The organism is Anaerobutyricum hallii DSM 3353 (assembly GCF_000173975.1).
GTDB lineage: Bacteria > Bacillota > Clostridia > Lachnospirales > Lachnospiraceae > Anaerobutyricum > Anaerobutyricum hallii.
Genome location: NZ_ACEP01000053.1, coordinates 1 through 49,234, shown reverse-complemented (window position 1 = coordinate 49,234; position 49,234 = coordinate 1). Strand labels below are relative to the sequence as shown.

The 49,234-nt window shown below is 38.5% G+C and carries 39 protein-coding genes and 2 pseudogenes; 6 read left to right on the top strand and 35 right to left on the bottom strand.

Going from position 1 to position 49,234, the window contains the following annotated elements; all coding sequences use genetic code 11:
• Window positions 1-170 (bottom strand): annotated as a pseudogene (locus tag EUBHAL_RS16720) (DUF6783 domain-containing protein); the annotation flags it as partial.
• On the opposite strand from EUBHAL_RS16720, the pseudogene EUBHAL_RS16715 reads away from it, so the two are divergent.
• From EUBHAL_RS16715 to EUBHAL_RS04640, 4 genes and pseudogenes are all read left to right on the top strand, one after another.
• Window positions 138-257 (top strand): annotated as a pseudogene (locus tag EUBHAL_RS16715) (DUF6783 domain-containing protein); the annotation flags it as partial. The pseudogenes EUBHAL_RS16720 and EUBHAL_RS16715 sit on opposite strands and share 33 nt — an antisense overlap.
• A gap of 262 nt (window positions 258-519) precedes the next feature.
• Window positions 520-891: a GntR family transcriptional regulator gene (locus tag EUBHAL_RS04650; RefSeq protein WP_005345474.1), complete on the top strand. Its 372-nt coding sequence runs from the start codon at window positions 520-522 to the stop codon at window positions 889-891.
• Window positions 888-1,586, top strand: coding sequence for an ABC transporter ATP-binding protein (locus tag EUBHAL_RS04645; RefSeq protein ID WP_005345473.1), 699 nt, complete (start codon window positions 888-890; stop codon window positions 1,584-1,586). The genes EUBHAL_RS04650 and EUBHAL_RS04645 overlap by 4 nt, the downstream gene beginning before the upstream one ends.
• Entirely contained in the window at window positions 1,580-2,401 is an 822-nt protein-coding gene (locus EUBHAL_RS04640) for a hypothetical protein (protein WP_005345472.1), read from the top strand. Before EUBHAL_RS04645 ends, EUBHAL_RS04640 begins: the two co-directional genes overlap by 7 nt.
• A 291-nt stretch (window positions 2,402-2,692) precedes the next feature.
• Here EUBHAL_RS04640 and hflX read toward each other — a convergent pair whose 3' ends face one another.
• From hflX to EUBHAL_RS04580, 13 genes are all read right to left on the bottom strand, one after another.
• Complete coding sequence (hflX, locus tag EUBHAL_RS04635; RefSeq protein WP_005345471.1) at window positions 2,693-3,991, bottom strand: GTPase HflX; 1,299 nt, start codon at window positions 3,989-3,991, stop codon at window positions 2,693-2,695.
• A gap of 682 nt (window positions 3,992-4,673) precedes the next feature.
• The gene (locus EUBHAL_RS04630) at window positions 4,674-5,105 is read right to left on the bottom strand and encodes a stage V sporulation protein AB (RefSeq protein ID WP_167534387.1); all 432 of its coding nucleotides are present in this window, start codon (window positions 5,103-5,105) and stop codon (window positions 4,674-4,676) included.
• A complete protein-coding gene (locus EUBHAL_RS04625) occupies window positions 5,089-5,754 on the bottom strand; it encodes a stage V sporulation protein AA (RefSeq protein WP_022170276.1) in 666 nt (221 codons plus the stop codon). The genes EUBHAL_RS04630 and EUBHAL_RS04625 overlap by 17 nt, the downstream gene beginning before the upstream one ends.
• Window positions 5,755-5,764: 10 nt before the next feature.
• Window positions 5,765-6,502, bottom strand: coding sequence for a SigF/SigG family RNA polymerase sporulation sigma factor (locus tag EUBHAL_RS04620; RefSeq protein ID WP_005345465.1), 738 nt, complete (start codon window positions 6,500-6,502; stop codon window positions 5,765-5,767).
• Window positions 6,486-6,947: an anti-sigma F factor gene (gene spoIIAB / locus EUBHAL_RS04615; protein ID WP_005345464.1), complete on the bottom strand. Its 462-nt coding sequence runs from the start codon at window positions 6,945-6,947 to the stop codon at window positions 6,486-6,488. Before spoIIAB ends, EUBHAL_RS04620 begins: the two co-directional genes overlap by 17 nt.
• On the bottom strand, window positions 6,944-7,279 hold the full coding sequence (locus EUBHAL_RS04610) for an anti-sigma factor antagonist (protein ID WP_044922002.1): 336 nt from the start codon (window positions 7,277-7,279) through the stop codon (window positions 6,944-6,946). Before EUBHAL_RS04610 ends, spoIIAB begins: the two co-directional genes overlap by 4 nt.
• Before the next feature lie 124 nt (window positions 7,280-7,403).
• On the bottom strand, window positions 7,404-8,945 hold the full coding sequence (locus EUBHAL_RS04605) for a tetratricopeptide repeat protein (protein ID WP_005345462.1): 1,542 nt from the start codon (window positions 8,943-8,945) through the stop codon (window positions 7,404-7,406).
• Between the two features lie 19 nt (window positions 8,946-8,964).
• Window positions 8,965-9,117 carry a hypothetical protein gene (locus EUBHAL_RS15870; RefSeq protein ID WP_005345461.1) on the bottom strand — a complete coding sequence of 51 codons (153 nt, stop codon included), beginning with the start codon at window positions 9,115-9,117 and terminating at the stop codon, window positions 8,965-8,967.
• 15 nt (window positions 9,118-9,132) lie between these two features.
• Window positions 9,133-10,419 (bottom strand): bifunctional folylpolyglutamate synthase/dihydrofolate synthase, encoded by a 1,287-nt coding sequence (locus EUBHAL_RS04600; protein WP_049940627.1) that lies wholly within the window; start codon window positions 10,417-10,419, stop codon window positions 9,133-9,135.
• Window positions 10,420-10,442: 23 nt separating this feature from the next.
• On the bottom strand, window positions 10,443-13,085 hold the full coding sequence (locus EUBHAL_RS04595) for a valine--tRNA ligase (protein WP_005345457.1): 2,643 nt from the start codon (window positions 13,083-13,085) through the stop codon (window positions 10,443-10,445).
• 161 nt (window positions 13,086-13,246) lie between these two features.
• On the bottom strand, window positions 13,247-14,077 hold the full coding sequence (locus tag EUBHAL_RS04590) for a hypothetical protein (RefSeq protein ID WP_005345456.1): 831 nt from the start codon (window positions 14,075-14,077) through the stop codon (window positions 13,247-13,249).
• Between the two features lie 60 nt (window positions 14,078-14,137).
• Window positions 14,138-15,241, bottom strand: a complete 1,104-nt coding sequence (locus EUBHAL_RS04585) for a DUF5716 family protein (RefSeq protein WP_005345455.1) — start codon at window positions 15,239-15,241, stop codon at window positions 14,138-14,140.
• A gap of 40 nt (window positions 15,242-15,281) precedes the next feature.
• Entirely contained in the window at window positions 15,282-18,782 is a 3,501-nt protein-coding gene (locus tag EUBHAL_RS04580) for a DUF5717 family protein (protein WP_135960901.1), read from the bottom strand.
• Window positions 18,783-19,062: 280 nt separating this feature from the next.
• Here EUBHAL_RS04580 and EUBHAL_RS04575 point away from each other — a divergent pair, with 280 nt between their 5' ends.
• Complete coding sequence (locus tag EUBHAL_RS04575) at window positions 19,063-20,493, top strand: sodium:proton antiporter (protein ID WP_005345453.1); 1,431 nt, start codon at window positions 19,063-19,065, stop codon at window positions 20,491-20,493.
• 679 nt (window positions 20,494-21,172) lie between these two features.
• Here EUBHAL_RS04575 and EUBHAL_RS04570 read toward each other — a convergent pair.
• From EUBHAL_RS04570 to EUBHAL_RS04555, 4 genes are read right to left on the bottom strand one after another with little or no spacing between them, the layout of a single operon-like run.
• Window positions 21,173-21,811 (bottom strand): HD domain-containing protein, encoded by a 639-nt coding sequence (locus EUBHAL_RS04570; protein ID WP_005345450.1) that lies wholly within the window; start codon window positions 21,809-21,811, stop codon window positions 21,173-21,175.
• A 50-nt stretch (window positions 21,812-21,861) separates the two neighbouring features.
• A complete protein-coding gene (locus EUBHAL_RS04565) occupies window positions 21,862-23,880 on the bottom strand; it encodes a S8 family serine peptidase (RefSeq protein WP_005345449.1) in 2,019 nt (672 codons plus the stop codon).
• A 20-nt stretch (window positions 23,881-23,900) separates the two neighbouring features.
• Window positions 23,901-24,890, bottom strand: a complete 990-nt coding sequence (locus EUBHAL_RS04560; protein WP_005345448.1) for a tRNA dihydrouridine synthase — start codon at window positions 24,888-24,890, stop codon at window positions 23,901-23,903.
• On the bottom strand, window positions 24,890-26,359 hold the full coding sequence (locus EUBHAL_RS04555) for an aminoacyl-histidine dipeptidase (RefSeq protein WP_044921995.1): 1,470 nt from the start codon (window positions 26,357-26,359) through the stop codon (window positions 24,890-24,892). Before EUBHAL_RS04555 ends, EUBHAL_RS04560 begins: the two co-directional genes overlap by 1 nt.
• 832 nt (window positions 26,360-27,191) lie before the next feature.
• Here EUBHAL_RS04555 and tsaA point away from each other — a divergent pair.
• Entirely contained in the window at window positions 27,192-27,908 is a 717-nt protein-coding gene (gene tsaA, locus EUBHAL_RS04550; RefSeq protein WP_005345446.1) for a tRNA (N6-threonylcarbamoyladenosine(37)-N6)-methyltransferase TrmO, read from the top strand.
• Here tsaA and EUBHAL_RS04545 read toward each other — a convergent pair.
• From EUBHAL_RS04545 to EUBHAL_RS04465, 17 genes are all read right to left on the bottom strand, one after another.
• Complete coding sequence (locus EUBHAL_RS04545; protein WP_022170169.1) at window positions 27,883-28,350, bottom strand: GtrA family protein; 468 nt, start codon at window positions 28,348-28,350, stop codon at window positions 27,883-27,885. The two genes, tsaA and EUBHAL_RS04545, sit on opposite strands and share 26 nt — an antisense overlap.
• A 344-nt stretch (window positions 28,351-28,694) precedes the next feature.
• Window positions 28,695-30,578 (bottom strand): C69 family dipeptidase, encoded by a 1,884-nt coding sequence (locus tag EUBHAL_RS04540; protein ID WP_005345433.1) that lies wholly within the window; start codon window positions 30,576-30,578, stop codon window positions 28,695-28,697.
• A 459-nt stretch (window positions 30,579-31,037) separates the two neighbouring features.
• Entirely contained in the window at window positions 31,038-32,408 is a 1,371-nt protein-coding gene (locus tag EUBHAL_RS04535; RefSeq protein WP_005345432.1) for a hypothetical protein, read from the bottom strand.
• A 129-nt stretch (window positions 32,409-32,537) separates the two neighbouring features.
• The gene (locus EUBHAL_RS04530; RefSeq protein WP_044921993.1) at window positions 32,538-33,434 is read right to left on the bottom strand and encodes an N-acetylmuramoyl-L-alanine amidase family protein; all 897 of its coding nucleotides are present in this window, start codon (window positions 33,432-33,434) and stop codon (window positions 32,538-32,540) included.
• Between the two features lie 242 nt (window positions 33,435-33,676).
• Entirely contained in the window at window positions 33,677-34,693 is a 1,017-nt protein-coding gene (locus EUBHAL_RS04525; RefSeq protein ID WP_005345428.1) for a zinc-ribbon domain-containing protein, read from the bottom strand.
• Between the two features lie 125 nt (window positions 34,694-34,818).
• A complete protein-coding gene (locus tag EUBHAL_RS04520) occupies window positions 34,819-35,166 on the bottom strand; it encodes a hypothetical protein (protein ID WP_005345426.1) in 348 nt (115 codons plus the stop codon).
• A gap of 79 nt (window positions 35,167-35,245) precedes the next feature.
• Window positions 35,246-37,126: a serine/threonine protein kinase gene (locus EUBHAL_RS14690; protein WP_005345424.1), complete on the bottom strand. Its 1,881-nt coding sequence runs from the start codon at window positions 37,124-37,126 to the stop codon at window positions 35,246-35,248.
• A 284-nt stretch (window positions 37,127-37,410) separates the two neighbouring features.
• Window positions 37,411-38,460: a leucine-rich repeat protein gene (locus tag EUBHAL_RS04510; protein WP_005345423.1), complete on the bottom strand. Its 1,050-nt coding sequence runs from the start codon at window positions 38,458-38,460 to the stop codon at window positions 37,411-37,413.
• A 51-nt stretch (window positions 38,461-38,511) separates the two neighbouring features.
• Window positions 38,512-38,712 carry a hypothetical protein gene (locus EUBHAL_RS04505; protein WP_005345422.1) on the bottom strand — a complete coding sequence of 67 codons (201 nt, stop codon included), beginning with the start codon at window positions 38,710-38,712 and terminating at the stop codon, window positions 38,512-38,514.
• Between the two features lie 55 nt (window positions 38,713-38,767).
• Window positions 38,768-39,823 carry a hypothetical protein gene (locus tag EUBHAL_RS04500; RefSeq protein ID WP_044921990.1) on the bottom strand — a complete coding sequence of 352 codons (1,056 nt, stop codon included), beginning with the start codon at window positions 39,821-39,823 and terminating at the stop codon, window positions 38,768-38,770.
• The gene (locus tag EUBHAL_RS04495; RefSeq protein ID WP_005345420.1) at window positions 39,783-40,862 is read right to left on the bottom strand and encodes a serine/threonine protein kinase; all 1,080 of its coding nucleotides are present in this window, start codon (window positions 40,860-40,862) and stop codon (window positions 39,783-39,785) included. Before EUBHAL_RS04495 ends, EUBHAL_RS04500 begins: the two co-directional genes overlap by 41 nt.
• Window positions 40,863-40,901: 39 nt before the next feature.
• Window positions 40,902-42,398, bottom strand: coding sequence for a hypothetical protein (locus tag EUBHAL_RS04490; RefSeq protein ID WP_005345419.1), 1,497 nt, complete (start codon window positions 42,396-42,398; stop codon window positions 40,902-40,904).
• Window positions 42,399-42,756: 358 nt separating this feature from the next.
• The gene (locus EUBHAL_RS04485; protein WP_044921987.1) at window positions 42,757-43,632 is read right to left on the bottom strand and encodes a phosphoribosylaminoimidazolesuccinocarboxamide synthase; all 876 of its coding nucleotides are present in this window, start codon (window positions 43,630-43,632) and stop codon (window positions 42,757-42,759) included.
• Between the two features lie 137 nt (window positions 43,633-43,769).
• Complete coding sequence (locus EUBHAL_RS04480) at window positions 43,770-44,426, bottom strand: endonuclease III domain-containing protein (RefSeq protein WP_005345412.1); 657 nt, start codon at window positions 44,424-44,426, stop codon at window positions 43,770-43,772.
• Between the two features lie 727 nt (window positions 44,427-45,153).
• The gene (ftsH, locus tag EUBHAL_RS04475) at window positions 45,154-46,968 is read right to left on the bottom strand and encodes an ATP-dependent zinc metalloprotease FtsH (protein WP_005345402.1); all 1,815 of its coding nucleotides are present in this window, start codon (window positions 46,966-46,968) and stop codon (window positions 45,154-45,156) included.
• Between the two features lie 327 nt (window positions 46,969-47,295).
• Window positions 47,296-48,618: an anti-sigma factor C-terminal domain-containing protein gene (locus EUBHAL_RS04470; protein WP_005345400.1), complete on the bottom strand. Its 1,323-nt coding sequence runs from the start codon at window positions 48,616-48,618 to the stop codon at window positions 47,296-47,298.
• Window positions 48,615-49,234 (bottom strand): RNA polymerase sigma factor (locus EUBHAL_RS04465; RefSeq protein ID WP_005345399.1); only part of this gene is annotated, 620 nt, incomplete at its 5' end. The genes EUBHAL_RS04470 and EUBHAL_RS04465, both read right to left, overlap by 4 nt.

Below are 49,234 nucleotides of genomic sequence, written 5' to 3'. Positions count from 1 at the left end.
ATAAAAATCGTAAAAATGGCAAGAGCATGACCAAATGCTTTTTTATTTTCCATAGTTTTCTCCTCTTTAGAGCGTGTTTGAAAAATCATTCCCGTAATCTGCACGCCCCAATTTGCGGGAGATTTTGCCTTCATTCAGTTGACGTAGCCCGCTACGCCGCCCTCATTCAGGCAAAATCTCCCACAAATTGCAACGCACATCTTGCAGAAAGCATTTTTCAAACACGCTCTAGTTTTTATAATCTTCTCTCATTTTAAATACACTCTCACCATTGTATCTCAAACTTGCAAAAAAGTCATGGGCGAAAAAATATTTTTATTTTGTGTTGACATTTTCTCGTTCTACATGTATTATTGTATTAATCACTTAGTACAATAATACAGAATTTTATTGTAAGGAATTTATTACATTTTCCTGCAAAATAGAATTGTATCAGATGTGAGATGACGCGCAGCTTGCAGCAAAAATGCCGAGGCATTCTTGAATGTAAGTGTTGATAACTTAAAGGAGGTGTTATAAATGTCTTGGAATCTTGACTCCAGCCGTCCAATTTACGCTCAGATTATCGAGAAAGTATCGCTGGATATTGTATCAGGCAAATATCAGCCGGGCGACAAACTTCCTTCGGTCAGAGATTTAGCTGCTCAGGCGGGGGTAAATCCCAACACAATGCAGAAAGCTCTTTCCGAATTAGAAAGAGAGAATCTGGTTCATTCCGCAAGAACAAGCGGGCGATTTATTACAGAGGACAAAGCTATGATTGAAAAAATGAGAGAGGAACTGGCATCCACACAAATCAAAGAATTTCTTAATAAAATGTCACAGATGGGATTTGATTACGAAAAGACAATCACTTTACTTGAAAAACTCGGAAAGGAGAATCAAAAATGAGTACGATTCTGGAATGTAAAAATCTATCCAAAAAATATGGCCGCAAACAGGCACTCGACAATATTACTCTTTCCTTAGAATCCGGTAAAATTATCGGTCTTCTCGGGCCAAATGGCAGTGGAAAGACTACTTTAATCAAGTTAATCAACGGATTACTTGCTCCAACAGGCGGAAAACTTTTTATCAATGGAAATACCCCTGGAGTCGAATCGAAAAAAATCGTCTCCTATCTCCCGGAGCGTACCTACTTAGATGAAACACAGAAAGTTTCAGAAGCAATTACATTATTTGAGGACTTTTATAAAGACTTCGACAGAAGCCGGGCAATTTCCATGTTAGAAAAGTTAAACATTGATTCTAATGCCCGAATCAAAACCCTTTCGAAAGGAACAAAAGAAAAAGTACAGCTAATCCTTGTCATGAGCCGCCGCGCTAAACTTTACTGTCTCGACGAGCCGATTGCCGGAGTGGACCCTGCTGCAAGAGATTACATTTTAAGTACGATTATCAACAATTACGAACCCGATTCCACCATCCTCATTTCCACGCATCTTATTTCTGACGTGGAAAATATTTTGGATGAAGTTGTTTTTATCAAAAACGGACATATCGTCCTAAAAAATGATGTGGAAGATATTCGTTTTAATCAGGGAAAATCAGTGGATGTATTATTCCGGGAGGTATTCAAATGTTAGGAAAATTATTTAAATATGAATGGCGTTCTATTTCAAAGCTTCTACTGCCAATTCATGGATTCGTGTTATTATTTGCCCTCTTATCTCGCTTTTATTTTACAATAAGCGGAGGAACAGACGCTTTATTAAACACCGATTCCACTATCATAGGCACGTTGACAATGCTTCTTATTTTTGCTCTTGTCATTGTCATTTCAAGTATTGCTATCTTTACTTATATATATAGCGGCTATCATTTTCATAAAAATGTATTTACCGACCAGGGCTACCTTACAAATACCCTGCCTGTAACACCATCACAGCTTTTGCTTTCAAAAGAACTTGCTGCTTTACTATGGCTTCTTATTGACGTTGTAGTTATCAGCATATCTATCTTTATTTTGGTAGGAAGTACAGAGCTTTTCTCTAACTTTAGTATTTTCTGGAGCACTCTGATACGTTATGCAAGCCAGACACCGCTCTTTACAACATTAATTATTATTGCCCTTGTTCTATCACCATTCCTGGCAATTGGTATACTGTTTTTCAGTATCACACTTGGAAACCTTGCCTCCAGCCACAAAGTACTTGCTTCCATTGGGGCATATGTTGGAATTTATGTTGTTCAGCAGATATTTGGATTAATCCAGCTTGTAGTCTGGGGATACTTCGGCAGCACTACAATTATGCGGGTGAATATTTACAGCAATAACTACTCCTTTGAAACTTTCCTTAATCCAATTCTGATTACTGGGCTCATCTTTAATATTATTCTGATAGCCGTATGCTGGATGGGAAGTAAATACATCATGACAAAGAGACTGAATCTTCAATAGAGAAATTCTGAGTTGTGAGGCTGCGGAGCAGAAAATCAGTTGGAGGGATTTGGGGAAGAAGACAGGAGATGTAGAAGCCTCAAATCTTTCTCAAAACAATTTCTGAGTTTGCATAGGCAGCCAAAGACAGCTCCCAAAGAGAGAGCATACCCTATATTTGTGGCCTCGGAGCAAGATTTGGATACGAGCGTGTATAAGCGAGTATTCAAACCGCCGCGACTAAAGCCACAAATATAGGGTATGCTCTCTCTTTGGGAGCGTCTCTTTTGCCTACGGCAATCAGAAATCGACCTATAGAATTACATATTCCTTATATTTTTTGAGGTCTTTAAGCAGACAGCTCATCGTTATTTTCGTTCCCTCTGCCTCATATTCCGTTTCTTTTACGGTTGCATTTTCATTGAAATAAGACACCAATGCCCCTTCCGTATACGGAATCAGCATCGTACATTCTACATAATCCTGATAAATATGGTTAGAAATAAGCTGTACGAGTTCTTCTAAACCAATATTCTGTCCGGCTGCCATATAGATGCAGTCTTTTCCGATATGCGGAAGTTCTGCTGGAACATCTTCTCTCCCATTTGCCTTTGCAATATCGCATTTATTAAAGACATGAATACATGGAATCTCATCTGCGCCAAGTTCTTTTAATGTCTGCCGAGTAACTTCCATATGATCCATATAATGTTCATCGGAATAGTCTACAACTTCTAACAGAAGATTGGCAAATTTTACTTCTTCTAATGTAGAATGGAATGCTTCTACTAGATTATGTGGAAGTTTGCTGATAAATCCTACGGTATCGGAAAGAAGAAATTCTCTTTTATCTGGCAAATGAATCTTGCGGACTGTAGTATCAAGTGTCGCAAAAAGCATATTTTTTGCCATTACTTTTCTGTCTTCTTTCTTTTCTTCGTTCTCCTCGTATTTATCAATAAATGCATTTAACAGTGTTGACTTTCCTGCATTAGTATAGCCTACTAAGGCAACCTGTGGGATTCCCTGCACTAAACGCCGCTTTCTCTGCGTCTCTCTGTTCTTCTCTACCTCACGAAGTTCTTTCTTTAACTCGCTGATTCTGTGGCGGATTTTTCGCTTATCTAATTCAAGTTTTTTCTCACCAGCTCCCTTATTAGATAATCCGCCGCTTCCGCCTCCCTGACGGCTCAAGATTTCTCCCATACCGGTAAGTCTTGGCAGTTCATACTGAAGTCTCGCTGTCTCTACCTGAATCTGTGCTTCTCTTGTTCTCGCTCTTGATGAGAAAATTTGTAAAATCAGATGTGTACGGTCAAATACCGGTCTCTCGATAATATCCTTTAGATTGCGAAGCTGCATTGGAGATAACGTATTATCAAAAATAATCACCTCCGCCCCCATCATATGGGCAACAGCTTTAATCTCCTCCACACGTCCTGTTCCTACATAAACACCGGTATTAATCTGGCTTACATTCTGTGTCTCCACTCCGACAACTTCCATGTTACAGGCCTCTGCCAGACTTTCTAATTCTTTTAATGCTGTCTCAAATTCTGGATCATTATTTAAATTCACACCGACGAGCAGTGCTTTTGTTCTTTCTTCCAAGTATATACCCCTTTCACGGTCATTTTAATTTTAAAACAAAAACAGCTCCCTCCAAAAAAGAGAGGAGCCTTCTGAATTGTATAATACCTGTATCCACTTCATACGTCAACTGGTTTTGTTAAATTCTGATTGCTGCAGGCAAAGAGACGCTCTCAGAGAATGAAATAACCTATATTTGTGACTTTAGTCGCTGCGGTTTGAATACTCGCTTATACACGCTCGTATCCAAACCTTGCTCCGAGGCCACAAATATAGGTTATTTCATTCTCTGAGAGCTGTCTTTGGAAGTTGAAGAACAGTCAGAATTTATGTTTTGGTGAAATTTGAGGGAGATTTCAGACAGTTATGGCTTAAATAAATTCGTAAACACGCTCTTGTTAATAGAAAAAAGTAGGGGCCATAACTATACGATTATGGCACTGGGTCAAGTATCAATCCTATAGAATTTCATTTTCCGGAACTTCTACATCTCCTGTCCTCTTCCCCAAATCCCTCCAGCATGAATTCTGATTTTACTTCAGAAACCACTGTCAGAAACATCGAAATCCCATCGTCCATATTTGTGGTCTCGGAGCAAGTGTTGAATGCGAGCGCATAAGCGAACATTCAACGCGCAGCGACTAAAATCACAAATATGGACGATGGGATTTCGATGTTTCGTCAGTTTTGCCAATTCAACAAATCAGAATACATAAAATTGTATTAAACAGCCTATGCACTTTCCTACTGCGGCGGCTTTTACCATGTAAGGAAATCCTTTTCTCAGTTTGATTCTTCTGGAAAATATAGGAATAATATTTACTACCTCCGCAAGTGCACCGGCAAGACATCCAGCAAATATTCCTGTAAAAAGACCGACAATATTGATTATACTAAGAGCTGCCGTATAAGAAATCCACTGCAAGTCTGGTTGATATAATGATACGAGATTAAAAAAAATCAATCCTAATGCCATGCTATTTTCGTAGGTCGGGATTGCGTCTGCCGTTTTCGTGAGTCCTGCCAGCCTTGTTACAATTCCAATCAAACTGATAAATGCAATAAACCCACCTGCCACAGCAAATCCTGCACCAAAAGCAACCCAGCCTAAAATAACTTTATTTATTATTGGCACTGTCATTATTCCCAGACACATCCAGTTCTTCTCCTTTCCGTGAGGCTCCCAATAAAAAAGTTCTATTTACATCCTGCTCGTAAAGGCGCATCTGCACCTGAATTGGTGTTGGTTCATTTGTAACTTTTTTCCCCGGAACATGATTAAAAAACAGAAAAATTCCCAATGCCAGTCCCACAGAATAAAAGAGTTCCACAAATGTAGGATCGTCTGGCTTTGTTCCAAGAAATACTTTATAAAGCTGGCCAAATACTTTCACCATGTCTACATCATTATTGTATCCCATAACTGTAATGCCTGCTCCAAAAAAACAAGTCGCACAAATAAATAAAATCTTTATCACCTGTACCCATTTTTTGCTTTTTAGCTCTTCTGCTTTATAATAGATAACCATATCAGTCTCACCGGTATTTCGAACTTCACCATACGGAATCTGTTCCGAAATTTTCTCAATCAATAATAAGATTGATAGAAAAACTCTCCCTTCTTTTTCGTTTTTCTCATCAAACTCATATAAAACAATATTTTTGATTTTCTTCTCTATCTCCTTATCTTCACAAAAAACAGAAGCAATGTCCCCAATATGAATTTTTTCATGATTTACATAGGAACTCTGCTCTGCCTTCAGATAAATAATTTTTTTCTCCATAACAAATTCCTCAAAGATTTCCGTTTTCCTTAGTATTGGCATTCTTCCTCAATTTATTCAGTATTTTTTTCTCCATCCTAGATACCTGTACCTGGGAAATTCCAATCTTTTTTGCAATCGCCGCCTGGGTCTGATTTTGGAAGTACCGCATATGGATAATCTGGCGTTCCTGCTCATTTAGTTTTTTTAATAATTCCTGTACATATATATTATCTACGGTCTGTTCTATCAAGTCAGCCTGCTGTTCGAGTTTATCTTCTAAATGAATTTCATCTCCCTCACTCTGATAAATGACCTGGTGTAGAGAACACACCTCCTGACCAGATTCCATTGCCATAAGGATATCGGACTCGTCCATATCTAAGGTGACCGCAATTTCTTTTAATGTTGGTTCTCTATTGTATAATTTTTGATAGTGTTCTTTTTCTCTTTTGATTTTATAAGAAGCCTCTTTTAGGCTTCGGCTTACTTTGACAATACCGTCATCTCTTAAAAATCTCTTGATTTCTCCCATAATTAATGGTACTGCATAGGTGGAGAACTTTACATTTCTTTCTAAATCAAAATTTTCAATGCATTTTAACAGTCCGATACTGCCGATCTGAAATAAATCTTCTTTATCATATCCCCGTCCCTGAAAACGTTTTACCACGCTCCAGATCAAACCGGAGTTTTCTTCTACTAATATTGACTGTGCTTCTTTATTTCCTTCTTTTGCCTGCTTAATTAATTCACAGGTTCTCTCCACACTCCTCCCCCTTCCCTATAATTTTTATAAGTTTTACTGTCGTTCCTTTTCCGGGTACACTTTTCACTTTTACCTCATCTGCGAATGCTTCCATAAAGGTAAAGCCCATCCCGGAACGTTCCTGTGTATGTAGGGTTGAATACAATGGCTGCATCGATTTTCCGACATCTTTTATACCTATACCATAGTCTGTTATAAGTACTGTTATCTTTTTATCTTCTCTTTTAAAATACGCCTCAATATCGCCGCCTGTTTTTGGATAGGCATGGATAATCGCATTAGTGACTGCCTCTGAAACAGCTGTTTTAAAATCAGATATTTCTTCTAATGTCGGATCTAATACCGAAGCAAATACCGCTGCTGTCGTCCTGACAATTTTTTCATTTTCCGGGCGATTACGAAATACCATTTTTAAACTGTTACTATTCTCCCCTGCCTGTTTCATTCGTATACCTCCTTTACTTTTTCAATACTGTCTAAAACTGTAACCAGGTTTAATATTCCTGCCATTTCCCACATCTTTTGAATTAATTCATTCCCTCCAAACAGATATACCTTCCCATTAATTGGATGTATCTTCCGCACTCGTCCTAATACCAGGCCAATTCCTGAACTGTCCATAAAGGATGTATCGGAAAAGTCAAAAATAATATCACGGATAATAAATTTCATGAAACTTTGCTCACATTCCCTTCTTACTTTTTCAGCCTGATAGTGATCAATTTCTTTCGGAAGTCTGATAACTAAACATTGATTTTTTACATGGCAGCATCCCATTTTTCCCTCTCCTTTTATTTTTATTGTAATATTTAACTCTGAATAACTATATTTTACCGAAAACAAAAAAATAAGTCCGACATATTTTGTCGAACTTATTTTTATTCGTAATAATTTTATAAAATTAGTTATTGCTATTTGATGTATCTGCACCGAAGTCTTCTTCTGTTGTACTCTTTGTACTACTCTTCTTAGATGTGGAAGAATCAGAACTGCTCGCAGTATCTGACTTAGAGTCTGTCGTTGTACTTCCGCCTTTTGCCTTCGCTGCTGCTTCTTTCGCAGAGTTAATTACCATATCAAGACCAAGATTTGCTGCCTTACGAATCAGCTCACTATCTCCTGAATTATTGATAATATCATAGAAATATTCCTGTGCCTTATCTGTATTCTTATTTAAGTACTTATAGCACATCGCAATATGATACTCTGTATTGTAGCTCTTATCATACTTATAGGACTGCTCAAGGTCATCTAATGCATCCTGATATTTATATGCATCAAAGGAAGCCTTTCCACTGTTATATAACTGTGCTGCAGCATTCTGGAAAGCTTTATCCTTCATGGATGTATATAAATTCTTGGCTGTTGTGGATGGCAGAGAGTCTTTGTCTACTTTTAAGAGATGCTTTGCACATTCCACATAATTTCCACTGGAGTATGCCTGACTGGCCTTTAAGATGCTGTCATACATGCTGTCTTCGCCTTTGGAGCCTTCGTAAACTTTAAGACGCTTAGTAAGCTTCTTATTCTTTTTCTGGAGGCTCTTCTTGTCATCTTTTAATGTGCTGATTTCTGCATCTTTTTTATTTGTAGTCTGGCTGTACTCTTTCTTTAAGTTATTATAGTCAACGCTTACGCTTGCCTTTACACTAGGAATAACAAGAACAAACATCGCAACTACACCGATAGCAAGACCAATCAGCATGTAAACAAACTGTTTCCATGTTTCCTTGTTCGGATCTTCATAATGGTCTACCGGACGTACATTTCTAAGGTTTTCATTATCCGGTTTTAAGGCATCTGCCGGACGCTTCTCCGGTACAGTGTCCGGGTTCTCGCCCATCTCATTCAGATATTTGCGTGCTGTTGTGTTATAGCGGTCAATTGCAAGTGCGTTATTCAAATCAGTCTGTGCGGAAACATTATCTCCTGCACGCATATGAAGAAGGGCAAATAACAGATGTGCATTCACAAAGTTTGGTGTGATGCTAAGTACCTTCTTTACCTGAATCATTGCAAGGTCATCGCTTCCCTGCTTCGCATAGGAAAGGGCGGTGTTATATTTCTTTGCTGTCTCGTTGATCTCCTCAAATACTGCAGGATGTTCTTCCATCTGACGGATGTAAAGATTCGCAACGTTCTCTTCTACAGAAGAAAGCTTTGCGCTGATCTTCCATTGGATATAGGCCTTTCCGCCTTCTCCCATCTCATTGTAGACAAGACCTAAAAGATTTCTCGCATTCTTGTGGGACTTATTATAGTTGAGAGCTTTCTTTAAATAAATCTCTGCGCCGCTTAAATCATGCATCTGCGCCTTTTCAAGGCCGATATTATAATAATAATCTGCGGTATTTAATGCTTTTGCTATGTGTTTATTGTCAAAACCACAGGCGTTGCAGTATCTGCTCGCGCCGACTGGCCGACCACATTTAATACACTTCATTATATTCCTCCTACTAAACTTACTTAGAAGCTTTCTTTCCCTCACGCTCTGCTACCAGTTCTTCTACAAGATCTGTTATATCCTTAATGTCATCACTAAACAGCTCATCCTCACCGATTTCTACGCCTACTGCTGGTTTAAACTTCTTTAACTCTAAATCATAATCAAACATGATATATCCTCACTTTCAAAACATTGTTGCTGCAAGTTCCTTTATCTCTCCCACTAAATACAGGGAGCCAAGACATAAAAGATTCTCTTCTTTTTCATCTCCTCTATCTCGTAAAGCTGCCTTAAATGCCTCACCGGCACTCTCAAATTCGCATATCGGACATCCTGCCGCTTCTTCAAAGCACTGTCTGACCGCAGCAGTATCCGCTCCTCTTGCACTGTCTATCTTTGTAATGTATATTCTCTTCCACGGAATCTTTCCAAGTATACGAATCATCTCGGTATAATCTTTATCAGAACAGACTGCAAACAATAAGAGCCACTCTTTATCAGAATCAGCTAAACTGTTATAAATCTGACGAACCGCTCCCGGATTATGTGCTCCATCTACATAAACATTCTCTGCAATCTCTTCCATCCTTCCAGCCCAGAACATCTCTAAAATGCCATTTCTGATAACATTCTCCGCCAAATCTGGCAAAAGAACATGTGCAGCAAGTGCGGCAAGCGCTGCATTCTGTACCTGATAGGAAGCATAACTCTTTACCTTTAAGTTACTTATCTTATAATAACGGCTATTGATAGAAAAATCAATCTTATTCTCGTATTTTTTTAAAATTGTAAGGTCTTGCGATTTCAGCCCGTAAACTGGGGATTTTTTTTCTTTCGCAGTTCTTTCGATAACAGGAAATGCCCCGTTTTCTTCATCAACAGCAACAACTGGTATCCCATTTTTTATAATTCCTGCTTTTTCTGCTGCAATCTTTTCAATCGTATCGCCGAGAATCTCCATATGGTCATAACTGATGGAAGTAATTATGGAAAGTACTGGATCTGAAAGTACTGTTGCATCAAGACGTCCGCCAAGTCCGGTCTCTAAAATACAATAGTCAATTTCTTTTTGTGAAAAAAGAATCATTCCCATCAGAAAAAGAATCTCAAAAAATGTAAGAGGCTGCAATCCCTGCTTCTCACCCTTTTCCATAAAAGACTTCACCTGACACCACGCTAAAATCAATTCTTCATCAGAACACTCTTTAAAATTAATACGAAATCTCTCGTTAATCTTTACCAGATGAGGAGAGGTAAATAATGCTGTCGTATACCCTGCCTGTCTTAAAATCGAGTCAATATATGCGCTGACCGAACCTTTTCCATTTGTCCCTGCAATATGAATCACCCGAAGATTCCTTTCCGGGTGATTCGCTAATTCCAGATAATCGGAGAGATTGGACAGACTTGCTTTGGCACCGAACTTGGGTATCTCATTAATTTCCCGTTCCATTTCGCTGTAGGTCATCATTCCTCTATCCCTCTTATCTCTATTTATTTTTTAAGCTGAGAAAGACGCTCTGCAACCTGTGCTGCCATAGAAGTGTATTTCTCTAATTTTTCTTTTTCTGCCTCTACCTTTGCTGCTGGCGCTTTGCTTATGAACTTCTCGTTAGAGAGCATTCCTTTGGCTCGTTTAATCTCGCCCTCAAGACGTTTTGCTTCTTTTTCAAGACGGGCGATTTCTTTTTCTACATCTACAAGCTCTGCAAATGGCATATAGATTACTGCGTCAGGGATAACGGTAGATACTGCATCGTCTGCAATACCAGCTTTATCTGCCTGTACATGTACTTCGCTTGCATAACCAAGTGTTGCAAAGAATACTCTGGAGTCCTCAAATACTTTACGAACTTCCTCTTTTTCAGATACTACATATACGCTTGCTTTCTTGCTTGGTGGTACATTCATATCTGCACGAAGGTTACGGATATTTCTTACTGCATTCTTAATGATTTCTACTTCATTCTCCTCTGCCTTAAAGTCAAATGCTTCCTCGAATACAGGCCAGTCAGATACCATGATGGACTCTTCTTCATCCTGTAAGCTGCAGAAGATTTCTTCTGTGATAAATGGCATATATGGGTGTAATAACTTTAAGGAAATTGTCAATACTTTCTTTAATGTAAAGAGTGCTGCTGCCTTTGTTGTATCCTCTTCGTTATAAAGTCTTGGTTTTACCATCTCGATGTACCAGTCACAGAATTCTTCCCAGATAAAATCATTTAACTTGGAAACAGCAACACCGAAGTCGTAATTCTCCATGTTATCTGTCACTTCTTTTACAAGAGAGTTTGCCTTAGATAAGATCCACTTATCTGCTGGTGTTAAATCATCAAGAGATACGTTGCTGAGGTCTGCTTTTTCAATATTCATTAACATGAATCTGGAAGCATTCCATACTTTGTTGGCAAAGTTTCTGCTTGCAATAATCTTCTTCTCAGAGTAACGCATATCGTTACCAGGTGCGTTACCAGTTACTAAAGTAAGACGAAGGGCATCTGCACCATACTGGTCGATAATCTCTAATGGGTCAATACCATTACCAAGAGACTTACTCATCTTACGACCCTGCTCATCACGAACAAGACCATGAATCAATACGTCACTGAATGGACATTTGCCAGTCTGCTCGTATCCGGAGAATACCATACGGATTACCCAGAAGAAAATGATATCGTATCCTGTTACAAGAACATTGGTAGGATAGAAGTAATCAAGGTCTTCTGTTTTATCTGGCCAGCCTAATGTAGAAAATGGCCATAATGCAGAACTAAACCATGTATCTAAGGTATCCTCATCCTGTGTGAAATGAGTACATCCACACTTAGGACATACAGAAGGAGTCTCTTTTGCTACAACAATCTCACCGCAGTCATCACAGTAGTATGCTGGAATTCTGTGTCCCCACCATAACTGTCTGGAAATACACCAGTCACGGATGTTCTCTAACCAGTGAAGGTAAGTACGGTCAAAATGACCTGGTACGAAACGGAGGTCACCGTTCTTTACTGCCTCGATCGCTGGTTTTGCCATCTCATTCATCTTTACGAACCACTGTTTTTTAACCATTGGCTCTACCGTAGTGTGACAGCGGTCATGCGTTCCTACGTTATGCTCATGGTTCTCGATACGTACAAGGTAACCGCCTTCTTCTAACTCTTTTACGATAGCCTTTCTTGCCTCGTAACGGTCCATTCCCTCGAACTTGCCACCGTTCTCATTGATTGTTCCATCATCATTTAAAATGTTGATTTCTTCTAAGTTATGACGCTTTCCAACTTCAAAGTCGTTAGGGTCATGAGCTGGTGTGATCTTTACGGCACCAGTTCCAAATTCTTTATCTACATAAGAATCTGCAACAATTGGAATCTCTTTATTTACGATTGGAAGAAGAACCATCTTTCCAACTAAATCTTTATATCTCTCGTCATCTGGATGTACAGCGATTGCTGTATCTCCAAGCATGGTCTCAGGACGGGTTGTAGCGATTTCGATGCACTTATCTGTTCCAACGATCGGATAGTTGATGTGCCAGAAATGTCCTGCCTGATCCTCATATTCTACCTCTGCATCAGAAATAGATGTCTGGCACACTGGACACCAGTTGATAATACGGGACCCCTGGTAAATGTACCCTTTTTCGTAAAGACGGATAAATACTTCCTGTACTGCCTTAGAACATCCTTCATCCATTGTAAAACGTTCTCTGTCCCAGTCAGCGGAAGAACCGAGTTTCTTTAACTGGCTGACAATACGTCCGCCGTACTCTTCTCTCCACTCCCATGTACGCTTTAAGAATCCCTCACGTCCAAGTTCTTCTTTATCAATACCTTCTTCTCTTAACTTATTAGTAACCTTTACCTCTGTTGCAATGCTGGCGTGGTCTGTTCCTGGCTGCCATAACGCATTGTAACCCTGCATTCTCTTAAAACGGATAAGAATATCCTGTAATGTGTTATCTAACGCATGTCCCATGTGAAGCTGTCCTGTGATATTTGGCGGTGGCATCACGATAGTAAAAGGTTTCTTACTGCGGTCTACTTCAGCGTGGAAATACTTCTTATCCAGCCATTTTTTATAAAGTCTGTCCTCAATCTCGGAAGGATTGTAGGTCTTATTCATCTCTGTTGCCATGTTTCATTCCTCCTGGTTTTTATCCTGTAAATCATGCACTACAAAAAGCACATGATATTTTTACTGTTTTAACTTATTCTGCAAAAACAATACACCAGAGCAAAAAAAGCTCTGACTATCATAGTATAACTTATTTGCGAATTTGTCACTAATATTTTGCCCTAAATGTCAATTTCTTTTCGAAAATCTTTCTTTAAGGCACTTACCAGTCTCTGTTTTTTCGCCAGAGCCTCTTCCGGCTTTCCATTTTCATCTAAAAATACTATTTTTCTATATTTTTCAGCCATTGCACTGTAAGCAAAATCTTCTTCAAAAGCAGCGAACTGTTCTTCAAAAGCATCCAGCAGAAAATCAGAGTCTTCAAAGGTCTTTAATTCTTCTCCGGCTGCCTCAATTCCATCAGCCAGTGCCATGATGCAATAATAATAAAATAAGGAACTTTCTTCTCCCGTATACTGATATGCCTTTATAAAATTAATCTTGGCATTCTCAAACCGGAACAGCTTTGCCTCTGCCACTCCCATATTATGATAGAGCCGTCCGACTTCTTCTTCCTTTATCTCTTTTTGCCCTAATGCTTCCTGATAATACCGTATCGCCCTTGAAGCCCGTCCTGAACTCGTAAGCAGATCTCCCATCCACTTTTTTTGTAAATAGACAGGGGCATTCATCAATCCTCTGTATTCATCAAGAATATCCCTGATTTCGTCCTCATTAAAATAATGACCTTCGCGGAACAATGCCGCAAAATACTTCATCTGATCTTTTTCCGGATCAAGCAGCTTAGATAACTGTTTCGACAGCTTATCTAAATCAAGTTCATCCCGTATATAGGCCAGCAAATCTTCTCCTGGAAGTGTATGAATATAGCAGATCATATGCTGACTCATATAATAGCAAAGTTCTTCATAGGAGAAAATCTGTATTCCTGTATCCTCAAAATAATATCCTTTTTCTCCAATCTTTCCAATACAGATTAGTGATTCTCTCATCTTCTCTACCTCTTTCTTTTTACGAAAATTCTCTGGAGCGTGTCAAAAAGTCACTCCAGATCACGAAATCAATGTAAACGGAAAGACGATAATCTTTCCTGTCGCCGGGAACATTTCCCCAAATCCCATATCTTTGAGAAGAATCACTCCCTCTGTCTGCGAAGTAAAGCTGACTTCAATACGGATTCTTGTTGTCTTTGGCGGTCGTTTCGGAAGTCCTTTGATATCACAGGCGGCTCCCTCAATTTCATTCTCTTTCGTATTATGGTAAAAGAAATCCACTCTCTGACTTTTATCAAGAATAATATCCACACTTCCATGTGTATTATACCATTCTCTTCCAATTGAAGTAATCGGAACATACTGTGGCTTACCTGCTTCTGTTGTAACGACACCGACAGTATGGTAAACCATATCAGGCCCATCCATAAGAATCATTCCCTCATCCATCAGTTCAATCGAATGAATTCCCAAAAGACATGCTCCATTGGCATAAAGATTCTGTCCTAAAAATACTCTTCTTCCTGCACACAGATAGGTAAGTGTCTTTTTCATCCAGTTTCCCTCAAATCCACTTCCTGTAAGGAAAATGATATTTGCCGGATTCTTTACAAGGAACCGCTTCATCATCTGGCCAAAGTTCTGATCCTGCTCCGGTGTTCCTTCTGCTACGCGGTACTCATTTAAATCAATTCTTTGCTGCAATGCCCGGTATGCCTTCTGCTTTGAGCGTCTGATCTGGTCAATCAAAACATAACTAAGCTGATTATCATGATAATCTAACAAAAGCGTATTTCGGTCCCACATGATTCTTTCCTGATGAAATACATATTCTGCAAAGGCTCTGAAATGCGTGATAACCTTCACCCCATGCAGTTTCCGAAGCTCCTCACTCACTGCCGATTTGAGCTTACTCCGATTCTCCTCCGATGCATCCTCCATCGAAAAATGAACCGCCTGAAAATCAGGCCACCGAAGCCCTCCTGTCTCCATATATCTTTCAACCTGCCGCATCCCAGACTCTATATATTCTTTTTGTTCTTCTTCAGACAGGAGGAAACTTTCTTCTGTCATCTCCTCCTGTCCCTCACGGTATATGCTAAACTGTACAGAAGTACGGCCTAAGTCTATTCCGGCATATTTTTTTGTTTCCAGTTCTTCCATTGTAAACCTCTCATTCTGCTTTTTTAACTTATCTTTCTATTTACAGAAGCTTCATATACTGGTCTGCAAAAAAAGTTTTTAAAAGACAATCCTTTACCTCCGGCAAAGAAGACTCCTCAGAATCTAAATGATTCAATGTGAAGAAACGACTCTCTTCTCCGTCTCCATATTCAAAAGTTTCAAACTCTAAACCAGCCCCCTCATCTACCGGACTTCCATCCGATTCAAGACGGTATTTTACATGATCTTTCTGGAAGAAGTTCATGTGACACACATACATTCCCGGAAGTACTTCTTCTAAATGTAATTCTCTGAGAGAATATTCTTCTCCATCAATCTGGTAGCGGAGTATCACATTACTTCCCGCTCTTCCATGATAAGTAAGGAATGTCATCTCCTGATAATGAATCGGGAACGTAATCCACTGACTATATGCCTGATAAACTGGCAGATAAAATTCTTCCTGCAAAAATCCATTAATAATATAAACTGCCGTATCTTTTATCGTATCATACCAGTCTTCTCTTCCTGCAAAATAATACAGAAAATGAATTCTTGAATGTCTGTTTTCCATTCTGCCATTTACAATTTCCTGACCAATCGCCATGTGCATAAAATCATTCAGTTCCATTGAACTTTCCAGTTCTTTCATGGAAGCATATTCAAGATAACGGTCAATCAGTTCGTCACCCTCATCGGTTGCATAAAATGATTCAAAGACAGGAAATACGCCCTCTGTATCATTGCCAGTAAACATTACCTGCTCAAGTATTCTTCGTTCAAAGGCTGCTGTTTCAAGCCCAAATCGCTTGCTTCTTTCCCAGATTTCCAACAGAGCTGCTGTCTCTCCCTTAAAATGCTTCATCAGATAGGTAAGCGTATCTTTATTGCATTTTTTACGGATAAATGCCGCATAAGCCAAAGAAAGGGTTGCTTCATCATCTTTTCCCTGATAGCACTGTGCTCCAAATGATGCCAGACGCAAAATCTTTGCCGCACCCATAATATCGCATCCATAAAGCTCGATTCCAAAGAAAGCATCTTCCATCATTCCTACTTCCATATAGTAATCCATCAATGTCTTTCTGAATTCTGTAGAAATATTCGAATAGTCAATCTTGCCAAGCCATCTTGCCAGGTTCCGCTTATCCTGATGATTCTCATAATAGACAAGCATCTTTTCTACGGCTTCCACCTGCATCCACCGTGTAAAATCATCATTAAATACAATTCTCTGCAATACTGGAAGAGTCTGCTCTTTTATATTCTCTTCCATTTTGCCAGATTCCATAAGAAGAATCTTTCTATTGGATAAATTCCTGCGTATCCACTCTTCCTCAAACTGCTGTGGAGATAAAAACTCCCTTAACTGATAGTTAATATCCTTCACATAACGCTGCTCATTATTATCTACAAAATAAAGTACTGCCCTGTCGTTGTAAATCTCTACCCCGCCCGTTCCGCCGGAAAGTGGATAATACTTCTCCGTTCCAAGCTCTGGACAGGAAACATACACCCCAATAATATGTGGATTCGTGCAGATTAATTTATGGTAGAATAAAATATCACAGACAGCTTTCCAGTTATCTGGTTTCTCCAGTACTTCCTTTTGGAAACAGGTATATAAGTAAGCCAGGTGTTCATTAATTCTTCCTTTTAAAAGCTGTTCTTCTATAAACGGGAGCATCTTAGAATAGTAAGCTCCATATACTTCCTCATACTTTTCTTTATTGCGAAGCACGTTGCTATATAAATATGCCTTCTCTAAATAATCTAAACTGTTGCTGTATGTAAAATAGATCAAAACTCTCTGTGGAATAAGATCATACGTCTCAAAATCCATACTGCGGATAAAGAATTCATTCAAACCAATAATCTTTAAATTGGCCTCTACCGCAAGTCTGAAATATTCATGATATTCCTTACCTGTACGATTCCCCTTAATAAGAAGAGAACAAATCACCTGTAAAAACTGCTCATCCGGCTCTACTCCATACAGTTTCTCCGCAATATAATAAATAGACTTATTGTAGTATTTGGCCTTTAAGGCAAGACGCGCAAACTGGTAGGATAATGATAAAGAAATATATCCATACCGCACACCCCAGCGGAAAATACTTATCTCAAACTTCCCGAGTTCTTCCATATAATTCGGGTTCTCATTCAAAATATCACAGGCTTCAAAATATAAAAGACTGCTGTTATTCCCCTCTTCAAACAACTGACGGATTGTATCATATTGGAGACGCTTGTTATACACATACTCTCTATCAAGATAAATAAGCATCCACAAAGCTTCTGCCTTATATTCTGACAACTCATAAAACTCCCTTATCGTAGATACTGCTTTGCTGATTGCCTCCGGTGTTCTGTAATACATTGCCTTTAAATATAAAAAGTAATTCGCTTCTAATGGCGTAAATTCGTCTCTTTGAGAAATAGTTTCTAAGAGTTCTAACAGTTCCTTCCCCTCTTCTTTTCGCTCTTCCATTAAGAAGAAATGCATTCGGTAAAGCTTCCACTCATTATCCTCTGTATATCGTGACAATTCTTCTAATACATGCCCGGAATCTTCTGCAAAATCTTCAAATGCAATACTTCCTGTTCGGAAATACAGATAGTTATGCATTAACTGTGCTCTCTTTTTCTTAAGGTATAACTTCTTCTCCTTTTCCTTAGTCAAAGCTGTCTGCTTCGCCCACCATTCTACAGAAATCTCAATATCCTGACGAACGGTATCAATATGAATGATATCACTGCCATTTAAAAGGTTCTGCTTCTTCTCAACATTAAAAAGCAGCTTCCCATCTGTAAAATCATCACTGGAAAAACGTTCCCTTGAAATCTGAATCTGACCCTTTTCACTGTAGATACTTCCCTCAACATATCCTGGCTGTGTAAGAAGTAATTCAAGCTGTGCGCTGCTATCCTCTTCTTCTAAAACCAGCTTATCCTGTGATACATCAAGAAATGAAGTATTCTTATAACCGGCAGCGGTCAGAAATTCTTCCAGAATAAGGCTTTTAGAACGACTCTTCATCAGGCTGTGATACAGCTCCTTTTGTTCTGGCTTTCCCTGAAGAAACACTTCTTCAAAATTCGGCAGGAAAAATATATCTACTGCTTCTTTTCTATTATTCTCATAAATCTGTACAAACTCTTCCATTGTAGAGATACGTCCACCCGAACTTTCCACAAACTTATGAATTACCTTAACACAGTACGGAATATTATACTCTCCGCCGTTCGTTATTAAGACAATATCTCCCTCAAAAGTATTCCCCGCAGTAGCCAGTTTCCCTTTAAAATAAAAAGGAATCTCCTGCCGGGTTCCCTCTAACCGTTCAGCCTCTGTCTCCACCTTATCGCTGGTTGTACAGACATATCCTTCTATCGGAACTTTATTCTCACTCTCGATGAAAAAAGAGTCCTTATAAACTTTCCCTTCCTCCACCTCGATATCCAGATTCGTAACGGAAAGACTTACTATCGGCGTAGCTTCACTATTTATCTGTTTTATTGTACTAATTTCTTCTTTCACGTCCATGTCCTTCCCTTTTCCATGATATGACATATTATAGCAAACATCGTATTATTTTTAAACAGATAGAAAAGCTTTTTCTTAATTTATTTTACATAAAATTCTTGGTTTTTTTATAATTTTTTCCGCCATTTTAGACAAATCACTATCTTTGTCCTTTGACAAGGAAATGCCTTCGTCTTAGTATGAGTTTAGTTATTTTATTACGTTGGTGAATTCTGCCTTCTGACTTTCGCCTATAATAAAAAAATACAAAACCAACATACGGGAGGTTTAACAAATGAAAAAACTATTAATCGGACTGTCGGCTTTTTTGCTGTTTAGTCCTCTGCATGTATTTGCTGCTGAAAGTGGTCTTTCCGATACTGCACTCGGAAACACCCTTCCTATATGGAGTTGTATTCCTTTTGCTGGTATGCTTTTAAGTATTGCGATTTTCCCTTTGATAAAGGAAGAATGGTGGGAAAAACATAAGCCCTGGGTCGTTGCCTTCTGGTCTTTGCTGTTCCTCATTCCTTTTGCCATCGCTTTTGGAGGGCATGTCGCTTTAGAACATCTGATAGAGGTTACACTGGGCGATTATCTCACTTTTATTGTCCTTTTATTTGGTCTTTTCTGTGTTGCAGGTAATATCAGTCTTCAGGGCGATTTGGCCGGCAATCCAAAGGTTAATGTTGTACTTCTCCTTATCGGAACGTTACTTTCAAGCTGGATTGGTACAACCGGAGCAAGTATGCTGATGATTCGTCCAATTATCCGAGCAAATAAATGGCGTCAGCGTAAAGTACAGATTATGGTATTTTTCATTTTCCTCATTTCAAATATTGGTGGCTGTCTTACCCCTGTAGGTGACCCGCCACTTTTGATGGGATTTATGAACGGTGTTGACTTTTTCTGGAGTCTCCATCTTCTCCCTGTAATGATTATTAATGTCATTATTTTACTGACCTTGTTCTTCCTTATTGATACAAGGGCATATAAAAAAGACATTGCTGCCGGTTTCCGCCCGGAAATGAAAACAGAAGAAAACAGAGTAAAGCTTCATTTAGACGGAGCACACAACATTCTCTTTCTTCTTATCATCGTTGCAGGTGTTATTTTAAGCGGAGTACTTCCAACAACCTTCCCTGTTTTCAGCGAAGGACTTACTATAATGGGTGTAACTTTATCCTATGCTTCCATTATCGAAATTGCGATGATTCTTGCTTCTGCTTATCTTTCCTTTAAGACAACCAAAAAGGAAGTTCGCAGCAGCAACCATTTTACCTGGGATGCGATTCAGGAAGTTGCCATTCTTTTCATCGGTATCTTTATTACGATGATTCCGGCACTCCTTATTTTAAAAGCCCGGGGTTCCAGTCTTGGACTGACTGAACCCTGGCAGTTCTTCTGGATAACCGGAGCATTATCAAGCTTCCTTGATAACACACCGACTTACCTGGTATTCTTCACAACTGCAGCCTCCTTAGGATTTAGCTCCGGTATACAGACACTGACCAGCTTTATACCACAGACAATTCTGATGGCGATTTCCTGCGGTGCCGTATTCATGGGCGCTAATACCTATATCGGTAACGCTCCGAACTTTATGGTACGCTCCATCGCAGAGGAGAACGGTATTAAAATGCCATCTTTCTTTGGATATATGCTCTGGTCACTAAGCTGCCTGATACCAGTATTTTTGATTGATATGCTGATTTTCTTCCTGTAAATAGAGAAAATTCAGGTGTTATATCAATTGCAAAGTGTACTGCAAAAAAGAACCTTTCGATACTATAATTTTTTCAATTGCGCTAAACATTCCATTTTGCCTGATAAAACAAGTCCTGCTCGAAAACGAGCTCGCAGGACTTACAGTCAAAATTCCATAGCGCAAAAGTCAAAAATTATAGTATCGAAAGGTTCTTTTTTCATTCAGTCTTTGAATAAACTCACACCTGAATTTTCCCCCACACATTTTATTTTACGAAAATCCTATATCAAAGGCAAAGAAAATAAATTTGGCTTTATTTTCTGTCTTTGGCTCCACAAATCAGGCACATATACTTATAAAGGGAAAACTCACATATCTTTTGATTGATTTGAAGTGAAGTCTCAATCTGTATGAAAATTGTTGAATAATTCAACCAACGCAATCCCATAGAAAGCTTCCATTCAATCTATCCATAGATAACGCACCCGAAAAATTTTTCATAACTGCAACACCATAGAAAAATCCCTTTCAATCCTGCCAAAGACAGAAACCGAGAACCCCAATAGCATCCTATCTGTGGCCTGGGAGCAAAGGCTGGATGCGAGCGTGTAAGCGAACATTCAGCCTGCAGCGACGAAAGTCACAGATAGGATGCTATTGGGGTTCTCGGTTTCGTCTCCTTGTCCATTGAACAGAATTATTCATCCCCCCTAATTGTTCCATTTTCTAAAAATGGTTTTACGAGTTTTTCCCATTCATATCTCCAAAGTGTTTCGGAGCCCTTTGGCGTATCTTCCTGTCGGCCCATAAACTGGCTTAGGCGTACTTGATGTTCTTTCCATGCCTTTCCGTCTGTGGACGCATTCAAAATAACTGGCTGAAGGTTATCCATTGTGTGGGCAAAGCGGGATTCCGGTGTGTTTTTGGCCTCAAATTCTTCCCAGATAGCTTTTAATTTTGCTCCCTGGTCTTCTGGCAGCAGGCCATAAAGTCTTTCTGCGGCTTTTTGTTCTCTTTGGGCCTGTGTCTTTTTCCCTTCTTCATCGTAAGCGTATGTGTCCCCCGCATCAATTTCTACTACATCATGGAATAACACCATAGTCATCGTTTTTAAGGTATCTATTTTTTCATTCGCGTATTCTGATAAAAGCAAGGTCATTAATGCCAGATGCCATGCGTGTTCGGCATCATTTTCTTTGCGCTTTCCATCGGATAAATATGTCTGTCTCCCGATAAACTTCTCCTTATCCATTTCGCGGATAAAGTTTATCTGCTTTTCTAAGCGCTCAGTCTGCCATTTTTCTTCTATTTCTTTTTGTTCTTTTTCCGTATTCATGGTTTGATTCTCTTTCTGTAATGTTTTCTATTTTTATTACATTTTTAATTCTAACGAATTTTTATTTTCTTCACCTTAGACCAGGCAGACCAGCTTTTTACACCGCCTTTTTTGTAGCTGTAACGAATCTGGAAATAGTATGTCTTTTTCTTTAACTTCTTTGTTGTTAAACGGCTGTTCTTTTTATTTGCCGAAACTTTTCTTGCCTTATTAAAAGACGGATTGGCTGCATATTTTACCTGATAAGTTGTTGCGTATGTCTTTTTCTTCCACAACACGGCTGCCCGTCTTCCAGAAGTATTTTTTACCCGGATATTCGTAAGCGTCTTTAATCGATATACCTTTTTTTCAGAACTGAACCTTCCGAATATTCCATTATTATAGGCCCGTACTTTATAAGTATACTTCTTTCCCTGTTTTACATTTCTATCTATGTAAGAATTAGAAGAAGCAGAGAGTACTGCTCTCCGTTTCCAGGCTCCATTATTCGTTCTTCGATACACATAATAAGATGCAGCTCCTGTAGCTTTCTTCCATGTAACCTTTATTCCACTGCCTTTATTTGATACAGAACTCAGCGTTGGCTTTAAGATTACGATATACTTTTTATTCGTAATGCCCTTTTTAAATAAATTCGTCAGAATCGGGCATCCCCTGCCATAGTACTTTTTGGCACCAAGATTCCTACAGTATAGTTCAAGTTCCCTGCAGACACCCTTCACTGATAAATTAGGCTGCATCATCTTTAAATATGCAATTGCCGCAGTAATATGCGGAGCTGCCATAGAAGTACCTGACATAGCACGCAAAGTCAAATTTCCCTTATAATCCGCACTGATAATTCCTGTTCCCGGAGCTGCAAAGTCTATTCCATTGCCTCTATTTGAATAGTTTGCTAACCGTCCGCTGGAATCAATTGCAGACACAGCAATCGTCTTACTATAATTTGCCGGATAACAATAACGGACATCTATGCCGCCTGTTTCCTGATTACCTGCCGCACAGGAAATTGGAATTCCCTTCTCATACGCCTTATCAATCGTGGAATCAAGATAATTATATAAATCTGCATTCGCATCAATAAATCCCATGCTTAAATTAATTACATCAGACTTTTTGGCAATGGCATATTGCAGCGCTGTCTTTATCGTAAGCATAGAAGACTGCCCTTTACTGTTTGCAACCCGTAATACTAAAAGACTGACATTTGCAGGAGTGGCATCAACAATAATGCCGCTTACATGTGTACCATGTCCAAAAACATCTGTTACATTTTTATTTCCATTGAAAAAGTTATAACTTTGCGAAGAAATTGTCCGGCCTTTAAACATCCTGTTTGAAGTATTAATTCCGGTATCGACAATCGCAACGGTAACTTTGCGTGTATACCCATAAGATGCCGCTTCCTTTTTGAGCTTACTCATTCCCATATAGTCATTACCCCAGGAATAGCTATCCACACCATCCACAATCTCCTGAGAAAGAGGAAGTCCCATAGCTGTCTCATCTAAAGAAACAACCTTATCTAAATAACATTGTGACGGTCCATAGGTCTGCTTTAATGCCTCAAAGGCAGACTCTGTATCTTCTTCTGCATCATACTGCAAAATAGTCTCGCCATCCGCTTTATTTACATAAACATGGCTTGCGCCATATGTATCTTCTACATTATCATTCTCTACAATAATTCTCTTTGTCTGATACGGTGCTGTCACTTCCAGATCACCGTCATCATTCTTCTCTACTTCATAAATTCCATCCTGCCTGTCAAGATAGCTGTCCATAGAATTCTCGGTTTTCGTTATCTCCTTTGCCTTAGAGACACTGACGTTAAATTCATCTGAGACACTCTCCTGCTCTCCGTCCTTTTCCATCGAATCAGAACCTGGCGAAATAATCATCTTTTCAAAATAATCGCTTTCCCATGTATCGGATACCAGACTGGATATCTGCTTGTAATTTGTAACATCACTTGCTGTGCCTGATATTTCTGCTGCATTACTTACAGGAAAAGAAAAACTTATGCAAAGTATACAAATCATTAACACAGCGGTTGTTTTTTTCCACATATCATTCACCTCCGGGGATATTAAACTATCCCCATTTCTCTAAAAAGTGTATCTACTATTCTCTGATATTCCTCAACTGTTTTTGCCTTCTTTATCTTTTTCCCATATTTCTCACTTTCAGGGAAAAATGTAATCATATAAGACCATACTTCTTTTAACTTAAACAGGACATTCCTTCCGCCGGACATGATATGTTCATATCCATAACACAATTCATCAAGAAATGCTTTCCAGCGCACATAATCAAGTCCCTGCCTGTTTTCAACACTGGTACTATCTCCATGTGCTTCCCTTCCACAAAATACTTCCGTAAGCTGTGGATTTGCAATCATTCCGCGTCCAAGCATAACTGCTTTAATGTCTGGGAATTTTGCGGTCAAGTTCTCAATATCCTGTACGGTAAATAAATCGCCATTATAACATACTGGATGTTTGCTTATAGCAAGGCACTGAGCAAATGCTTCCTGATTGACCGGCCTTTTGTAGTAATCTTCTCTGACCCTTGCATGAACGATTACCTCCGAGATCGGGAATGCATTATAAATGTTCATCAAATCTATAACCTCATCTGGATTCTCCACACCCAGTCTCGTCTTAACGGATACTTCTATATTTACCTGAGAGAACACTTCATCAAAAAAGTACTTCATTCCCTCTAAATCTGCAAGAAATCCACTTCCTTTTTTCTTAGAAACTACTGTCCCGGATGGACAGCCAAGATTGAGATTAACCTCTTTATATCCAAGCTCTTCCATCATCCCTGCTACCTTGATAAAATCTGCGGCCTTATTGGTAAGAATCTGTGGTACAACAGGAATATTTTTATTATGTTCCGGCGCAATATCGTTCTTCTCTCTTGTATTTAACCCTTTTTTCGGCTTTGGTGTAACAAACGGTGTAAAATATTTATCAACCCCCTGAAAAATATGCTGATGAGCATTTCTGTAAATATAGCCGGTAATTCCTTCAAGAGGTGCAGCGTAACACTGCACCTTATGTTGCTTTTCCACTATTTAAGCCTCTTTAATACTTCTACTGTATATTCGTAAATTCTCTTAGTACTGGAAATGGAAAGACGTTCCTGCGGAGTATGGATATCAAAAATATCTGGTCCGTAAGACACACAGTCAAGACCAGGCATCTTCTCAGAGAATAATCCACACTCAACACCTGCATGAATCACTTCCATTACAGGCTCTTTTTTGTACATTTCGCGGTAAGTATCTCCCATAAGAATGCGAAGTTTAGAATCTTCTACATACTCCCATGCAGGATAATCACTGGAACGATTTACCTTACCTCCAAGACTCTCTGTCAGGCACACCAGTCTTTCATAAAGTTCTTCCTTCTCACTTGCCACACTGCTTCGTACAGAGAAAGTAAGAGAAATCTCATCTTCCTTTGTTGCTAAAATACCTGGATTTAAAGAAGTCTGCACAAGTCCTTCCATGTCCTGGCTCATCTTCTGAACACCCCATGGGAATGTACGCAGCGCTGCGATCACTGCATTACCACAAGCTTCTGTCAGCGGCATCTTACCTGCCGCGCTTGCTTCATCTTCTTTAGAAACTTCTAAGAAACCTTCAATAGACATATTAGCATCTGTCTTATGATATTCCTTTGTAATAATCTCCTGCTGCTCTTTTATGATATCCATAAAAATCTCTTCTTCTCCTGGAGCGAGCATAAGAATTGCTCTGGAACTTCTTGTAATCGCATTATCCTTTAATCCGCCATCCACACAGATTACGTTAAAAGCAACCTTTTTCTTTAAGGCATATAATACTCTTCCAAGAATTACATTCGCATTCGCTCCCTGTTTCTGAATCTCCACACCAGAATGCCCGCCAGTAACTCCGTTCACATGAACAGAAACAACTTTGCCGCTCCAGCGTCTTCTCTCTGCTGGAAATACACACTCTACCATCATTCCGCCAGCACAGCCTACAAGGAAGTGCCCTTCGTTCTCAGAGTCGAGATTCAGCATCAGACGTGACTTTAAAGAAGAACAGTCCATCGCTACCGCACCAAGCATACCGATTTCTTCATCTACAGTAAATACTGCCTCAATTGGCGGGTGCTCTAATGTATCATCATCAAGAATCGCAAGTGCCATTGCCACCGCAATTCCATCATCACCGCCCAAAGTAGTTCCTTTGGCATAAATATAATCACCGTCAATCGCTAAATCAAGTCCATCTTTCTCAAAATCAATTGTACAATCTTTTTCTTTTTCACAGACCATATCAAGATGTCCCTGAATGATCACCGGCTTAGAATCTTCATATCCTTTAGAGCCATTCTTTAAAATAATAATATTGTTACTGGCATCCTGATGATAAGCTAATCCTCTTTCCTTTGCAAAATTAACACAATAATCACTGATTGCCTTTGTATTCTTTGAACCATGTGGAATATTACATAACTCCTCAAAATAATAAAAAACTTTTTCTGGTACTAAATTATTCAAAACTCCCATTTTCATCCTCCTATATTTGCTGTTACAGTCCTTGTTTTCTTTCCAAAAATTGAATAAGACTGCCCCGACATACTGATTTTTATTATAACGCAAATCCTTGCTTTTCGCAATTTGTATCTTATGGTAAATTCACTTTTCTTCCTTGCCTGCGGCTCCCCAAAATGATATAGTACTATTTAATTCATTAAGAGACAGACGCCCGAGAAGAGAACCGATACCCTATATTTGTGACTTTAGTCGCTGCAGGTTGAATGTTCGCTTACCCGCTCGCATCCAACCTTTGCTCCGAGGCCACAAATATAGGGTATCGATTCTCTTCTCGGGCTGTCTTTGGATGGATTTTGTTTGAATTAAGATAATGGTTGTGGTATTTGAGGATAAAGACAAAAGTTATCTAACAATGTGAATTTCCTAGCTTCTGGCTGTGGCTACAATAGATGAATGAAATAGTGGGAGAGGATTTGAGGACGTAATGCCAGTTTTTCTGCTTATTCGAGAATAATCGTAAATAGCCAAATACGGAACTAAAAAATATAGAGAAAGCCTCTCTTTTTAACAATTATCACAGCAATTTATCAATAATTTCAGAGCAAGCAGAAAATTTCAGGACTCCCCCAATCCTCCACCTACTGTTTCATTCATCTACTCCAGCCACAAAACAGAAGCCAGAAAACCAAATCCTCTATATTTGTGGCCTGGGAGCAAGTGTTGGATGCGAGCGAGTGAAGCGAACATTCAACACGCCGCGACGAAAGTCACAAATATAGAGGATTTGGTTTCCTGGCTTCGTCTGTTAGTTAGTCAATGAATTAAATAGTAAGGAGTTTATTTTATGAAATGCGAAGACACATCGGTTATGCTTTCTATAAAGCCGATTGCCTATATTCATTCAGATTTTTCAGAGAAGTTCGGTATTCCCCGCCAGAGTGGTCTTGTAGATAGTTTACAGGCAAAGATTATTTTTACGGAAGAATTTCGAAATGGTGATTGTATTCGTGGAATTGAGGAATTTTCTCATTTGTGGCTTATTTGGGAATTTTCGAAAAACCAAAGAGATAAATGGACACCGACTGTCCGCCCTCCAAGACTTGGTGGCAATAAACGAAAGGGTGTATTTGCCAGCCGTGCTCCTTTTCGCCCAAATCCGCTCGGATTATCCTGTGTCCGTCTTGAAAAGGCTGTTCCAAACTCTCCAGAAGGCCCCATTCTCTATGTTTCCGGTGCAGATTTATTAGATGGAACCCCGATTTATGATATTAAGCCGTATCTTTCTTTTGCAGATGCACACCCAGATGCTCTGGGAAGTTTTTCCACAAAGGCACTGGAACACCGCCTGAATGTCCACTGCGAAGATGCTTTGCTGCACCTTATCCCAAAAGAAAAAAGACAGTCTCTTTTAGACTGCCTCTCCTTAGACCCGCGCCCTTCCTATCAGCATGACCCAGAACGAATCTACGGTATGCAATACGCAGGTTTTGATATTCATTTTTCAGTAAATGCTAACGATCTTTTTGTTACAGAAGTTATTCCTTCTCACGAAAAACAATAAGCTTACTGATAATATAATTTAGGACAACAACAACAACCTGTGCCACAACTTTTACGACGATACTGTTAAAATGAAGCTTACTAATAAAAATTAACAGTATCGCTTCTTCTACAATAAGTGTAAATAAGCGCCCTGTAAAAAAGTGAAAAGCCTCTATAAACAGTTCATGCATTCCGTGTGTCTCCACACTAAACACCCATACCTTATTTGTCACATAAGCAAATGTCACCGCCAAGATCCATGAAATAATATTTGCAATAAGTGGATCAAATCCCAGTCCCACATCACAATAGCTGTAGGAACCGATACTGATCACCGCTGTCATTCCCCCAAAAAATAAATACAGGAGCATCTCTTTATACTTCTGGTAAAACCCTTCAAAAATATTAAGTCCCGGCAATGCCATAATCTTATCAAAAATATCTTTTTCTTTCTCTTTCATTCCTTTTCTCCCACCAGTATATTCCTGATTATCCTTCTTCTTTATGTTCAATACACTTGGGGAATCATAGCACAACAAGAGGAAATGTGCAAGAATTTAATTCATTTGTGAGGTAAACAGACGCAAGAGGAAGGATACTTCCTCTTGCTGTCTTTGACTTAATTTGATAAATAACTTCATCTCCATCCAAAGCACAGCCCTCTGAAAGATAAATAGACCATATTTGTGGCCTCGGAGCAAAGGTTGAATGCGAGCGTCTAAGCGAACATTCAACCTGCAGCGACTAAAGTCACAAATATGGTCTATTTATCTTTCAGAGGGCGTCTTCCCTTGCCTGCGGCAATCTACTTTTTAATAGTCACCTTTCTGATCAAACTCCATCTTCCATATACTTTTGTCTTACCATCTAATTTGTAAGCTCTTGCTTTGATGTAGTAAGTCTTTTTCTTTTTGAGTTTCTTGATTGTTTTTGTAAGGTTCTTTGTAGAAATCTTTTTGGTTGTTTTCTTTGTGAAGTTTACATTTGTGGAGTAAACAATTTCATAACCTTTTGCTTCTGCAGTCTTTTTAAGGCTTACTTTTACTTTTTTGCCCTTTAATGCTTTTGCCCTTACCTGTACACGAGCTGGTGCGGATGGCTTAGCCGGTGTTACAGGCTTTGTGTCATCAGCTTTCTTTGCTGGTGCTGTTACCATTGATAAATCATATTCGATATCATCTGCGCTTAAGCTTGATGTCTCATATTTTGTTCCATTTGTTTTACATGTCTGGATGTCCATGTACATTGCCTTAGCAAAGTCCATAGTTTCATTGCCGATGGCAATACCAAGTTTTGTTGCATAATATTCTAAGTTCTTTTTGTCATTCTTATAAACATTAAGCATCTGTGCATTTACATTTTTCTGAAGTTCTTCCATCTTTGTCATGTAAGCTTTATAGAACTGCTTTACACCTTTACCATAGTTCTCTCTGTTTGGTCCGTCACCGTCATTTGTCTCTTCACATAAGTAACCAATGTTACGGAAGATCCAGTAAGCGGCACGAGAGTTCGGCTGCTGTGCCTCTGTTTTATAAGCCTTTGATACATCTGTTAATAATGCTCCATAGAATGGTACAAATGTTGAGTAGTCTGGGCTTGCCATAGAGAACCACTGTACGGTAGCAAGTTCTGTTGGCATAGAAGAATTAATCTGGAAAATATGAGCTTCTGCTGTTCTTCTGCTTCCAATTCTGTAAGAAATGTTTCTTCCAAAGTTCATGCCTTCGTAACGATATCCTGCTAATTCATACATTTTCTCTACAGTAACATTCTTACAGGTAAAGAAAGGATCCTGATAATCTGCATCATAAATACCTGTGTTATCCTGACCACTTAAAAGATACTGTCCACCACGAATTCTGTCGGCGTTATGGGCTGCATAACCCTTTCCCGAATAAGAAAGTTTTACGTTGATGTCACCCTTTCCATCCTGAGCCGCTACATAAAATCCATTATTCTTAGCCAGTTTTACAAGATTAGGAGATGCTACAACATTCGCTTTATCGCTTAAGTCTACATCACCGATCACAAAACAGTTTGGAATGATTGCTGCTTTGTCAGAAGGCATCTTAATGGCACAGTAGTTATGACCAGTAAGGATTTCAAAATACCATACTTCGTTCTGGTCTGCGATGAAAAGGCCATCACCTTCACCAGCACCAACTGTATCAATAACATCTGCAAGGAGTTCTACACCTTCTCTTGCAGAAGAAGCCTGGCAAAGTACATAATCTGCAAGATTTTCTTCTGTAATTCCGCCAACTTTAGATTCATATGCATCTATATATGGATCAAACTTTCCAACCGTCTTGGCTACAGATGCAGATGTAGTAGCAGACATAGAAACACCTTTTGTATTGGTTCCAAATTCACCGAAATATCCGTCTTCTGCCCCTTCACTGTCATGGCAGATTGTGTAACGATACGTTGTCTCTACTTTAATTGGAGCCTGAAATGTTGTTGCACCAGTCTCATCTTTAAAAGTCGCATTCTTCCCAACCTTTTTCGGCTGAATAACCTTATAAACCTTATCCTTTTTTGGAGAATAGTCCTCTGTACGGCCATACATTGTTGTTCCATCTTTTGTACAATCCTTACCTACATAGTAGGATGTACATGCTTTCGCTGGCAATGCTACAAAGAGCATCATACCTACAACAGAAAGCATTGTTAACATTAGTTTCTTCATCTTTCTTTCTCCTCTGATTCAATTAAATCCCACAAAACCTTCTTAAAAATGAAAAAATCACCATGACCTTTTGCATTTTTATTCATTTTTTGCGGTCTTTTCTCTATATAATAATACTATTTGAAAGATTCGTCAATGTTTTTTGCATAATTATTAATTTTTTAATTATTTAAAGTGATAAAAATATTATTTCTGCATTTTGTAAAATAATTGACATTTAAGAGCCTATTATTAAAAAAAATAATCTGACAACTCATAATTATATAATGCACGATAAAACTTTATACTTAATCCCAAATAGCTAAATTATCTCATGATTACGCAGCGCTTGATAAAACTTATAAATGATAAAAATAATATACCAAACCTAATTTCAAAAAACAGCAGCCAGAAATTAAGTGTTTCTCTCTTTCTGACTGCTATTTTTTATTGCATATTATTCTGTTGTTTCTTTACTTTCTATTCTTCTGCAGAATCTGATGCGCTATTAGAATTATTAGTTAATGTTGTATCGGCTGTGACACTGTTTTGCTCCGCACTACTCGAATCACTGGCTGTTGTGGTGGCACTGCCTGCTGCTGTGCTGGCACTCGTGTTCGCAGCTGCATTGCCTGTACTTGTACTACTTTCATCCACGGCGCGCTCTAAAGTAAACTCTGATACAGATTCTCCATCTGCCATTGCAGCTTTGATTGTATCGTCCTTTATCTTCTTGCTTGTGTAAGTATATATTCCATCTGCATCTTTCTTAAATCCGGCGGCCTTTAATTCTTTTTCTGTACTGTCAAAACCCAGGCTGCCTGGAAGTGTGATCTGTCCGTCAAACATTTCCTTACTAAAAGAAAGCTTTGTGACAATACAGTCACTTACTTTCTGGTTCTTATCGCTTAAATTACGGATAATAACACCGATTTTCCTGCCATCTTTATTCGTAAGAAATGCATCCTTTTCAAGTTTACCGCCTGGTACGAGGGTGGCATTTTCATTTCTAAGTGCTTCTAACTTCCATCCGTCTTTTGTAAAGTCAGATACTTTAGCGAGTAGTTTATATTCTTTATCACCGACACCAACAGAAGCAAACATCTTATCTGTATTCTCTACAACACCGTCCTCATTCTTTGTCTGTAATGCCTGTTCTTCCGAAGCCTGTTCTGCCTGCTTCTTCTCTTTTTTAAGAGTGCTGATTTCTGTCTTTAACTTCTGGTTCTGCTTTTGCAAAGACTGGGTCTGATAACCAAGTCCTGCAATAATAAGAACGAGAAGAACTCCAACTCCGCCGACAAGCATCTTACTGATTCCGCTGCTTTTATCGGATTTATTTCCATTGTCCTTTATCAATTCTGCTGCATTCTCCACTTCTGATGCCATTGATTCCTTCTCCCTTGTCGTATCGGACATCGATTCATCCGTACTTTCTGATACAAACCTTTCTTCTGATTCTATTGATTCTCTTGCTTCTCCCTTTTCAAATTTTCCCTTCTTATTCTGGTGTCTCTTTCTTCTCTTTCTTGGAACAGAGTCCACTTCTGGATCTACTACTTCCTCTCCAGCTTCCTTTATCAGCTGATCAACCTGCTCTTCCCGGCTTAACTTTCTTTCAAAACCGTTCTCTGCATCTGAAAATGTCTCTGTACCGGCATCACTCACCTGTGACTCATACTTCGCTGACCCGACATTGCCGCTGCCGCTTTCCGCTTCGGAAAAACTGTTATCCTTTTCCTGCTGGTCTTGCTGCTCCTGTTCCTGCATATATACCTGCGTATCATCCAGTTCTTTTTCCGATAACATAATCCAGCTCTTCATCGTTGACTTTATCGACTTATCCTTCATTCTCTTATCCTTTCATGCATTATTTCTCTTATTTCCAGAGTGCATTAAAAAAATGCCCGATACCCTGTCCACAACAAAATCATGTGTATTTCCATGTGTATTCATACATATTAATGATGTTATCTGACTTTAGTCCTCTGTTCCACCTATATTAAAATACTGGTCAAGACCATCTGCTATTCCCTGGACAATCTCATCCTGATAATCATCGCTATTAAGCTTCTCATCTTCTTCCGGATTCGACATATAACCCATCTCTATAATCGTAGTAGGCACCTTTGCCCAGTTAATGCCGCTCATCGTATCCGTCTCCCAGACACGTTCCCTGTTTGCTCCTGTTGCCTCAACCATAGAATCTAATATCTTCTCCGATAAGGCATAACTTTTTTCATGCAGCTCGCCATTATATGGATTCTCTGCTGTCTGGCAGATCGTCATCATCCCTGCATCTGTGCTGTTATCTGAACCATTCGCATGAATCCTTAAAAATGCATCTGCATTATTATCATTCGCAACTTTAGCCCGTTCAGAATTTGAAATATCAACATCATTCTTATCTCGAATCATAATCACCTGATATCCGCGGTCTTCCAGCTCTGCCTGCAGCTTGACAGCAACTTCAAGGTTCAGCTCATATTCTTCTACTCCTGTAGATACCCCCGTTGTCCCTGAAGCTACCTTCGGCTTCGTCTCAGAAGCCCCCGGTCCCACCGGTTCTTCTTCATAATTTCCATGAGCCTGATGTCCAGCATCAATCACAATAACATAATCAGCTCTATGGCTTGCATCTGAGTCAAGTTCCGACTCAGTTGCTGACTCCTGCGCTGTGCTCTCCTTCACCTGCACACCTTCCGTTGCAGATTCGGCTGCCCCTTTCGTTGATTCCTCTGAAGCATTAACTGCTCCATCTGTCTTCTGTCCACTCCCCTGTTTTACCGTCTTATCTGCCTCTGCATGGCTATTTCCGCAGCCAGCCAGAGCAAAAATAAGCACCACACAAAGAAAAATCGTCTTAAAAACCTTCATCTTTTCACTTCCTAACTTAAATAATGAGAACATGCATTCTTATCTCATTATACCAAGCTATTCATTTTTTCGCCACTCATTTATAAGAGAAAATTCATAATTACAACAATAATTTCTCTACTGTCATTTTCCTGTTGTCCTGCTATAATTTATCTCTTACTTTCTTAGCTTTTACTTTAAACTATCCATTAACTAAAGCTAATGGGATTGCTGCAGCCTTATTTCAAAACTTTAATTTACCACTATTTTTTGCTTCCCATGTTATCATCTAAAAACTGCTGGTAGGACCGTGGCTGATACGTTCCACCGCTAAAAGAACAAAAACGGTACACACAATCGACCACATAATCTATCTCATTATAATCATTCGTCATATCAGGGTCTGGATAAGTAAACTTCAAAATATAATCCCTTTTCCCGTCATTTGCTGCTATAATATATACCCCTGTTTTCTCTGAGGAATCGGCAGAAGCGCCAATCAGGGTCCTTGCCATACCCGAGCTGTCTACTCTTGATGGATACATCTTAAAATACTTCTTATAAACTTCCGAAGAAAAATTTTGATAAAGCTCCCTTGCATTCTGTAAAGGATCGCCCTCATTTTCTTGTGTATATACACTAAGTTCTGCCTCATTTGAATCAGAAACAGAGTTTCCTTTATAAGAAAATGTATAGGAAGTTCCTTCCTCATTCACCTCACTATGATTAAATAAATACTTTGGATAAGCAAAACTAAAGCTATCATCCTTCGCAGTCACTGTATTATAATCCTCCGGACTAAGACACGCACCTACATTCATACTGGAATTATCTGTATAAGCGAGTGTGCTTTCTGTGGATTCTAAAGTTTTTTTATTTTTATTCTTATCTTTTTTCTTTTCTGTTGTTGCCTTCCCTGTCTTTTTCTCATTATTTTTCTTCTTATCGCTCTTCTGCGAAATCTCTTTCTTCGAATCTGGTACCGAAGACTGCTTACTTAACATCTCCACAACTTTCTCAGGAAATCCCATCCTGTAAAGACAAAAACCTCCTGTCAAAACAACGATCAAATAGACAATAATGAATCTCACAGATATTTTTTTATGTCTTCTTTTTCTTTTAGAATTCTTTTTGTTTGTATTAGTATAATACGCATCTTCTGGTATGTTGCTGGCTTCTCTGCTCTCGTGTCGTTCCCTATCATTATCTATCTCTTTTCCGCAGCCTGGACAAAACTTTGCATGATCCGGCAGCGTTGTTCCACAAAATTTGCATCTCATGCGATACCACCTCTCTCATCTCACATATATCTGCATTTCGAGACTCTATTATAGCAGGAAACAAATTAGAATAATAGTCCGAAAAAGTCAGTAAATTCTGATTGCCGCAGGCAGGGAGACAGCTCTCAGAGAATGAAATAACCTATATTTGTGACTTTAGTCGCGGCGGTTTGAATACCTTCTGGAGTCGTGTTTTTTTCTTCTTTCATAAGTTCAGCTATTGTCTTTTTTAGCTGTGCTTCTTCTTCGGTATCTTCCTCAAAGTATTCTTCGGTATCGGACTCCATCGTTGTTTCTGTTGATGTTTGTGTTGTTACCTGAGTTGTTGTTTCTGCCTGCTGCGTCGTTGCATTGCTTTCTGTTGATACCGCAGTATCCTTTTTAGGGGTATTGTGAATTTTATTTGTTTGCCATATGTATAATATTACACAGCAGATGATTACTACTGCTATTATCAGTCTTTTCTTTTTCATATTTCCTCCAAATACACTTTTTTACTATCATGTTCTTTTTTATAAAGTTATAATTATGCCGCTTCATCGTCAATTCCGCTTACTGATCTTCCATATACTCCTCATAGCTTCTCGGATCACCGACTCTCCTGCTGAAACTACAATACCGATACATACAGTCTATATAATATTCTACCCACGTTGATTTCGTAGAATCGTGCTGAAAACTGGTGCATACCTCCATGATATATACATAGTCATCATTTGCTGCGATAGATGCATATACATTCTGGTTGTCTGTGATTCCACTTAATACGCCTCGGGCAAATCCACGTTCGTCCGTTTCCTCTCGGAATAAAATCTTTTCTTTTTGAGACAAATTCGTATAGGAATTATACAGATTTTCCATTCCCTGTGCCGGGCTTCCTGATGTATTATCTTTACGGATAAACTTCACCGTGTCATTTTCATCATCAGAGGTAAAAATACAACTGTCTCCGTCATAATATGCATAATTATAAACATTTTGTGGATAATAGAATGTATAATCTCCATCAGGACTTTCCAAGTATGTATAATTATCAAGGCTGAGACATTCGCTGTAATCCGCAGAAGCATCGGTATCTTCAAATATTTCCTCATTGCCATCCGCTCCGACAGCCTGAGTATCCACAGTATCTTCTGTTGTGCTCGCTGCCTGTGTCGCAGCCGCCTGCTGCTCGGTTTTACTTTGCTGCGTATCTTGTGATTTACTTTCTGTTGTACTCTGTGTTGCCGCAGTAGTATTTTCTGCCACTTTTTCCGATTCTTTCCCCGATTCTGCTCTCGCTGTATTTCCGGCCGTCTGGCTATTCTTTGAATTTGTAAATAATACAACGCCTATCCCGATCATAATCACGGCAGTTAATGTACAACAAAGGGCTACGATAAGCGGGGTAGAATTCTTTGTCTTTACCGGTGGCTGCGGCGGAGTGTATGGCGGCACATCCGGATATCCTTGTTGCCTGCTCTGACTGGACGTTCCCGAAGGACTTCCCCAGTCATAACTCCCTGCTGGCTGGGTAAATGTATTCATATTAACAGATACAGTATTGTCAGATACCACGCTATATAAATTTTCGCAAAATTCCCCGAGATTCCGATAGCGGTCTGCAGGCCGAATCTGCAAAGCTCTCATAATGGCATATTCTACAGGCGGGGCAATGCGTACGCCAAGCATTGACGGACTAACCAGTGTGTCCTCCAAGCTTCTTTTCGTTGCATCATCCGGCTTTCTTCCTGTAAGGCATTGGTACATTGTCGCTCCCAGTGCATAAATATCCGTCCACGGCCCCTGTTTTCCATGAGAATCGTATTGCTCAATCGGGGCAAATCCCATCTTTAAAATGACAGACAAGCCTTCCTCACTATAATCCGTATAATCCCTCGCCGCTCCAAAGTCCATCAGCTTCGCTTCGCCTTCTGGCAGACACATAATATTGTCCGGGCTAATATCCCTGTGAATTACTCCATTTTGGTGAATCTTATCTAACGCCTCCAATATAGGAGCAAATATATTCTGCATCTCTTCGACACTAATCGGTCCATACGTCTGCAAATACTGCTTTAAAGTAATTCCCTCCAAATACTCCATCACAATATATGCCGTTCCATTTTCCCGGAAGAAATCCTGCACCCGCACAACTCCGGCTACATTGTTAAACTGTGCAAGCGTCCGGGCCTCCTGAAGGAACTTCTCCTCTCCCTGATGGAAATTCGCGGCTTTCGTTCCGTAAACGGATACTACCTCATTGGTCTGTTGATTATTTCTTGTAATCGCTCCCCTTGGAAAGAATTCTTTGACGGCTACCTTCTGACACAGTACCTCGTCCATGCCAACGTAAGTAATGCCAAAGCCTCCTTCTCCAAGAACTCCTTGTATAAGATATCTGTTATTTAGTCTGGTGCCCATCCTAAGATGATGGGGTTCGGTTTGTATCATGGTGTGCCTCCTGTCTGATTTTATCTGATAAAATACACTCTAAAAAAGCATAATACTTTATAGTTTAATAAGCTGGGACTTTCTGAATAGCTGCTTATTTTTATTATAGCTTTATTGGGATTTAATTCAATACTTTAGGGCTAGATGGTTCATTTTTGGGCACTTTTGGTAAGAGGAATTGAGTTTTCTTTGTTGCAAAATTTTCCAACATTTAATTAGTATGCTTTCTAAATACAGCAAGAAGCCAGAAAATTCCTGACTTCTTCCTTATCTTTTTATATTTTTTACTTGATGGTTACCTTTTTTCCAGCTCCTTTGGCTTTTAACAGTTTCTGATATGCTTTCTTCTGCTTCTTTGAAACTTTGATTTTTGCTTTGGCGTGGATTCCTTTAAATGCTTTTGCGCCTACTGTTTTCTTAGAAAGATATGGTGTTTTTATTGTAATATTCCTTAAGTTTTTACAATTAAAGAATGCCTGACTACCTATCGTTCTTATGCTAGATGGGATAACAATACTTCTTAAATTTTTATTTCCACTAAATGCTTTCGTTTTAATCGAAGTAATTTGATATGTTACTCCCATATACTTTAACGAAGGGGGAATAGTTACTGAATTCTTTTTGCCTACATACCCTATACATTCTGCTGTATTTTTTCCTGTAATAGCACATCTCACTCCAACTGAATTCTGCAATTTCTGTCCAATTTTTATTTTAGGACTCTGTGATGGATTAGTCTTTTTGCTTCCCTTGTCCACAACAGTATTTTTAGTTCCACATCCATTATCACATCTTGCTGTCTTGATTCCATCTTTAGTAGTTGTCGCATTATTATCTGATACATATTTTGTAAACTTATGACCTAATGCTTTAATTACCTTTCCATCTTTTATCTTTGTTCCACAAGACTTGCAGTAAGTATCTCCAGTATTTCCATCTTCTGTACATGTTGCTTTCTTGACATTTCGGAGTTCTGTTTCCCCTTCGTGGTTTGTTGGGTCTACTTCTCCATATTCTTTTCTACAGACGGAGCATACTGCTTTCTTGATGCAGGTTGCTTTGCCTCCTTTATGTCCATTTACCGTACAGCTATCTTTTTCTCCTTCAGAAAATCCTTTTACAGTAATTGATCCATTATACATAGTTACTTCAACAGGTTGTAAATTTCCATCTATTATGCCGCCATCTTCATAAGATATTTTAACATCATAAGATCCAGCTTTTTTAGGTTTGCTGAAATTCAATATAGCAATTACTCCATTTGAGCTATCCTCTTCCATTCCATCCCATACAATATTAATCTTTTTTTCTGTAAGTTCTCCAGGTTTTGTCATAGTAAGTGAAGAAAATGCATCTCCACTATCTATACTCTGCAGAGTTAGCGCCTAATCATATTCTATAGTAATTGTTGCACCTACTAAACCTTCATTATTCATAATCTTAACTGGAACCCTTACACTAGATTCTTCTCCAGCTACTACTTTATCTACTGAAATTATTGTCCTTCCTGTAGATGCATTTACATTCATCCCTAATGCCATTATGGCAAGCACAAGGCAACTTATTAATGTATATATTTTTTTCATATATCTTTTTCCTTTCTATATATCATAAACATGTACCTTTATAAGTTTTTTAATATTAATATTTTTTCTTAATACGATAAACTGTCTTCGTATCTACCTTTCTATTACCATTAGAAGAGTAAGCTGTATCGCTCCATGATGACCAGTCATTCCACTTATAATAGGAATAGGTTATTGTTTTGGATCTATCCCTATATCTATATCCTGTCTGTGCATTTCCATCTGTCCAATTCCAATAAATGGCATTGGCACCAGCATGATAATCGTATATATATTGATAATATTTACTGGTACTTCCCCATCGTGTAGAACTTGACCATGAATTGGTAAACCAATCTACTGTTCCTGTATCTAAGGTTACATAACTTGAGGAATTACAATATGCACATGTACTTCCATAATACGGGTACCTAGAACCTCTTCCACAGCTTTTACAATAGAAATAATAGTATGGATATACGGTTGCTGTTTCAACCTGACGAGTATCACTTCCACCAATAGCATTAGTCTGCCAAACACTCCATGAACCCCAACCACCATACGATGTAGTAGAACCTGTCTGTATCCAGCCTGGCAATGATGCATTTGTACTGGTTGTTGTAGCTTTATCTGAATAACGATATTGTGATTTACTTTCTACTTTAACTGTATTTGATTCAGTATCAGCATCATCAGGCCACTCACTCCAATCACTCCATACTGTCATATAAATATCAGCAGATGTCACATTACCTGTAACCGTTATTTTTTCTTTTCCATGACTGTCTATTGTCCAGTTAGTTAATGTGCTATAAGTTACCTGTAAAATATCACCGTAGTAAATAGCATCTCCATTTGTTAATTTTCCTGTGGTTGCTTTCTTATATGGCGATGATGTTCTTCTTTCTTCAAAATAATCAAGTACTTTGACTACTTCTTTAATATCAAAAAGGGATGACAAGATTCTCGCCTCATTTAAAAATGCTTTTCTTTGCTTTTTGTAGTAATCTCTTTTATTTATTACTTCGTTATCCAAACTTCCATGTTCCCAACGATACTTTTTTAGTACTACTTCCTGGCAAAGTTCCTCATCATAGGCAAGATAGGTTACTCCAAATCCTCTCTGCCCCAAAACTTTTTCTCCTTGATATCCATTTCTTTTCCTGAGAAATATTTCTTTCATTAATATCTGTTGTAATCTGAAGCCAGAGCGTTCCCCAAACGAACCGGGTGTCTTTCATATACTGTTTTGTTATTTCTTCTTTACTTTCCATATTACTCTTTATATCACTAGAAAGATTGAGCACTGAAAAATATCGCTTTTGTATTTCTAGAGAAAGCCCTTTTTTTAGAATATTGTTCGTTTGCTCTGACACTTCAGATGCCATCGTCATGTTTTTTAATCGGTCTTTTTGTAACCGTTCTACTGCTGGTGGCACTTTTATTCCTGTAAGCATTTCATACCAGACAGCGCACAAAGAATATACATCGCTCCACGGACCAACGAATTCTTTCTCTAAATATTGCTCTGGTGCAGTATATCCTCCCTTACAATATTGTTCTTCTTTTTCTTTTTTCTTATTTTTCGCGGCTCCAAAGTCAATTAATTTGAGTTGTCCTTCCTTATTAAAAATCAAATTATCCGGACTGATATCACAATGTACAATGCCAATGCTGTGAATATACGCAAGTGCATTTATAACTGGTTCTAGTAATATCTCAGCCTGCTTCTCACTAATTTTTCCTTTATGTTCCTTCTCATACTCTTGAAGTGTCGGTCCGGAAAGGTACTCCATAACTATATACGCCGTACCATTTTCTTCAAAATAATCTTTAACGGCTGCCAGTCCTTCTACATCAAACTTTCCAAAAAGCACCTGTGCTTCTTCAAGGAAGTTTTGCATTCCATTTAAATATTTTTCTTCCTGACCATTTTGTGGATAAACCATAGCTGTTGCTGATAATTCATATTCTCCCTGTCCTTTTCTTAAAGTATTTCCAAGTCTCCTCACAATCTTTACTGGAAAATATTCTTTTATCGCCACATTTTGCTGCAAGGTCTGATCATATGCAAGATAGGTAATTCCAAATCCGCCCTGTCCTAATACTTTTTTTATCTGGTATTTTTCATGAAGTAGCGTTTCCTCTAAAAGCCAGTTTTCCTTTTCCATATTTCTTCCTTTATCCCTTATGTATTCGCAAATTCTTTTCTAAATCAACTTTCCTTCTAATTCCTTTTGGCAGCTTTTTGCCTGTTGATACAACTTATATAAATAGAAATCTTCGCTCTTAAGTGCAGCCCTCTCTGCCGCCTCATATAAAACTTCTTCTTTCGCCTCTCCCGTTAGATATTTCCGAATAAATTCATCAAATTCCCGATCTGGCCTAAGTTGTGCAAACCCGCAATTATATAGAATTCTGTTAATCCTTGCGATAGTGAGCTTGTCTTTCAGATCTAGTTTTGTTTCAGCTTGAACAAACACCAGAAAGGCCAGCAACGTATCCCTGTTGATATCTCTTCTTCCCGTAATAAAATCTCTAAAATATGTTTCTCCGCTTCTTCCACTTTGATATCCTGCCCGTTCCATACCAATCGCATATTTTTCATCAAGCTGTTTCTCTGTATTTTCTTGTTTTTTACTTAATCTTTCTAATTGCAAAAATGCTTTCTCTTTTTCTTCATCTGATGGGTTCTTCTTACAATAGCCTAAAGAACAGGCAATCCTTATTTTTTCCTCTTCGCTCCAATCTTTCAGTGGCCCATAAAATTCAAATAACATTTCCACCCATCCCAGTGAAACAAAGCCAAAATAAAAATAATTAAATTCATTAAAAATGCCACGAAATGATAACGCTGCATTCCGTAAATATTCTTTTCTTTGCTCTAAAGATAGTGACACTTTCGCTTTTTTCGCTTCATTTTTTAAAGGAGTAAGTAATTTTAACATTGTAAGCTGATTTAATGCATTCTTTTCCGCTTGAATACAATATTCTAAAAAAAGGCTCTCCCCATAAATCTTTTCTTCGGTCTCTTCGGTTCTGCATTTATCATAATAATTCTCACAACGTTCCTCTATATAAAAATACAGGTATTTGCAAAAATAGTATCTCGCTTTCTCTCTCACTTCAGAGAATTGTTTCTGATTCTCATTCATGAAAGCTATAAAATTCTTCTTTTTATCCAAAAAGCCTATTGAAGTTTTGTCTGGCAGAGTATTCTCCTGCTCTTTCCATAGCTTTTCTTCTAACTCTTCTGCCACTGTTCCTGTCTGAAAGCTCTCCTTTGAATTATACATAATATATTCATATATTTGTTTTAACGTTATTTTTCCTGACCATATTCCGCTATAAGATGGCACTCTTTTTTTCTCATATGTGGTAACCATATTTTGTTCAAGACTTTGAATACATTCTTTCGTATCTTTTTGTTCTTTTTTATATGTAGCAATTATATTTTTTTCGGGGCTTTGTATATAGTCTCTGGCATCTTTTCGTTCCTCTTCATATGCGGTATACAATTGTTTCCAGTTTTCATAATCAAACCCTAAGCAAAAAGCATATATCAATCCTGCTTCATATATATTTCTTGCATACAGCCGCTCACAAAGATTATCTTCTAATTCTTTATTCACGGCCTCTAAACTCCATTTATTCTCAAAGGCTTTTCTTAAAATTTCTATTCTCTTTGGAAGCTGCTTTTTTCTCATATATGTTATTCATTCCTATCTTTTATCTGAAATTATAAAGTTTTATATTATATTTGAAAAATGTATTCTATGTATTCTTCAAAATGCATGTTACAATTCATGGAATATTTCATCTAAATGAGAGTAACATAGCATTCTAACTGCTATCAAAAGAAAACAAAATATACTACAAATTACTTTTTGATTTTTCAAACGTACTTTAGCTATTATAAACCCTAGTTATTATAAATTATAATAGATTCTAATTTATAGGTCAAAATATATCGAAAGATGATACAAAAAAAGACGATACCCCCACACTTTCGTGGAAACGTATCGTCTTTCTCTGCTAAAACATACTTTACAGATTTACAATAGATTAAGCCTCAAATGGTTCTCCTGTTAACTGCTCATATGCTTCTTTATATTTTGCAACTGTCTTATCGATTACTTCTTCTGGAAGATCATAATCGCTGTCTGGGTTCTGTTTTAACCAATCTCTTACAAACTGTTTATCGTAGGAAGGCTGTCCCTTACCTGCTTCATATCCTTCTCTTGGCCAGAAACGGGAGCTGTCTGGTGTGAGCATCTCATCACCGATCACAACTCTGCCCTGCTCGTCAAGACCGAATTCAAACTTGGTATCTGCGATGATGATTCCCTTTTCCCATGCGTATTCTGCACATTTCTTGTAGAGAGAAATAGTATACTCTTTTAAGATATTAGCATAATAATTACCTTTTCCTGGATAAAGCTTTTCAAGGATTTCTACTGTCTTATCATAGGATACGTTCTCGTCATGGTCTCCTAAATCAGCTTTTGTGGAAGGAGTGTAAATTGGTTCAGGTAATTTTTCAGATTCCTGTAATCCTTCTGGAAGCTTGATACCGCAAACGGTTCCGTTCTCCTGGTAGCTTGCCCAGCCACTTCCTGTGATGTAACCACGAACGATACATTCGACTGGGAACATCTCAAGCTTCTTGCACATCATGCTGCGTCCGGCATACTTTTCGTTCTGGAAAAATTCCGGCATATCTTTCACATCTGTTGAAATCATATGGTTTGGTACGGTATTCTCTGTAAGATTGAACCAGAACTTGGACATCTGTGTTAAAATAGCACCTTTGTCTTTCACTTCATTTTTCAAAATTACATCAAATGCTGAAATTCTGTCTGTTGCAGCGATAATTAAGCTGTCCCCGTTATCGTATACTTCGCGGACTTTTCCTTCTTTGATTGGTTTAAATTCTTTCATCTTGTCCATCCTTTTTTCCAATGTGATAAGTTTCAGTTTTACCTTAATCCATAGCCTTATTCTTTGTAAAAATCTTTGTAAAGACTGGCTCGGTTGAAATTATTCTACTACAAAATTTTAGTTTCGACAATTCCTTTTCACTGATTTTTTTCTTTCATATAAGAAGCGTAAGACTTACAAACGTCAGCAAGACAGCATTTTTCACAATAAGGGGTTGTTCTGGCGGTACAAACTTCTCTGCCGTGATACACTAAACGGTGGCAAAAATCGCTTCCTTCTTCTGGCGGTATAATTTTCCACAAAGCCATCTCCACCTTTTTCGGATTTTTCTCATTATCGACAAGACCGATTCGATTACAGAGACGGATGCAATGTGTGTCTGTTACAATCGCAGGTTTGCCAAAGACATCCCCCATAATGAGGTTTGCACTTTTTCTTCCTACTCCCGGAAGTTTTAAGAGATCCTCGAAGTTATCCGGTACCTTTGAGCCGAATTCATCCCGCAGCATACGCATACATTTACTGATATCTCTTGCTTTGCTTTTTCCAAGTCCACATGGGCGTACAATCGCTTCAATATCTTCTGGCTCTGCTTCTGCAAGTTCGTTCACACCTGGGTATTTTGCAAACAGATCTTTGACAATAATGTTTACTCGCTCATCTGTACATTGTGCTGCAAGGCGCACGCTGACAAGAAGCTTCCACGCCTCATTGTAATCTAATGTACAGTCTGCTCCTGGATATTCTTTTTTTAAACGCTCTATTACAATCGCTGCTCGTTCTTTTTTTCGCATAGTATTCCTCCATTTTATCAATCGCAAATTATATCTCTCTTCTGAGTGTAAATTTATATCAGATGTGAGATGACTCCCGCCTCTGTAGGTTGCAAGCTACAAATCAATATCAGTGGGGGAGTCAATCCTCCATCTGATATAGCCTCCGGCAGGATTGCAGAGATGCGCAGAAGAAGTATGTCATGCATTGCATGACACGCATCTCGCAGCAAGAATGTCGGGGCATTCTTGAATTTTTAAAAGTAATTGTAACTATTAAGATTATATCTTGTCCTGTCTATTCTTGCAAGCTTTTTCAATATTAATAATCATTATTATTTTATAAATTTAATGTACTCTAGAGCGTGTTTGAAAAATGCTCTAGGAATCTTTCTTACAATGGAGATAAAAAAAGAGAACTCCATCATACGATATATCAAAGTAAGAAAAGGTATATCAAACATACCTTCTCCCAAATAATATTACGTCGTTGATAGATTTCTCTTTTTTATTTTTAATAACTGTAAGTGAGCAAATACAGAAAAATACACAAAAATAGGTACTTCTTGTTTGTAGTCTAAGCACATTCCGACTTTTCATATAGTTTTTATTTATCTGAAGCTGACGCTTCTTGTTTGTAGTCTAAACACATTCAGACCAGTCAAGTAAAGTATGTCTTTATAATGCGGACATAGTTGTGCAATATTTTAAATTCCCTCATTTATAGTTAATAATTAATAGTATTTAATTAGGATTCCAGAATCCGCATAAATTCTTCACCAGTAATCGTTTCTTTCTCATAGAGGAAGTTCGCCAGTTCATGAAGCTTATCTTTGTTTTCATTCAAGATATCTAATGCTTTCTTATGCTGGGCTTTTACAACTTCTACAACCTTCTCATCAATCTTCTTCTGTGTGTCTGCAGAACATGCAAGGGAAGCATCTCCACCGAGATACTGATTATTGACAGTTTCCATTGCAACCATGTCGAATTCGTCTGTCATACCGTAACGGGTAATCATCGCTCTTGCAAGCTTTGTTGCCTGTTCAATATCGTTAGAAGCTCCTGTACTTATTGTTCCTGTCACAATTTCTTCTGCTGCACGTCCACCTGTGAGTGTTGCAATCTTATTCTGGATTTCTTCCTTCGTCATAAGATATTTATCCTGCTGTTCTACCTGCATCGTGTATCCTAACGCACCAGAAGTTCGTGGAATAATCGTAATCTTCTGTACTGGTGCAGAATTTGTCTGCTTAGCAGCAACTAAAGCATGACCAATCTCATGGTAAGCAACTGTCATCTTCTCTTTTGGTGAAAGGACAGCATTCTTCTTCTGATATCCTGCGATTACTACTTCTACACTTTCTTCAAGATCCGCCTGTGTTACTATTCTTCTGCCATTCCTTACTGCTCTTAAGGCACCCTCATTAATAATGTTAGCAAGTTCTGCGCCAGAAGCGCCTGCGGCCATACGGGCAATGGCATGCAAATCTACATTATCAGCAAGACGAGTCTTTTTACTGTGTACTCTTAAAATGGCTTCTCTTCCTACTAAATCTGGAAGTTCTACTGGTACACGGCGGTCAAATCGTCCCGGTCTGGTTAATGCCGGATCAAGAGATTCTGGACGGTTTGTTGCCGCTAAAATGATAACGCCATTATTACCTTCAAAGCCATCCATCTCTGTAAGAAGCTGGTTGAGAGTCTGCTCTCGCTCGTCATTACCGCCGATATGTCCATCTCTCTTCTTACCAATAGCATCAATCTCGTCGATAAATACGATACATGGAGCTTTTTCCTTCGCCTGCTTAAATAAATCTCTTACTTTTGAAGCACCCATACCAACAAACATCTCTACAAATTCAGAACCAGAGATAGAAAAGAATGGTACATTCGCTTCACCAGCTACGGCTTTGGCAAGCATCGTCTTACCTGTTCCCGGAGGGCCTACTAAAAGAACTCCCTTCGGCATGGAAGCACCAATCTCTGAATACTTTGATGGCTGATGCAGATAATCTACGATTTCAGCTAAGTTCTCCTTCGCCTCATCTTCACCCGCTACGTCACTAAAACGGATACCTTCCTCGGACGGTACATAGACTTTGGCATTACTCTTACCCATACCAAACATCATATTCGGACCACCGCCGGACATCTTGTTCATCATCTTCTTCTGCGCATAATATCCTAATGCGGAGAACAACACAATTGGGATAATCCAGGATAACAGGAAGGATAATATTGGAGACATCTGTTCCTGAACCTGTGTCGTAAATTCAGCTCCTGAACGATATAATCTCTCCGTTAATCCCCAGTCACCATCCATCTTGGACGTCTTATAAACGGTTCCATTCTGATCGGTAAATGTAATCTGTGAATCATCAATCTCTACTTTTTTAATCTGTTTATTTAATGTCATATTCATAAACTCATTATAATCAACCTTCTTAATGCTCGCCTCTCTAATCATCGGCATAACAAACATATTGACCAGCATGAGTACGAGAAGCACAATAATATAATAAAAAATAAACGGCTTTCTCGGTGTCTTTACTTCTTTCATAACTGTCTGTTACTTCCTTTCTGTATACTTACAGACAATAATACTTTCTGAAAATTCTTACAATCAGTTACTATTGTCTATTGGACTATTGTAAACTTTCAAAGCTAAAGTTGTCAACGAACATTATGTGAAATAAATGTGAATTGCTGTTTCATTCATTAGGCAGATGCAGATGAATCCAGTGAACCCCATCAGCCATATTTGTGATTTTAGTCGCGGCGTGTTGAATGTTCGCTTGTGCACTCACATCCAACACTTGCTCCGAGACCACAAATATAGAGTATTGGTTCTCGTCGCGGGCGTCTGCCGTTTTACTGAATTAAATAGTCATCTCACTTCTTCTGTGTATATTTCGTATACTTCGCTTTGTTTGCTGAGTTTTAATAATGTCTCTTTATCTGCGATTGTAGTAAATCCATACACTTTTATCCCATTCTTCTTGATGTAGGATACCATCTCTTTTAATTCTTTGGTTGTATAATTACTGTTATCTTTCTCCATCATAGCGAGGAACTTCTTCTGATTGGAAAGATAGTTAAGTAAACTGACAAAATGCTGTCTGGCATTGCTTTCACTTTTAAGGTTTTCTTCCGGGTCATCCCATTCGTCCTCATTACCCATATCTTGTGTTTCACACCCTGGTAAAAGGTTTGGATACTTTTTCTCATCCCACTTAATTGCTGTGTTATAAGAAGGATTGCATACAAATCCAATATTCGGTATATTCGACTGAAAGTTTACTACTCCTTCTTCTTCCTTCTCCAGTTCTGCTACCTGCACCGCACACCATACTTCTGCTAAATCCTGCTTATCCACATATTTCTTAAAGTCGGCATATGACATAATTTTATCTAAAGAAACATAGCCTATATACATTTTTCTTTCATCTAATTCCTGTAATGTTTTGAGAGACTCTTCCTTAGATCCTGCCGCACATAGATTGATTTCTTCATCGTCTTTCACATCAAAGTATTTTCTTGTATATTTTAAATTCTCTTCTACCGTATTTTCTTCCTTTCCAGCAATGCTTCCATATACAAAAACATTTGTAGCTGGCTTTTTAAAAATATTGTTATCATAGTATCTTAGCTCTCCCCGTGTGATTTCTCCTGATACATCTGTCAGGCTACCTGTAAAACTGGAAGTCTGATTGACTGTGATATTATAATTCCCATATCCTTTTGCTTCCACCTGCACAGAACCTCTCCTTTTCCCTGGTAGAAAAACTTCAGAATATACCGCCATATCACGACTCATCTTACTTATCGCGTAATCTTTGTCTCCTATATTCTTCGCTGGATTATAATAAAAACATGATACAATCGTTGGAAGGCAGAATTGTACAAATAAAATCAGCACACATGCCGCCGCTAAAATAGTCAGCCCCATTCTGCGAAACGCACGTCTGATTGAACGGTTGACCATCTCTATAAATTTTGTATCTATATCCTCTATATCATCGTTCCTCTTATTATTCTTCTCAGCGGCTGCTTTTTCCTCAAAAATATCATTAAGTTCTGGAATATCTTCCTGCTCATAAAGGTAATCACTTATCGCTTCCTGCCTCTCAATATCTTTCTCTACCTTTTTTCTCTGTTCTAATTCTAATTCTCCGGTCTTATATAATTCCAGTAATTCGCGGTATGTCATCTTCCTTCCTCCTTCGTTAAATATTCTTTTAATTCCTTCTTTGCACGATAAGAAAGAACCTTCACATTACCTGGAGTTATTTTTAGCATTGCTGCAATCTCTTTTTGCGAAAAATCTCCAAAATACTGTAATAGTATTACTTCCTTCTTCTGTCCTTTCAGGCGGTTCACAGCATCCCACACCCTCTTTTTTTCTTCTTTATGTAATATCTCTTCCAAAATATCATTCTGAATAAAGGCTTCTCCTTCACCAGAAATAATCTTCTCCCTTGAATTTCTTCTATCCACTTCTTCTGTTTCTATGGAAAACAAATTCTTCTGCCTATTATAATAATTATAATAAAGATTCCGGGCTACCATATAAAGCCATGCCCGCATATTAGTGTGAGAATCTTTCAATGCCAGCAGAGCTTTTAAAAATGTATCCTGCAAAATATCATCGGTTACTGTCTCACTTCCACAAAGAGAATATACAAAAATGTATAGCTCCTTATAATAACGGTGATATAACGCTTCTAACAAATGCTTATCCAGATTCTCACTCCCTTTCCTCGATACTTTTCGACTTCTTTCATACATATAACAAATGAAAACTAAAAAGGTTACAATATTTTTTA

Coding starts and splice junctions, on each gene's coding strand:
- EUBHAL_RS04485 (WP_044921987.1), bottom strand. CDS start 43,632: ATGAAAGAATTTAAACCAATCAAAGAAGGAAAAGTCCGCGAAGTATAC.
- EUBHAL_RS04555 (WP_044921995.1), bottom strand. CDS start 26,359: ATGGGAGTTTTGAATAATTTAGTACCAGAAAAAGTTTTTTATTATTTT.
- EUBHAL_RS04570 (WP_005345450.1), bottom strand. CDS start 21,811: ATGAATACGGAAAAAGAACAAAAAGAAATAGAAGAAAAATGGCAGACT.
- EUBHAL_RS04540 (WP_005345433.1), bottom strand. CDS start 30,578: ATGAAGAAACTAATGTTAACAATGCTTTCTGTTGTAGGTATGATGCTC.
- tsaA (WP_005345446.1), top strand. CDS start 27,192: ATGAAATGCGAAGACACATCGGTTATGCTTTCTATAAAGCCGATTGCC.
- EUBHAL_RS04600 (WP_049940627.1), bottom strand. CDS start 10,419: ATGATGACCTACAGCGAAATGGAACGGGAAATTAATGAGATACCCAAG.
- ftsH (WP_005345402.1), bottom strand. CDS start 46,968: ATGAAAGAAGTAAAGACACCGAGAAAGCCGTTTATTTTTTATTATATT.
- EUBHAL_RS04520 (WP_005345426.1), bottom strand. CDS start 35,166: ATGAAAAAGAAAAGACTGATAATAGCAGTAGTAATCATCTGCTGTGTA.
- EUBHAL_RS04605 (WP_005345462.1), bottom strand. CDS start 8,945: ATGAAGTGTATTAAATGTGGTCGGCCAGTCGGCGCGAGCAGATACTGC.
- EUBHAL_RS04645 (WP_005345473.1), top strand. CDS start 888: ATGAGTACGATTCTGGAATGTAAAAATCTATCCAAAAAATATGGCCGC.
- EUBHAL_RS14690 (WP_005345424.1), bottom strand. CDS start 37,126: ATGATACAAACCGAACCCCATCATCTTAGGATGGGCACCAGACTAAAT.
- EUBHAL_RS04530 (WP_044921993.1), bottom strand. CDS start 33,434: ATGAAGGTTTTTAAGACGATTTTTCTTTGTGTGGTGCTTATTTTTGCT.
- EUBHAL_RS04640 (WP_005345472.1), top strand. CDS start 1,580: ATGTTAGGAAAATTATTTAAATATGAATGGCGTTCTATTTCAAAGCTT.
- EUBHAL_RS04575 (WP_005345453.1), top strand. CDS start 19,063: ATGAAAAAACTATTAATCGGACTGTCGGCTTTTTTGCTGTTTAGTCCT.
- EUBHAL_RS04490 (WP_005345419.1), bottom strand. CDS start 42,398: ATGAGAAAAAAGCAGCTTCCAAAGAGAATAGAAATTTTAAGAAAAGCC.
- EUBHAL_RS04505 (WP_005345422.1), bottom strand. CDS start 38,712: ATGAAAAAAATATATACATTAATAAGTTGCCTTGTGCTTGCCATAATG.
- EUBHAL_RS04495 (WP_005345420.1), bottom strand. CDS start 40,862: ATGGAAAAGGAAAACTGGCTTTTAGAGGAAACGCTACTTCATGAAAAA.
- EUBHAL_RS04545 (WP_022170169.1), bottom strand. CDS start 28,350: ATGAAAGAGAAAGAAAAAGATATTTTTGATAAGATTATGGCATTGCCG.
- EUBHAL_RS04525 (WP_005345428.1), bottom strand. CDS start 34,693: ATGAGATGCAAATTTTGTGGAACAACGCTGCCGGATCATGCAAAGTTT.
- EUBHAL_RS04595 (WP_005345457.1), bottom strand. CDS start 13,085: ATGGCAACAGAGATGAATAAGACCTACAATCCTTCCGAGATTGAGGAC.
- EUBHAL_RS04470 (WP_005345400.1), bottom strand. CDS start 48,618: ATGACATACCGCGAATTACTGGAATTATATAAGACCGGAGAATTAGAA.
- EUBHAL_RS04585 (WP_005345455.1), bottom strand. CDS start 15,241: ATGGAAGAACTGGAAACAAAAAAATATGCCGGAATAGACTTAGGCCGT.
- EUBHAL_RS04480 (WP_005345412.1), bottom strand. CDS start 44,426: ATGCGAAAAAAAGAACGAGCAGCGATTGTAATAGAGCGTTTAAAAAAA.
- EUBHAL_RS04650 (WP_005345474.1), top strand. CDS start 520: ATGTCTTGGAATCTTGACTCCAGCCGTCCAATTTACGCTCAGATTATC.
- EUBHAL_RS04535 (WP_005345432.1), bottom strand. CDS start 32,408: ATGAAGGATAAGTCGATAAAGTCAACGATGAAGAGCTGGATTATGTTA.
- EUBHAL_RS04610 (WP_044922002.1), bottom strand. CDS start 7,279: ATGGGATGCTGCCATGTAAAAAATCAATGTTTAGTTATCAGACTTCCG.
- EUBHAL_RS04590 (WP_005345456.1), bottom strand. CDS start 14,077: ATGAGAGAATCACTAATCTGTATTGGAAAGATTGGAGAAAAAGGATAT.
- EUBHAL_RS04565 (WP_005345449.1), bottom strand. CDS start 23,880: ATGTGGAAAAAAACAACCGCTGTGTTAATGATTTGTATACTTTGCATA.
- EUBHAL_RS15870 (WP_005345461.1), bottom strand. CDS start 9,117: ATGTTTGATTATGATTTAGAGTTAAAGAAGTTTAAACCAGCAGTAGGC.
- spoIIAB (WP_005345464.1), bottom strand. CDS start 6,947: ATGAAACAGGCAGGGGAGAATAGTAACAGTTTAAAAATGGTATTTCGT.
- EUBHAL_RS04510 (WP_005345423.1), bottom strand. CDS start 38,460: ATGACAAAACCTGGAGAACTTACAGAAAAAAAGATTAATATTGTATGG.
- EUBHAL_RS04625 (WP_022170276.1), bottom strand. CDS start 5,754: ATGGAGAAAAAAATTATTTATCTGAAGGCAGAGCAGAGTTCCTATGTA.